At 60.8% G+C, this 57,671-nt stretch carries 51 protein-coding genes (1 of these 51 running past the window's edge); 27 read left to right on the forward strand and 24 right to left on the reverse strand.

The genetic code is table 11. The annotated features are described in order from the left end of the window. Both J2W17_RS01130 and speB read right to left on the reverse strand, forming a co-directional pair. On the reverse strand, positions 1-278 hold the 5' portion of the coding sequence (locus tag J2W17_RS01130) for a YybH family protein (protein ID WP_307327899.1). The gene continues 130 nt to the left of window position 1, outside the view; only the first 278 of its 408 coding nucleotides appear in the window; its start codon is at positions 276-278; the stop codon falls past the left edge of the window. 9 nt (positions 279-287) lie between these two features. Next, entirely contained in the window at positions 288-1,238 is a 951-nt protein-coding gene (gene speB / locus J2W17_RS01135) for an agmatinase (RefSeq protein ID WP_064679168.1), read from the reverse strand. Positions 1,239-1,573: 335 nt separating this feature from the next. Here speB and J2W17_RS01140 point away from each other — a divergent pair, with 335 nt between their 5' ends. After that, entirely contained in the window at positions 1,574-2,467 is an 894-nt protein-coding gene (locus J2W17_RS01140; protein ID WP_064679167.1) for a LysR family transcriptional regulator, read from the forward strand. 4 nt (positions 2,468-2,471) lie between these two features. Next, positions 2,472-3,068 carry a tRNA-uridine aminocarboxypropyltransferase gene (locus tag J2W17_RS01145; RefSeq protein ID WP_307327908.1) on the forward strand — a complete coding sequence of 199 codons (597 nt, stop codon included), beginning with the start codon at positions 2,472-2,474 and terminating at the stop codon, positions 3,066-3,068. A 147-nt stretch (positions 3,069-3,215) separates the two neighbouring features. Here the strand turns inward: J2W17_RS01145 and J2W17_RS01150 are convergent, their stop codons facing one another. Genes J2W17_RS01150 through J2W17_RS01160 form a run of 3 tightly spaced genes read right to left on the reverse strand, consistent with a single transcriptional unit; the run spans position 3,216 to position 8,141 of the window. Continuing rightward, entirely contained in the window at positions 3,216-4,595 is a 1,380-nt protein-coding gene (locus tag J2W17_RS01150; RefSeq protein WP_307327911.1) for an HlyD family type I secretion periplasmic adaptor subunit, read from the reverse strand. Positions 4,596-4,604: 9 nt separating this feature from the next. After that, complete coding sequence (locus J2W17_RS01155; RefSeq protein WP_307327915.1) at positions 4,605-6,764, reverse strand: type I secretion system permease/ATPase; 2,160 nt, start codon at positions 6,762-6,764, stop codon at positions 4,605-4,607. An 18-nt stretch (positions 6,765-6,782) separates the two neighbouring features. Beyond that, positions 6,783-8,141 (reverse strand): TolC family outer membrane protein, encoded by a 1,359-nt coding sequence (locus J2W17_RS01160; RefSeq protein ID WP_307327918.1) that lies wholly within the window; start codon positions 8,139-8,141, stop codon positions 6,783-6,785. 586 nt (positions 8,142-8,727) lie between these two features. On the opposite strand from J2W17_RS01160, the gene J2W17_RS01165 reads away from it, so the two are divergent. Further along, positions 8,728-12,795 (forward strand): retention module-containing protein, encoded by a 4,068-nt coding sequence (locus tag J2W17_RS01165; protein WP_307327921.1) that lies wholly within the window; start codon positions 8,728-8,730, stop codon positions 12,793-12,795. Between the two features lie 216 nt (positions 12,796-13,011). On the opposite strand, the gene lapD is transcribed toward J2W17_RS01165, so the two are convergent. From lapD to J2W17_RS01180, 3 genes are all read right to left on the reverse strand, one after another. Next, positions 13,012-14,952, reverse strand: coding sequence for a cyclic di-GMP receptor LapD (gene lapD, locus J2W17_RS01170; protein WP_307327923.1), 1,941 nt, complete (start codon positions 14,950-14,952; stop codon positions 13,012-13,014). Positions 14,953-15,158: 206 nt separating this feature from the next. Then, positions 15,159-15,554 carry a YbaN family protein gene (locus tag J2W17_RS01175; protein ID WP_307327925.1) on the reverse strand — a complete coding sequence of 132 codons (396 nt, stop codon included), beginning with the start codon at positions 15,552-15,554 and terminating at the stop codon, positions 15,159-15,161. A 10-nt stretch (positions 15,555-15,564) separates the two neighbouring features. After that, entirely contained in the window at positions 15,565-16,152 is a 588-nt protein-coding gene (locus J2W17_RS01180) for a UPF0149 family protein (RefSeq protein ID WP_030130067.1), read from the reverse strand. A 466-nt stretch (positions 16,153-16,618) separates the two neighbouring features. On the opposite strand from J2W17_RS01180, the gene recQ reads away from it, so the two are divergent. The 4 genes from recQ (at position 16,619) to J2W17_RS01200 (ending at position 21,666) form a co-directional block, all read left to right on the forward strand. Further along, the gene (recQ, locus tag J2W17_RS01185; RefSeq protein WP_307327931.1) at positions 16,619-18,745 is read left to right on the forward strand and encodes a DNA helicase RecQ; all 2,127 of its coding nucleotides are present in this window, start codon (positions 16,619-16,621) and stop codon (positions 18,743-18,745) included. A gap of 111 nt (positions 18,746-18,856) precedes the next feature. Then, positions 18,857-19,291, forward strand: a complete 435-nt coding sequence (locus J2W17_RS01190; protein ID WP_307327934.1) for a MarR family transcriptional regulator — start codon at positions 18,857-18,859, stop codon at positions 19,289-19,291. 129 nt (positions 19,292-19,420) lie between these two features. Further along, positions 19,421-21,217, forward strand: coding sequence for a FimV/HubP family polar landmark protein (locus J2W17_RS01195; protein ID WP_307327937.1), 1,797 nt, complete (start codon positions 19,421-19,423; stop codon positions 21,215-21,217). 161 nt (positions 21,218-21,378) lie between these two features. Beyond that, on the forward strand, positions 21,379-21,666 hold the full coding sequence (locus J2W17_RS01200) for a SelT/SelW/SelH family protein (protein ID WP_307327940.1): 288 nt from the start codon (positions 21,379-21,381) through the stop codon (positions 21,664-21,666). Here J2W17_RS01200 and J2W17_RS01205 read toward each other — a convergent pair. Both J2W17_RS01205 and J2W17_RS01210 read right to left on the reverse strand, forming a co-directional pair. Beyond that, positions 21,660-22,553: a DMT family transporter gene (locus tag J2W17_RS01205; RefSeq protein ID WP_307327942.1), complete on the reverse strand. Its 894-nt coding sequence runs from the start codon at positions 22,551-22,553 to the stop codon at positions 21,660-21,662. The genes J2W17_RS01200 and J2W17_RS01205 overlap by 7 nt on opposite strands. Positions 22,554-22,747: 194 nt before the next feature. Beyond that, a complete protein-coding gene (locus J2W17_RS01210) occupies positions 22,748-23,512 on the reverse strand; it encodes a helix-turn-helix transcriptional regulator (protein WP_307327945.1) in 765 nt (254 codons plus the stop codon). A gap of 135 nt (positions 23,513-23,647) precedes the next feature. Between J2W17_RS01210 and J2W17_RS01215 the strand changes: the two genes are divergently transcribed. Further along, positions 23,648-24,463: a UDP-2,3-diacylglucosamine diphosphatase gene (locus J2W17_RS01215; protein WP_307327948.1), complete on the forward strand. Its 816-nt coding sequence runs from the start codon at positions 23,648-23,650 to the stop codon at positions 24,461-24,463. Positions 24,464-24,605: 142 nt separating this feature from the next. Here the strand turns inward: J2W17_RS01215 and J2W17_RS01220 are convergent, their stop codons facing one another. Together J2W17_RS01220 and J2W17_RS01225 are read right to left on the reverse strand one after the other, a co-directional pair. After that, positions 24,606-25,196, reverse strand: coding sequence for an HD domain-containing protein (locus J2W17_RS01220; protein ID WP_307327951.1), 591 nt, complete (start codon positions 25,194-25,196; stop codon positions 24,606-24,608). Between the two features lie 27 nt (positions 25,197-25,223). Further along, positions 25,224-25,535, reverse strand: coding sequence for a DUF962 domain-containing protein (locus tag J2W17_RS01225; protein ID WP_307327954.1), 312 nt, complete (start codon positions 25,533-25,535; stop codon positions 25,224-25,226). Between the two features lie 164 nt (positions 25,536-25,699). On the opposite strand from J2W17_RS01225, the gene J2W17_RS01230 reads away from it, so the two are divergent. After that, the gene (locus J2W17_RS01230; RefSeq protein ID WP_307327956.1) at positions 25,700-26,761 is read left to right on the forward strand and encodes an AraC family transcriptional regulator; all 1,062 of its coding nucleotides are present in this window, start codon (positions 25,700-25,702) and stop codon (positions 26,759-26,761) included. Here J2W17_RS01230 and J2W17_RS01235 read toward each other — a convergent pair. Next, complete coding sequence (locus J2W17_RS01235; protein WP_307327960.1) at positions 26,718-28,172, reverse strand: TrkH family potassium uptake protein; 1,455 nt, start codon at positions 28,170-28,172, stop codon at positions 26,718-26,720. The two genes, J2W17_RS01230 and J2W17_RS01235, sit on opposite strands and share 44 nt — an antisense overlap. A gap of 121 nt (positions 28,173-28,293) precedes the next feature. Between J2W17_RS01235 and J2W17_RS01240 the strand changes: the two genes are divergently transcribed. After that, positions 28,294-28,860, forward strand: coding sequence for an NAD(P)H nitroreductase (locus tag J2W17_RS01240; RefSeq protein WP_307327963.1), 567 nt, complete (start codon positions 28,294-28,296; stop codon positions 28,858-28,860). Positions 28,861-28,872: 12 nt separating this feature from the next. Here J2W17_RS01240 and J2W17_RS01245 read toward each other — a convergent pair whose 3' ends face one another. From J2W17_RS01245 to J2W17_RS01265, 5 genes are all read right to left on the reverse strand, one after another. Beyond that, positions 28,873-30,213, reverse strand: a complete 1,341-nt coding sequence (locus J2W17_RS01245; protein ID WP_307327967.1) for a sensor histidine kinase — start codon at positions 30,211-30,213, stop codon at positions 28,873-28,875. Positions 30,214-30,388: 175 nt separating this feature from the next. Next, the gene (locus tag J2W17_RS01250) at positions 30,389-30,835 is read right to left on the reverse strand and encodes a Spy/CpxP family protein refolding chaperone (protein WP_150749095.1); all 447 of its coding nucleotides are present in this window, start codon (positions 30,833-30,835) and stop codon (positions 30,389-30,391) included. A 215-nt stretch (positions 30,836-31,050) separates the two neighbouring features. Further along, complete coding sequence (locus J2W17_RS01255) at positions 31,051-31,728, reverse strand: response regulator transcription factor (RefSeq protein WP_307327973.1); 678 nt, start codon at positions 31,726-31,728, stop codon at positions 31,051-31,053. A 282-nt stretch (positions 31,729-32,010) separates the two neighbouring features. Next, positions 32,011-32,310, reverse strand: a complete 300-nt coding sequence (locus J2W17_RS01260) for a YciI family protein (protein WP_307327976.1) — start codon at positions 32,308-32,310, stop codon at positions 32,011-32,013. 1 nt (position 32,311) lies between these two features. Continuing rightward, complete coding sequence (locus J2W17_RS01265) at positions 32,312-32,908, reverse strand: septation protein A (RefSeq protein ID WP_307327979.1); 597 nt, start codon at positions 32,906-32,908, stop codon at positions 32,312-32,314. A gap of 87 nt (positions 32,909-32,995) precedes the next feature. Between J2W17_RS01265 and J2W17_RS01270 the strand changes: the two genes are divergently transcribed. The 8 genes from J2W17_RS01270 to arfB all read left to right on the forward strand — a co-directional run bounded on the left by J2W17_RS01270 (position 32,996) and on the right by arfB (position 41,153). After that, positions 32,996-33,859, forward strand: a complete 864-nt coding sequence (locus J2W17_RS01270; RefSeq protein WP_307327982.1) for a PHP domain-containing protein — start codon at positions 32,996-32,998, stop codon at positions 33,857-33,859. Between the two features lie 13 nt (positions 33,860-33,872). Then, positions 33,873-34,502 carry an L-threonylcarbamoyladenylate synthase gene (locus tag J2W17_RS01275; protein WP_307329432.1) on the forward strand — a complete coding sequence of 210 codons (630 nt, stop codon included), beginning with the start codon at positions 33,873-33,875 and terminating at the stop codon, positions 34,500-34,502. A gap of 60 nt (positions 34,503-34,562) precedes the next feature. Continuing rightward, positions 34,563-35,321: a segregation and condensation protein A gene (locus tag J2W17_RS01280; RefSeq protein ID WP_178084774.1), complete on the forward strand. Its 759-nt coding sequence runs from the start codon at positions 34,563-34,565 to the stop codon at positions 35,319-35,321. 11 nt (positions 35,322-35,332) lie between these two features. Continuing rightward, the gene (scpB, locus tag J2W17_RS01285; RefSeq protein ID WP_307327985.1) at positions 35,333-36,439 is read left to right on the forward strand and encodes an SMC-Scp complex subunit ScpB; all 1,107 of its coding nucleotides are present in this window, start codon (positions 35,333-35,335) and stop codon (positions 36,437-36,439) included. Between the two features lie 140 nt (positions 36,440-36,579). After that, the gene (locus J2W17_RS01290) at positions 36,580-36,771 is read left to right on the forward strand and encodes a DUF1289 domain-containing protein (RefSeq protein WP_307327987.1); all 192 of its coding nucleotides are present in this window, start codon (positions 36,580-36,582) and stop codon (positions 36,769-36,771) included. Positions 36,772-36,925: 154 nt separating this feature from the next. After that, the gene (gene rluB, locus J2W17_RS01295) at positions 36,926-38,221 is read left to right on the forward strand and encodes a 23S rRNA pseudouridine(2605) synthase RluB (RefSeq protein WP_307327990.1); all 1,296 of its coding nucleotides are present in this window, start codon (positions 36,926-36,928) and stop codon (positions 38,219-38,221) included. Between the two features lie 862 nt (positions 38,222-39,083). Beyond that, entirely contained in the window at positions 39,084-40,496 is a 1,413-nt protein-coding gene (locus J2W17_RS01300; RefSeq protein WP_307327993.1) for an amino acid permease, read from the forward strand. Between the two features lie 243 nt (positions 40,497-40,739). Next, positions 40,740-41,153, forward strand: coding sequence for an alternative ribosome rescue aminoacyl-tRNA hydrolase ArfB (gene arfB, locus J2W17_RS01305; protein ID WP_307327996.1), 414 nt, complete (start codon positions 40,740-40,742; stop codon positions 41,151-41,153). On the opposite strand, the gene J2W17_RS01310 is transcribed toward arfB, so the two are convergent. From J2W17_RS01310 to phhA, 6 genes are all read right to left on the reverse strand, one after another. Further along, the gene (locus tag J2W17_RS01310) at positions 41,150-42,364 is read right to left on the reverse strand and encodes an MFS transporter (protein ID WP_307327999.1); all 1,215 of its coding nucleotides are present in this window, start codon (positions 42,362-42,364) and stop codon (positions 41,150-41,152) included. The two genes, arfB and J2W17_RS01310, sit on opposite strands and share 4 nt — an antisense overlap. Positions 42,365-42,465: 101 nt before the next feature. Further along, positions 42,466-42,651: a hypothetical protein gene (locus J2W17_RS01315; protein ID WP_307328003.1), complete on the reverse strand. Its 186-nt coding sequence runs from the start codon at positions 42,649-42,651 to the stop codon at positions 42,466-42,468. Positions 42,652-42,728: 77 nt separating this feature from the next. Then, a complete protein-coding gene (locus J2W17_RS01320) occupies positions 42,729-42,860 on the reverse strand; it encodes a hypothetical protein (RefSeq protein ID WP_307328006.1) in 132 nt (43 codons plus the stop codon). A 335-nt stretch (positions 42,861-43,195) separates the two neighbouring features. After that, positions 43,196-44,389, reverse strand: a complete 1,194-nt coding sequence (locus tag J2W17_RS01325) for an amino acid aminotransferase (RefSeq protein WP_307328009.1) — start codon at positions 44,387-44,389, stop codon at positions 43,196-43,198. Continuing rightward, positions 44,389-44,745, reverse strand: a complete 357-nt coding sequence (locus J2W17_RS01330) for a 4a-hydroxytetrahydrobiopterin dehydratase (protein WP_060541364.1) — start codon at positions 44,743-44,745, stop codon at positions 44,389-44,391. The genes J2W17_RS01325 and J2W17_RS01330 overlap by 1 nt, the downstream gene beginning before the upstream one ends. A 117-nt stretch (positions 44,746-44,862) precedes the next feature. Next, positions 44,863-45,648 carry a phenylalanine 4-monooxygenase gene (phhA, locus tag J2W17_RS01335; protein WP_307328014.1) on the reverse strand — a complete coding sequence of 262 codons (786 nt, stop codon included), beginning with the start codon at positions 45,646-45,648 and terminating at the stop codon, positions 44,863-44,865. Positions 45,649-45,960: 312 nt separating this feature from the next. Here phhA and J2W17_RS01340 point away from each other — a divergent pair, with 312 nt between their 5' ends. From J2W17_RS01340 to J2W17_RS01380, 9 genes are all read left to right on the forward strand, one after another. Continuing rightward, positions 45,961-47,520 carry a sigma-54-dependent transcriptional regulator gene (locus J2W17_RS01340; RefSeq protein ID WP_307328017.1) on the forward strand — a complete coding sequence of 520 codons (1,560 nt, stop codon included), beginning with the start codon at positions 45,961-45,963 and terminating at the stop codon, positions 47,518-47,520. A 328-nt stretch (positions 47,521-47,848) separates the two neighbouring features. After that, positions 47,849-48,586 (forward strand): flagellar basal body rod protein FlgF, encoded by a 738-nt coding sequence (locus tag J2W17_RS01345; RefSeq protein ID WP_064679129.1) that lies wholly within the window; start codon positions 47,849-47,851, stop codon positions 48,584-48,586. A 48-nt stretch (positions 48,587-48,634) separates the two neighbouring features. Further along, a complete protein-coding gene (gene flgG / locus J2W17_RS01350) occupies positions 48,635-49,420 on the forward strand; it encodes a flagellar basal-body rod protein FlgG (protein ID WP_128871735.1) in 786 nt (261 codons plus the stop codon). Between the two features lie 52 nt (positions 49,421-49,472). Continuing rightward, positions 49,473-50,168, forward strand: coding sequence for a flagellar basal body L-ring protein FlgH (flgH, locus tag J2W17_RS01355; RefSeq protein ID WP_307328029.1), 696 nt, complete (start codon positions 49,473-49,475; stop codon positions 50,166-50,168). Between the two features lie 42 nt (positions 50,169-50,210). Further along, positions 50,211-51,284: a flagellar basal body P-ring protein FlgI gene (locus J2W17_RS01360; protein WP_307329438.1), complete on the forward strand. Its 1,074-nt coding sequence runs from the start codon at positions 50,211-50,213 to the stop codon at positions 51,282-51,284. Between the two features lie 11 nt (positions 51,285-51,295). Beyond that, on the forward strand, positions 51,296-52,606 hold the full coding sequence (flgJ, locus tag J2W17_RS01365) for a flagellar assembly peptidoglycan hydrolase FlgJ (protein ID WP_307328030.1): 1,311 nt from the start codon (positions 51,296-51,298) through the stop codon (positions 52,604-52,606). A gap of 17 nt (positions 52,607-52,623) precedes the next feature. Next, complete coding sequence (gene flgK / locus J2W17_RS01370; RefSeq protein ID WP_307328032.1) at positions 52,624-54,648, forward strand: flagellar hook-associated protein FlgK; 2,025 nt, start codon at positions 52,624-52,626, stop codon at positions 54,646-54,648. A 14-nt stretch (positions 54,649-54,662) separates the two neighbouring features. Beyond that, positions 54,663-56,252 (forward strand): flagellar hook-associated protein 3, encoded by a 1,590-nt coding sequence (locus J2W17_RS01375; RefSeq protein WP_307328036.1) that lies wholly within the window; start codon positions 54,663-54,665, stop codon positions 56,250-56,252. A gap of 366 nt (positions 56,253-56,618) precedes the next feature. Next, entirely contained in the window at positions 56,619-57,545 is a 927-nt protein-coding gene (locus J2W17_RS01380) for a ketoacyl-ACP synthase III (RefSeq protein WP_307328038.1), read from the forward strand. The last annotated feature ends 126 nt before the right edge of the window (positions 57,546-57,671 follow it).

A 57,671-nucleotide genomic window follows, 5' to 3' on the forward strand; every position in this document is an offset into this window, starting at 1 on the left:
AGCTCGGTGGCCACGTCATGGATGAAAATCGCCACGTCACCCTGCAGGCTGACGACAGCGTTGCTCGACATGCACGAAAGCACCTCGAAGCCATCCTCGGTCCGCCAGCTGTCCCACAACGCCTGATAGGCATCGCGTGACAGCAGAGGCTGTTCGAGGGTGTAGAACACGAAGCTGGCATCGGCGCTGAATGCGCCGAAGTAGGCTTCGCGATCGTTACGGGCAAAGGCGGCCACCAGATCGGCAGCGGCCTTGAGTACCTGATCACGTTCGTTCATGACCGATCCTCAGCGGTGCGTCACGCCCGGCAGTACGCAGAGCATTTCGTACAGCAGGTTGGCGGCCAGCAGCGAGGTGTTGCCGGTGGTGTCGTACGCGGGCGAGACTTCTACCAGATCACAGCCGATCAGGTCGAGGCCTTGGCAGCCGCGCACGATTTCAATCGCCTGAATGGTCGTCAGGCCACCGATTTCCGGGGTGCCGGTACCTGGCGCCCAAGCCGGGTCGATGCCGTCGATGTCGAAACTCAGGTACACCGGACCGCCGCCGACTTTCTCGCGAACTTCGGCCATCAGCGGGGCCAGGGATTTGTGCCAGCACTCTTCGGCCTGAACCACACGGAAGCCTTGTTTACGGCTCCAGTTGAAGTCTTCGCTGGTGTAGCCCTGGGCACGCAGACCGATCTGCACCACGCGGTCGCAGTCGATCAGGCCTTCCTCGGCGGCACGACGGAAGGTGGTGCCGTGGGCGATTTTCTCGCCGAACATGTGATCGTTGACATCGGCGTGGGCGTCGATGTGTACCAGCCCGACCTTGCCGTGTTTCTTGTGGATGGCACGCAGGATCGGCAGGGTGATGGTGTGGTCGCCGCCCAGGGTCAGCGGGATCACATTGTGTTCGAGAATATTGTCGTAGGACTCTTCGATGATCCGAACGGCGTCCAGCAGGTTGAAGGTGTTGATGGCCACGTCGCCGATGTCGGCCACCGACAGCGAGTCGAACGGGGCGGCGCCGGTGGCCATGTTGTACGGGCGGATCATCACCGATTCGGCGCGGATTTCACGTGGTCCGAAACGGGTGCCGGGACGCAGCGAGGTGCCGATGTCCAGTGGGACGCCAACGAAGGCAGCATCCAGACCGGCGGCGGTCGGCACATGGGGGAGTCGCATCATGGTGGCGATGCCGCCGAAGCGCGGCATTTCATTGCCGCCCAGTGGTTGGTGAAGAATCTTGTCCACGGGTAAGGCCTCATCGTCGTTGTTTTATTTATGTCGGTTGGCCGGTCGGGGAGACGCGGGCACCGCTGTGGGCCGATTCTGCGAAATGTAGTGGCGGGGAAGAATCGCTACGGGCAAATACTTAGTTCAGATTTTTCTAAACTAATGGTGGAGGGGGAGATAGACTTATCGGCTTGAGAGATGTGTTGTGTGGGCGGGCCGATCGCCAGCAAGCCGGCTCCTACAGGTCGGCGCTGTCCTGAAGCATTCTGTAGGAACCGGCTTGCTGGCGATCGGTTGCGCAGCAACTGCCCATCCAGCAAGGCAGACTCACAGCAACATGTTACGGAGCCCCCATGGCCAACGCTTTACCCGACCTGAAACTATTGCGCATCTTCGTCAGCGTGGTCCGCCATCAGGGGTTCGCCAATGCCCAGCAGGAGCTCAACCTCTCTACCTCGGCCATCAGCACCTACATGAGCCAGCTCGAAGCGGCCCTGGGCCTGGTGCTCTGTCATCGCGGTCGTGGCGGCTTCAGCCTGACCAGCAAGGGTGAGCTGTTCCATCAGGAAACCTTGCGCCTGCTCGGCGAACTCGAAGGTTTCGAGCAGTACGCCGCCGCCCTCAAGGGCGAACTGCGCGGCACGCTGAACCTGGGGGTGATCGATTCCACCGTCAGCGACAAGGCCTTGCCCTTTGCCGAAGCCATCGGTGCCTACACCCAGGAACACCCGGCGGTGCATTTGCACTTGTCGGTCATGAGCCCATACGAACTGCAGCTCGGGGTACAGGACAATCGCCTCGACCTGGCCATCGGCGCTTTCTCCACGCGCATGAGCGGGCTGGTCTACATGCCGCTTTACCGTGAGCAGCACTGGTTGTATTGCAGCAGTCGACACCCGCTGTTCACCGAAAGGCGTATCCCCGAGCAGGTCATCACCCAGCAGCGCATGGTCGGCCGGGGTTACTGGAGCCAGGCGGAACTGGCGCGCCACGGCTTCAAACACAGCGCGGCGACCGTGGAAAGCATGGAGGCGCAGCTGATTCTGGTGCTCTCCGGCGCGTATATCGGTTACCTGCCGGAGCACTACGCCCAGGCCTGGGCCGACAAGGGCGACTTGCGGGTGCTGCTGCCGGCGACCTTCGGGTATCAGGCGCCGTTTTCGATGATCGTGCGCCGCGGCCGCAGTCGGGAGCCGCTGATCCAGACCTTTCGCGACTTGCTTAAAGCACAACTGAATCAGGCTTGAGAAGATGTCCAGAATCCAATGCCCGCGCTGCCTGCGCCCACAAGGTCACTGCCTGTGCCGGCTGATCCCGAGCCTCGACAGTCGCACTCGAGTGTTGCTGTTGCAGCATCCCGGCGAGGTGAACCACGCCTTGAACACTGCGCGCCTGGCGGCGTTGGGCTTGAACAATGCCGAGCTGATCGTGGGCGAGGTGTTCGAGGATTTGCCCGCGTTGTTGAATCAACCGGGCTACCGGGCGCGGCTGTTGTTTCCTGCCGAGGATGCGCAGCCGTTGCAGGCCTACGGCGCTACCGAGGACCCGTTGCTGCTGGTGGTTCCGGACGGCACGTGGCGCAAGGCACGCAAGATGCTGCACCTCAATCCGTTGCTGGCGGCGTTGCCCAGGGTGACCCTGGCGCAGGGGAGCGTATCCCGCTATCGCCTGCGCAAGGCACCGGCGCCGGGGGCCTTGTCAACGGTGGAGGCGATCGTGCAGGCATTGCAGACGCTGGAAGCGCCCGTCAGTTTTGAACCGTTGTTAAAGCCGTTCGAAGCGCTAATCGAGGGGCAGATTGCGGCGATGGGGGAGGAGACCTTTCGGCGCAATCATGGACCGAAATGATCGTTGCCTGTGAGGGCCTCATCGCGAGCAAGCTCGCTCCCACAAGGTTATGTGTCGTACATAAATAAAGTGAGCGCCACGAAACCCTGTGGGAGCGAGCTTGCTCGCGATAGCGATGGAACAATCTCAGAAAATTCCGGCCAGAAACTACCGCTCCCGCATCGCCTCGGTCCGCGCCTTCAACACCGGCTTGAGCAAATAATCCAGCACACTCTTCTGCCCGGTGATGATATCCACCGTCGCCACCATCCCCGGAATGATCAGCAACGGTTTCACATCCCCGCCCAAATGATTTTTATCTGTCCTGACCTGAATCAGATAAAAACTGTTGCCCTTGTCATCGGTAATGGTGTCCGCCCCGATCAACTCGAGCTTCGCGCTCAACCCCCCGTAAATCGTGTAGTCGTAGGCACTGAACTTGACCATGGCTTTCTGCCCCGGATGCAGGAACGCCACGTCCTGCGGCCGAACCTTGGCTTCGATCAGCAGGTTATCTTCCAGCGGCACGATCTCGACCATGTCGCTGCCCGGCTGGACCACGCCGCCGATGGTGTTGACCTTCAACATCTTGATAATCCCGTGCACCGGCGACACCACCGTGGTCCGGGTCACGCGGTCGTCGATGGCGATGCTCGACGCGGTGATTTTCGACAGGTCGGTGCGCTTCTCATTCAGCTCCTTGGCCGCGTCCGAGCGGAAGGATTGCTCCGACTCGTCGATCTTGCTCTTGATCTCGTTGATCGCCGACTCGGCCCGGGGTATCGCCAGGGTCGTGGCGTTCAGCGAGCCGCGGATCTCCACCGCGCTGCGTTTGAGGCGCAGGATCTCAACCGGCGAAACCGCCCCGGTGCCCACCAGTGGCGCAGACATGTTCATCTCTTGTTGCAATAGTGCCAGGCTGGAACTGTATTGACCCTGTTTGGATCGGAATTCCGCCAGCTCCTGGGTTTTTTGCCGAAGTTGTTCAGACAAGGTGCGTTGTTCGCTGGCCAGCCGGCGTTGCCGTTGTTCGTAGAGTGAACGTTCGTCCTCGGCCACTTGCGGAGCCTTGGCGATGACCTCCGGCGACAGTTTGAACGGTCGTCCTTCCGCTTCCGCCGAAAGCCGTTCGACCTGCGCGGTCAGTGCATAACGGTCGGCCTCGCTTTCGCCCTTGTTCGACAGGAACCGTGTGTCATCCAGGCGCAGCAAGGTATCGCCCTTGTTCACCATTTGCCCTTCGCGCACAAAGATTTCGGTGACGATGCCCCCCTCCAGATTCTGGATCACCTGAATCTTGCTCGACGGAATTGCCTTGCCTTCGCCCATGGTGACTTCCTGCAACACGGCGAATTTGGCCCAGACCACGGCGGTGATTATCAGCGCGGCGGTCAGCCACACGGTAATCCTCGACCACCGTGGGGAGTCCTGCAACGAAGCGCTGGCGGTTTCCGGCATGAACTCGCTGTCGGCGCTTTTTCTGAAACTGCCGAAGTAGCCACGCGGCTTCGAACCGGAGGACGAGGCGTCGGAGGATGAACGGGCCATGGCGAGCTCCTAGACAGCCGCAGAGCCGACGCGGCCCTTGCGCAGTGCATCGATGACCGCTTCTTTCGGACCGTCGGCGACGATCCGTCCGTTGTCCAGCACCACCAGCCGATCCACCAGGCTGAGCATCGGGGTGCGGTGGGTGACCAACAGCAGGGTCTTGCCCTGGACCCAGCCGTGGAGTTTCTGCCGCAGAACGTCTTCACTGCTGTTGTCCATGGCGCTGGTGGGTTCGTCGAGCAGCATGATCGGCGGGTCGAGCAACAAGGCGCGCGCCAGCAACACCGCCTGGCGCTGGCCGCCGGACAGCAGTTGTCCACGTTCGCCTACCGGCCGGTCAAACCCTTGTGGGTGCTGGCGCGCCAGCTCGGTGACGCCGGTGAGTTCCGCCACTTCGAGCATCCGTGCATCGCTGATGTAGCGTGCGCCCAGGGTCAGGTTGTCGCGCAGGCTGCCGGCCAACAGGGGCAGGTCATGGGCGACGTAACCGATCTGCTGGCGCAGGTCGGCGACGTCCAGTTGCCGCAGGTCCAGGCCGTCCAGCAGCAGTTGGCCTTCTTCAGGGGCGTAGAAACCCATCACCAGCCGCGCCAGGGTGCTTTTGCCCGAACCGCTGCGACCGATGATGCCGATCCGCTCGCCGGGTTTCACGCTGAAGCTGACATTGGCCAGCGCCGGCGCGCCCTGGCCGGTGTAGTGGAAGGTCACGCCGATGACATCCAGCGCCCCTTGCAGTTGCGTGCGCTCCAGCGGCCGTTGCCTGGCGTCGCGTTCCTGGGGCAGGGACATCAGCGCGTCGGTGCTTTTCATCGTCAGCTGCGCTTGCTGGTAGCGGGTGATCAAGCCGGCGATCTGGCCCAGCGGCGCCAGCACCCGGCTGCCGAGCATGTAGGTTGCCACCAGTGCGCCGACGCTGAGGTTGCCGGCGATGATGCTGTAGACCCCGGCGACGATGGTCGCCATGCCGGAAAACTGCTGGATGAACAAGGTGCCGTTGGTGGCCAGGGCCGAAAGGTTGCGCGCATGGCTGTCGAGGCGGGTGAGGGCACCGTGGGTGCTTTCCCACTGGTGCTGGCGTTCGCTTTCAGCACTGCAGGCCTTGAGCGTTTCCAGGCCACCTAGGGTTTCGATCAGCAGGGCCTGGCGTTCAGCCCCCAATGTCAGGCTTTTTTGCACGGTGTCGCGCAGCCGGGACTGGATCACCATGGCGAAAATGATCGTGACTGGAAACGCACACAGTGGAATCACCACCAGCCAGCCACCGAGCAGGCCGATCACCACCAGCATCAGTACGGCGAAGGGCAGGTCGATCAGGCTGGTCAGGGTCACGGCGGTGAGGAATTCCCGCAGGCCCTGGAAGTCATGGATGCTTTGGGCGAAACCGCCAATGGTCGCCGGCCGCGCCTTCATGGCCATGCCGGTGATGCGCTCGAACAGCGTGGCGGACAGGATCACGTCGGTTTTCTTCCCGGCGGTGTCAAGTAAATGCGCGCGTACCACCCGCAGCACTAACTCGAAACCGGTGCCGATCAGCAAGCCGATCGACAGCACCCACAAGGTCGATGTCGCCTGGTTCGGCACCACGCGGTCATAGGTCTGCATGACAAACAGTGGCACCATCAACCCCAACAGGTTGATCAGGAAGCTCGCCAGGATCGCATCGCCGTACAGCCATTTCGACAGTTTCAACGTATCGCGAAACCAGGCTTCGACCCGTGGCACCAGGGGGGCGCGCAAGTCTTCGAGTTCATGCCGCGGCCGGGCGAACAACGCCTGGCCGCTGTAGTTGTCCGCCAGTTCTTCACGGCTGACCCATTGTTCGCCGCCATCGGCTTCGCTCGGCAGGATCAGCGCCCGACCGTCATCGCCCCAGCGCCGCAGAATCGCGGTGCGGCCATTATTGAGGATGAGCATCACGGGGAGGTTCAGGGCGCAGATATCCGCCAGTTCACGGCGCAGCAACCGCGCCTGCAAACTGGCCCTGGCCGCTGCGCGTGGCAACAGGTCCAGGCTCAGGCGTTGGTGGGCCAAAGGCAGCCCGGCACTCAGGCTGGCGCGACTGACCGTCGCGCCGTGGAGTTTGCAGAGGATCAACAGACCGTCCAGAAGCGGGTCATCGAAGCTCAGCCGCGGGTCGACACCGATGTTGCCCGATTCCATGCTGGTCACAGTGACGCTCCCGTTGCGCTATCTCAGTTCAGGCAGGCGAGCTTCGTTTTTCACTTCGGCCTGGGCGATCGCATCGGCGGGCAGCACCACCCGTTGTTTGCTCAGCAATTGGCCCATGTTCGCCAGCACGCGGTACATCGAGTACTCCTCGACGTAGCGCACTTCGGTGTAGCGACGATTGGCGTTGTACAGCTCGTTTTCACTGTCGAGCACGTCGAGCAGAGTCCGTTGGCCGAGGCCGAACTGGTCCTGGTATGCGGCCCGGACCCGGGTGGTGGTCTCGGCGTATTCGCGGGCGGTCGGGGTTTGTTTCTTCGCATTGACCATGGCGTTCCAGGCCAGGTGGATGTTCTCGTTGAGCTGGCGCAGCGCGTTGTTGCGGATATCCATCGCCTGATTGATCCGGTGTGCGTTGCCGGCCAGGCGAGCCTTGTCGCTGCCGCCGCGGAACAGGTTGTAATTCATGACGATCCCGACGCGCCATTCGTTGTCGTGACCTTCCTCGCCTTGCACGTTGTTGTTCGCGCCCACTGCGGCTTCGGCGTCGAAGCGTGGATAGAACGGCGACTTGGAGACTTCGTATTGGCTCTCGGCCGATTGCACGTCGGCCTGGGCGGATTTCAGGTACGGGTTGTTATCCACCATGCTCTGCTGGGCTTCCGGCAGGCTGGCGGGCAATTCGCCGCGAATCGAGGGCAGCGTTTCCAGCTCATCGGGCATGCGCCCCACGACGGCGAAGAAGTTCGATTCGGCATCGGCCAGATCGACTTCGGCGGTGTCGAGGTTGTTCTCCGCCAAGGCCCGGCGGGCGGTGGATTGATCGGCATCGGCGTTGCTGCCGATACCGCGCTGGGTGCGCAGGCCGATCTGATCGTTGACCCGCAGGTGCGCTTGCAGGTTGTTCTTCGCCAGGGTCACCAGTTCGCGGCGCTTGAGCACCTCAAGGTAGACCTCGATGGTGCGCAGGGCCAGGTCCTGGGCGGTGCCTTGAGCGTAATAGGCCCGGGAGTTGACCACGCCTTTGGTGCGCTCGACTTCATTGGCGGTATTGAAACCGTCGAAGAGCATCTGGCGCAGTCGCAGTTCCGACTGGGTATAGGTGAGGATTTCCTTGTGATGATTGCCGAACGCCCGGGTGTTGGTGTTATCGCTGTACCCGCGCCCATAGGCGGCATTCAGATCAACCGATGGATAAAAGCCCCCTTTGGCGACTTTCACGTCCTCATCGGCCGAAAGGCGGCTGTCCACCCGGGATGCCAGCTCCGGGTGAGTCGCAATGGTGCTCTGGATCGCTTCGGTCAATGACATCGCCTGGGCCTGGCCCGTGCAGGCCATGGCCAGAAGAATCGCGCTGCAAAGGGGGGTCAAAACGCGCATTGGGAATCTCCCTGAAGTCCTGATGGTGCTCACCAGTCGCCAATTATTTGACGACTTTTATCTTCCAAACCGTTTCATGCCTGTAACAACAGAGCTAAGAACATTCTAGAGCGGACCTAAGAAGAATTTCTCATAAGGCTTATGCAGAAAAAAACTTATGCGCTCTGCAAAATCCAGCACATTGTTCATTACGAAAGCCCTTGATTCAGGAGCTTTAGGGAGCTTCTCAGGGTTTGAGGAAAGTTCATTCCATTTATCGACATAGGGCGGGAAAGTGCTGGAAGGGGAGGGAAGCGTGACGGTTTTTGGGTGACGGTTTTTTGTCACTCTGGTGCTTCAATACCGTTACGCATTCACTCGCAGGCACGTTGTGGCGCCAGTGGACCCCGATGCTATTGATTGCATAGGGTTTATCCCGGTGCGCACACGGCGCCTACGAGCGAAACACATGGCGAATCTGTCGCCAGGGCAGCGGCTTACCTCCATAAGCCCGTCCGGTGACGACCCGACTTGTGACCTGCTTGAGCCATGAGCACGATCTTCGCAAATCAGATGCCGACAGCAGTTGGCAGCGGAGGAAGTGCTCATGGCTAAGCTCATCGGTATCGTCAGTAAGGTCATCGGTCAGGTGTTCGCGGTTGCAAGCGACGGCACCCGGCGCGCCTTGATCGAGGGCGATCGGCTGTTCGCCGGCGAGCAACTGCTTACCGGTGCCGAAGGGGCGGTGGCGGTGCATCTGCAAAATGGCCAGGACCTGACATTGGGTCGTGGCAGCAGCCTGCAAATGACTTCCCGGCTGCTGGCTCACCAGGCGCCTCATGTGAACACCACCGAAGCGGTGACGCCGAGTCAGGCGCAACTGACCGACGTCGAGCAATTGCAAAAAGCGATCGCGGCGGGGGCCGACCCGACCCAGACCGGCGAAGCCACGGCGGCCGGTCCCGGCAACGGCAATGCCAAGGGTGCGTTGGGTGGCGGCCATAGTTTTGTGCTGCTGGAAGAAGTGGCGGGTCGGGTCGATCCCACACTGGGTTTCCCCACTGCGGGCTTCAACGGTATTCCGGAATTTCCCCTGGAACGTTTGGCCGATGGTCCGGACAACGGCGATGACGGTGCAGGAGGGGCAGGGGGCGCTGGCGGGGCTGGCGGGGCTGGCGGCGCAGGGGGTACAGGCGACGTGCCGGACGTGCCGGACGATGTGGATAATCCGGTCACGCTCACCGGCCTGTCGGTGTCAGGGGGCGAACTGACGCTGAACGAAGCGAACCTGGCCGACGGTTCTGCCCGCAACCCCGGTGCGCTGACGCAGAGCAGTACCTTCACCGTGTCCGCACCGGACGGGCTGAGCACCCTGATCATCGGCGGGATCACTGTGATCAGTGGCGGCGTGGCCGCAGGTTTCCCGCAATCGATCGTCACCCCGTTGGGCAATACGTTGACCATTACCGGTTACAACCCGGTCACTGGCGTGGTCAGCTACAGCTATACCCTGCTGGATAATGAAACCCATCCGAACGCCAACGGCGCCAACAGCATCAGCGAAGACTTCAACGTGGTCGCCATCGACACTGATGGCAGCACCGCCTCGGGGCAGATCAACGTCAACATTGTCGACGACCTGCCCGGCGCCGTGAACGACAGCCATGCCCGCACGGTCTCGGAAGCCCGGCTGCAGCTCAATGGCAACGTGCTGAACAACGACGTGCAAGGCGCCGATCAGGTGCCGACCGGCCACGGCAGCGGCCCGATCACCCCCGGTACCTTCAACGGCACCTACGGCACCCTGGTGCTCAATGCCAACGGCACCTACACCTACACCCTCAATACCGGCGACGCCGACTTCAAAGCCCTGCACGGTGGCGGCAGCGGCACGGAAACCTTCACCTACACCCTCACCGATGCCGATGGCGATGCCAGCACCGCCAACCTGGTGCTGAACATCCACAACAACAATGACCCGGTCATCATCAAGGGCCTGGACGTCGACTGTGGGGAGTTGACGGTCTATGAGAAAAACCTCTGCGACGGCTCCTGTCCCGACGAATCGGCCCTGACCCAAAGCGGCAGCTTCAGGGTCATCGCCCCGGACGGTCTGCAAACCTTGACCGTGGGCGGTATCGCCGTGATGACCGGCGGTGTCGCCGTCGGCTTCCCGCAATCGATCGTGACGGCCTTGGGCAACACCCTGACCATCACCGGTTACAACCCGGCCACCGGCGTGGTCCATTACAGCTACACGCTGGAGGATAACGAAAACCATCCCAATGCCCGGGGCGCCAACAGCATCACCGAGAATTTCAATGTGGTGGCCACCGATAGCGACGGCAGCACGGCCTCGGGCCAGATCAACGTCAACATTGTCGATGATCTGCCCCAAGCCGTCGCTGCCGAGCGTTCCGTGACGGCCTCGCAGATCGACACCAACCTGTTGCTGGTGATCGACGTGTCCGGCAGCATGGCCGACGCTTCCGGGGTCAACGGCCTGTCGCGGCTGGCGCTGGCCAAGCAGGCGCTCAGCGCCTTGCTCGACAAGTACGACGACCTGGGCGACGTGAAAGTGCAGATTGTCACCTTCAGCAGCAACGCTTCGGACAAGACCTCGGTCTGGGTCGATGTGGCAACGGCCAAGTCGATCATCGCCGGCCTCAAGGCGGGAGGGGACACCAACTACGATGCGGCCGTGGCCGTGGCGAAAACCGCGTTCGACACCGAAGGCAAACTGACGGGAGCGCAGAACGTCGGTTACTTCTTCTCCGACGGCAAACCCAACGAAGGGTCTATCGGCAGATCGGATGAAGCGGCCTGGAAAGCCTTCCTCGAAGCCAATGACATCAAGAACTACGCGATCGGCCTGGGCAAGGGCGTCAGCAACGACAGCCTCGATCCACTGGCCTATGACGGCAGTACCGGCACCGACACCAACGCCGTGATCGTCAAGGACCTCGGCCAGCTCGACTCGGTACTCTCGGGCACCGTGGTCGGCACACCGCTCTCCGGGTCGCTGCTGGGCGAGGGCGGTTCATTCGGTGCCGATGGCGGGTTCATCAAATCCATCACGGTGGATGGCACGACGTACACCTATAACCCCAAAGGCGACGGCCACCAGGGTTCGCTGAACTTCAGCGGAGGCGCCAATCACGGCACCTTCAACACCGCCAACAACACCCTGAGCATCGCCACCGACAACAAAGGTACGCTGCTGGTGCACCTCGACACGGGCGAGTATACCTACACCTCGCAGAAAACCACGGCGGTGGTGCTTACCGAAAACATCGGCTTCACCCTCAGCGACAACGACGGCGACCTGGCCAGCTCGACGCTGGTGGTCAAGGTCATTCCGAACGGGGCACCGGTGGCGGTCGATGACCACGTCATCACCAACGTGCTGTCGGGCAGCGTCGTGCTCCCGGGTGAGTGGCTGCTGGCCAACGATAGCGATCCCGATGGTGACCCGCTCACAGCAGCACCCACTACCTTCAATACCGGCTGGATCGCCAAAGGTGCGGACTTCATCGGCACCGGGGCGATCAACTTCACCGACCGCCAGGATTGCTCGCCGAACCAGACGCTGGCGAACGTGCGCAGCGCCTTTACCGCGAATGCGGCCACCATGACCGCGGTGCTGGTCGTCAGCGGTTACCTGGGCAAAGTCACCCACGCCAATGCCAACGATGAGGACCGCATTACCGTCAACCTCAAACAGGGTGAAACCCTTAACCTGGACCACAACCTGACTGCCGGCCAAGTCGCGATGGAGTACTCCGTCAACGGTGGCGCTTTCATTGCCATCGCCGACGGCCAGACCATCACCGCAACCTCGGACGCCAGTTACCAGATCCACATCACCAATATCCCCGACGGCCCGGGACACGGTGGCAACGGTGCGGAAAACTACACATTGACCATGACCGTCAATTACTCCGGCGCCCAGGACTTCACCCCGGATTACCACGGCACCTACACCGCCAGCGACAACCATGGCGGCAGCGACAGCGCGGCCGTGACCATCAGTTATCAGGAGGGTCACACCCTTGTCGGCACCGCGGGCGATGATGTGTTGGTGGCGGGCATCGGCGATAACCTTATCAATGCCGGCGACGGCAATGATGTGCTGACCGCCGGCAGCGGCAACGACACCCTGCACGGCGAGGCCGGCAATGACTCGTTGTTCAGCGGAGCGGGCAACGACCTGCTCGATGGTGGTTTGGGCAACGACATCCTCAATGGCGGGGAGGGTGATGACTTCCTGATCGGCGGTTTGGGCAACAACAGTCTCACCGGCGGCGCCGGCGCGGACACCTTCCAGTGGCTCAAGGGCAACAGCGGCCACGATGTGGTCACCGATTTCACGCCGGGCACCGACAGGCTTGACCTGTCGCAACTGCTGCAAGGGGAAAATGCCACTGCGGCCTCGCTGGATGACTATTTGCATTTCAAAATCAGCGGTAGCGGCGACTCCCTCATCACCAGCATCGACGTCAGCGGCATGGCCGGCGCCGCGCCGAACCAGACCATCGACCTGGCGGGCATCAACCTGGCCAGCCATTACGGCGTCACGCCGGGGGCGGGCGGAGTGGTTGCGGGTGGGCAGGATACGGCGACGATCATCAACGGGATGTTGAATGATCATTCGTTGAAGGTGGATACGGTTTGAGCTGAAACGACAATACCCGCCATCTCCGAGAGAAGAGAGGGCGGGTTTTTTGCCAGGAGCCTGGATAAATGCCTCGCCTGCAAGATAGCCTTCGCGAGCGAGCCGGTCTCGCTTCCACATTGGATCTTCTGCGAACTCACTGTGTGTGAACACCTCAGATCAACTGTGGGAGACCGGCTTGTCGGCGAAGAACGATGACTTGGTTCAATTGATGAGTCACATCGGCTCCGGCGGCCCGATCAACCGCCCCATCACGCCAAACACCCCCAACGCCCTGATCACCTCCAGCTCGCCCTTGCTCTCGACCATTTCCGCGATCAGCGGCAAGTCGATACTGTTTGTCGCCCGAAACATGGCCTCGATGAACAGCCGCTTGTCTTGCTGCCCATCGATGCCCCGGATGTAGGCCCCATCGATCTTCAGGTAAGCCAGCCCCAGTTGCGTGAGGTTGCCGATCTGGCTGAAGCAGCCCCCAAAATGCTGCAAGCCGATGCGGTAGCCGGTGTCGAGCAAGCTGTGGCACAGACCCTGCAATTGCTCTGGGGGAGGCAGTTGGCGTTCATCGATTTCCAGGGTCAGCAGCGGGGCCAGTTCAGGCAGTGATTCGAGCATGTCGAGGATCTTGTGCAGTTGCGCCTGATCGCGCAGGGTGCTGCCCGACAAGCTCAATGCCAGCGGCCAGCGGTTGTCCAAGAGGTAGTCGAGGGTCGCTTCGAGCATCGCCAGATCGAACCGCGCCGACCAGCCGAGACGTTCGACCCACGGCAGGAAAAGTCCGGCGGCAATCGCCTCGCCCCGGGGATCGAGCAGGCGCGCGAGGACTTTGTGATGCAGCACCTGGCTGGTGTCGGCGCATTGCACCACCGGTTGGAAATACAGCTGCATCTTGCCTTCGGTCAGGGCATCGTCGATCCAGGTTTGCCAGTCGTATTGGGTCTGGTTGGGGGCGTTGACGCTGTCGCTCAGGAGTCTCCACGGGCGCTCGGGATGGCCTTGGGCTTCAGTCAGCGCCTGATCCAGTCGCAGCAGCACGTTCCTGGCCGACTCGCCGGGTTGGAAAGCGACTATTCCCAAATGCGCCACCGGCATGCAATCGCTGGCGCCGGTCAGGCGCAGGTTTTCCAGGGTGGCGCTGATTTCGGCGGCCAGGCGTGCGGCATCCTGGCTGCCCAGCCCCGGTGTCAGCAGGCTGAATTCGCCACCGCGATTACGCGCCGCCAGCCAGGTACGACGCTCCGGTACCTGAGTCAGGCGCGTCAGCAATTCGCCAACGGTGCTGATCAAGGCGTCGGTGCGCTGGCCACCGAGGCGTTGGTTGAGGCCAACCAGATCGTTGATCCGCAGCATCAGCAAATGGCCGTCACTGCTTTGCTCGCAAACCAGCAGATGGTCGGCCAGCTGTTCATCCAGCAAGCGTCGGTTGGCCAGGCCGGTCAGGCTGTCCTGATAGGATTGCGCCCGCAGTTTTTCACTGCGCGCGGCCTCTTCGGTGAACAGCGCCTTGAGTTTCTCGACCATCTGGTTCATGGCCAGCACCACGCGTTTCAGTTCAGGTGTGCGCGGCAGTTTCGGCAGGCTGAGGAACTCGCGTTTGCTGATGGCTTCGGCCTGCTTGACCATCGCCTCGAGCGGACGGAATTGGCGCTGCAACAACCAGCCACCGAACACGGCGCTGAGCAATCCGCACACCAACAACCAGATCAGGCTGCCCAGGGTGCTGTCCCAGAGTTTGGCCAGGGCGAACTGCGGATTGCTCAGCACTTCGACGCGCGCGATCTGTTCCCAGCCGCGCATGATCAGGGCGTCGCCACCTTGAGGGTGAAGGTTGACCAGACTGACGAACCAGCCGGGAACGCCCTCGGCCAATGCCGCTGCGCTGCGTTCGACCAGCACCTGCTCGTTCTCGAGGTTAATGATCCGGATGCTGCTGAAATAGCCGCTGTCGAAAATCGAACTGACCATCAACTGGATCATCGCCGGGTCGTGGATTTGCGTGGTCAGTGATAACCCCAGCGCCGTGGCGGTGTCCTGGGCGTGGGAGCGCAACTGGCCGAGCATCTGCTCCCGGGAGCTTTCCAGGCCGACAAAAAAGCTGCCACTGAACGCCACCAGCAGGAACAGGCAAATAGCGATAAACAATTGTTTGCGCAACGACATGAACACGCTCCTTGCTATGTCGACTGGCCGTGGGCATGTCTGGCTACTCTGGCGCAGATGCCTGAAGTCTAGGTGGAGTTTGCGGCGAAGGAGGGCAAATTGTCGGCCTGTCACGCAAAAGGTCCCGCCCGGTTCCTGTGCCGACCGGGTTCAACCACATCCTGGAGCTGCCCAAGGTTGCGATCTTCACCGCAAGGGCTTGAATCTCAAGACTTGTGCAGGGTTTTCTGCTTGAGGATATAAACCGTTACCAGCACTGCACTGGTCAGCATGAACGCACGCGCCCAAGGCAGTGGCACCAGGTAGCAGGAAAGCAGGATGCTCGCCCACATCAATCCGATGGCATACACCTTGCCCTTGAGCGGGATGCCATTGCCATCGAGGTAGTTGCGAATCCAGGGTCCAAGCCGCGGGTGCTCTACCAGCCAATGGTAAAAACGCGGGGAGCTGCGGGCGAAACAGGCCGCCGCCAGCAACAGGAAGGGCGTGGTGGGCAACACCGGCAGGAAAATCCCGATCACCCCCAGCGCTACGCTCAGCCAGCCGATGACCAGCAACACGTAGCGCAACATCAAGGAGCGGTTGCCTATGGGGTTGTCCATAGGCAAAACCTTAGTGGTGACGTGGCTTGAGGATCGCCGGTTTTTCGTCTGGCGCCTGGCACAGCAGGTACAGCGCGGTCAGGGCTTCCGGGATCTGTACGATCATGTCGTCCATCAGGTTGGCGTCTTTGGCGATGTCTTCGAACTCTGGCTGCTCATCGAACAGACCCGAGCCGACCATGATCGGCAGCAGCATTTCGCTGACTTCGTCTTCGGCGGTTTCGAACCAGGCCGCTTCGCGCAGGAACACGCCCTCCATGAAACCGATGCACCAGCCGCGCAAGTCGGAATCATCCGGCTCTTCACCCAGGTCCAGGTCGCAGGGCAGCTCGAACTCTTCATCGGACGCCAATTGGCGAGCGATATGAGCCTTGAGGGCCAGCAGGGTGGATTCGATCGCTTCACGCTCGGTGTCGTCGGCGTAATGCGGCTCTTCGGCGAAGAGTGCGTCGATCCACTCACGGTCCGGAACGCTTTCGGAGCAGATCGACAGCGCGGTGAGGTAGCCGTGGGCGGCCACGTAGTCCAGCGCCTCGTCATGCAGTTCGTCGGCGTCGAGGAAGACTTGCAGGCGGGTTAGTTGCTCAGCGAAGGACATTAAAGGGCTACCTTGGGGAATTAAACAGATGCGGGAATTCTAGGCCTTCTTGAGCGGTCAGGCCAGCCGCGCGGGATATTTGCACCCCGGCACACTGCTCCTGCAGGGTGGAAAACACACAAACGCTGTGTACCGATGGATTGTGGAAGCACCGAACCCTGTAGGCGCTGGCTTGCCAGCGAAGGCGGTCTTGAGCTTTGCAGTGCTCATGAAGACGCGTTCGCTGCGGTGCGGCGATCCGACAAGCCAGTTCCCACAGGAGGATCGGCATTGGGTTGCGTGTGTCTTCTCAGCGGCACCCTTCGCCGGACGGGCGTCGGGTATACTCGCGCGTTTTGCGATGCCCTGCCGGCGCTACGGCTGAGATTTCAAGCGTCATGCAATGCGCACTTACTATTCGTCAGTGCAGCCTGCGTGGTTCTGGACCAGTCTTGCAGGGATGTTTTTGGTGATTTCTGGAGTTTTTATGCTCGAACAGGCTCAACGCGTCCTCAAGGACATCTTCGGCTACGACAGTTTCCGTGGCCGCCAGGGTGCAATCATTGAGCGCGTGGCCAGCGGCGGCGATGCCCTGGTGTTGATGCCTACCGGTGGCGGCAAGTCCCTGTGCTTCCAGGTGCCGGCCCTGCTGCGCGAAGGGCTGGCGGTGGTGGTCTCGCCGCTGATCGCGCTGATGGACGATCAGGTCGCGACCCTCGAAGAACTGGGTGTCGCCGCGGCCGCCCTGAATTCCACACTGAGCGCCGAGCAGCAACGGGACCTGGCCGCCCGGATCAAGCGCGGTGAAGTGAAGATGCTCTATCTCGCGCCCGAGCGCCTGGTTCAACCGCGCATGCTGGCGTTCCTGCAAAGCCTTGAAATCGCCCTGTTCGCCATTGATGAAGCGCATTGCGTGTCCCAGTGGGGCCACGACTTCCGCCGCGAATACCTGCAACTGGGCCAGCTGGCGGAACTGTTCCCCCATGTCCCGCGCATCGCCCTGACCGCGACCGCCGACAAGCGCACCCGGGAAGAAATCGTCGATCGCCTGCATTTGCAGGATGCCGAGCGTTTTCTCTCGAGCTTCGACCGCCCGAACATTTTCTACCGCATCGTGCCCAAGGAGCAGCCGCGCAAGCAGTTGCTGGCGTTCCTGGCCGAACGGCGCAGCGATGCCGGCATCGTCTATTGCCTGTCGCGCAAGAAGGTCGACGAAGTCGCGGTGTTCCTCAGCGAACAAGGGTTCCCGGCGCTGCCCTATCACGCCGGCCTGGCCAACGAGACCCGGGCCCACCACCAGAAACGCTTCCTCAATGAGGAAGGCCTGATCATGGTCGCCACCGTGGCATTTGGCATGGGCATAGATAAACCCAACGTGCGCTTCGTCGCTCACCTCGATTTGCCCAAATCCCTTGAAGCTTATTATCAGGAAACCGGGCGCGGCGGTCGTGATGGTCTGCCAGCGGATGCCTGGATGGCCTACGGCCTGCAAGACGTGGTGATGCTCAAGCAGATGTTGCAGAACTCCGAGGGCGACGAACGTCACAAGCGCCTGGAGCAGCACAAGCTCGACGCGATGCTCTCGCTTTGCGAAGAAACCCGCTGCCGCCGCCAGACACTGCTGGCTTATTTCGACGAAGACATGCCCGAACCCTGCGGCCATTGCGACAACTGCGTCGACGGCGTGCAGACCTGGGACGCCACCGAGCCGGCCCGCCAGGCGCTCTCGGCGATCTACCGCACCGGCCAGCGCTATGGCGTCGGGCATCTTGTGGACGTACTGCTGGGCAAGGACAACGAAAAGATCCGCAGCATTGGTCATCAGCACCTGTCGGTCTACGGTGTCGGCAAGGCGATGGCCGAAGGTGAATGGCGCTCCCTGTTCCGCCAGCTGGTTGCCCGGGGCCTGGCCGACATCGACCTCGAAGGCTATGGCGGCTTGCGCCTGAGTGACAGCTGCCGGCCCTTGCTCAAGGGCGAGGTGGCCCTGGAACTGCGTCGCGACCTCAAGCCGCAAACCACTGCCAAAAGCAGCAAGAGCCAGGCGAGCCAGCTGGTTCGCGGCGAAGAACGCGAACAGTGGGAAGCCTTGCGCGCCCTGCGTCGCAAACTCGCCGAAGAGCATGGTGTGCCGCCCTACGTCATCTTCCCCGACTCCACCCTGCTGGAAATGCTGCGCAGCCAGCCCACCTCGCTGGCGGCGATGGCCACGGTCAGTGGTGTCGGCGCACGCAAACTGGAACGTTATGGCCAGGCCTTCCTCGAAGTGCTAGGCGGCCAGGTCGAGGCGCCGCCAGTGGTGGCCGACGTGCGCCATGAGCTGATTACCCTGGCGCGTGCCGGCATGACCCCGTTGCAGATTGCCGGTCAACTGCAATGCTCGGAAAAGAATGTCTACACCATGCTCGCCGAAGCGATTGGCAAGCAGCAATTGTCGCTGGAGCAGGCGCTGGATCTACCCGAGGACTTGATGGGCGAAGTGCAGGACGCGTTCCTTGACGGCGAGGGTGAGTTGCCAGCGGTTTCGGAGATTGCCGCGCTGTTCGCCGGACGAGTGCCGGAAGGTGTTTTGTACTGTGTTCGTGCCGCCCTGCAGTCGGAATTTGAAATCTGAAGGAGAGATGTAACGATTCAGTACATAGCGACCCTTGCCTATAGCCAAGGGTCATGCTTAGCTGACTAATAATTAGTATTTCTCTATTTTCAGCCTAATCATGAGTGTTTTATGCCGTTCACCGATCAACACCGCTTTGGCATGCAACTGGCCCAGATGTCCCGTGGCTGGCGTGCCGAACTGGACCGCCGCCTGGCTGGCCTCGGATTGTCCCAGGCACGCTGGCTGGTGCTGCTGCACCTGGCGCGTTTCGAAGATGCACCCACTCAGCGCGAACTGGCGCAAAGCGTCGGCGTAGAAGGGCCGACCCTGGCGCGATTGCTCGACAGCCTGGAAAGCCAGGGACTGGTGCAACGTCAATCGGTGCTGGAAGACCGCCGGGCAAAAAAAATCGTCCTCTGTGCTCCGGCCCGTCCCTTGATCGAACAAATTGAAACCATTGCCACCCAACTGCGTCACGAGCTGTTCGAGGGCGTTGATGAAGCGGATCTGAAAATCTGCATGAGAGTGCACGGACACATACTGGCTAACCTGGAAAAATCTTGAGGGATAACCGCGTGCCGGTCCTTTGAGATACCCCGTTGGGCAGATTATAAAGAACTAGTCGGCAATATCGTGTTCGTACCGGATGTGCGAACACATTCAAGGTTGGTTCCGGTTATCCAAGGGATGCTCATGCTCGAGAGTTTGCACGTGGTATTGCGGTGTTGCGCCAGGCTGCTGCTGGTCGGTGGTGCTGTTTCCTATCCGGCATTGGCGCCTGCACTGGGCTTGGGTGAAATCACCCTGCATTCGGCGCTCAATCAACCCCTGCGCGCCGACATCGCCCTGATGGACGCCACGGACCTTGCGCAGGGCGAGTTATCGGTCAGCCTGGCGACGGCAGAAGAATTCAGCCGCGCCGGCGTGGATCGGGTGTTCTTCCTCAACGACCTGAAGTTCACACCGATCCTGCGCGGCAATCGCCGATTTGTCCGGGTGAGCTCCAACAAGCCGGTCAATGAACCTTTCCTCAATTTCCTTGTGCAGATCAATCAGCCCAACGGACGCTTGCTGCGCGAATACACGGTGTTGATCGACCCGCCGGGCTCACCGGGGATTGTTCCGGTGGCTGACGAACCGGTTGCCAGCACCCAATCATCGGCATTCCCGAGCGTCGAGCCGGCCGTTGCTGCGCCACCTTCGGTGAAAAGCAAAAAGCCGCCTGTCCCGCCCGCCGATCAACCTGCTGCCGCGCCTGCCAATGATCCTGTCGCCGAGCAACTGGCCGTCAGCGTCCTGAAGAACCAGGCGCTGCAAACCACGATCGATGAGTTGAATGCAACATTGCAGGCTCAAAACGAGCATATTGCCGGCCAGAAAAAACAGGTCATCGAGTTGCAGGCTCAATTGGCGCAAGTCAAACAGGCGTCGGCTCCGGTGGAGCCTGTTGCGCCAGACGTCGCGGCTTCAGCGCCGGTGGTGGTTGAAAAGATCGAAACGACCCACTGGCCGCTGATCTTCGGAGCGCTGTTGCTGGTGGCCCTGGCGTTGCTCGGACTGTTCGTTCGCCGTCAGCGACAGCAGGTCCAGACCGTACCTGAGCCTTTACCCGTTTTACCATCGCGGCAAGAGCCGGTGCTGAATCGGGACGTGCAGACGCAGGCTCCGGCATCCGGCCAGGGCGAAGAGTCGCCGGCGGGCGATGTGCTCGAAGGGGTCGGCATTTATCTGGCCTATGGCCGTTTTTCCGAAGCGGCCGGTTTGTTGAGAGAGGCGCTGATCAAGGAGCCGAACCGTACCGATCTGGCCGTGCAGCTGCTGGAAGTTCTGGGCAGACAGGGTGACGTGTCGGCCTACGAAGCGCAGGAAACCAGCCTGCGTGACGTTGGGTTCGACCCGCAAAAGCTTCAGGAGATGCGTGACCGTTATCCGAAGCTGGGCACTGTCGCTGCCTTGGCCATCGCACCGGCGATCATGCCGTCCGCGGTTGTGCAGCCTCAGGCCGCCGCCGGCGATGAATTCCAGTTGAACCTGGACGATCTGTCGATGGATTCGAGCTGGGACTTGATCAGCCCCTTCGACCCTTCACCGTCCGCCGCCGAATCCTCGAAAGAGGCGGCAAGTGCCCATGAGCCTGAATTCATCTCGAATCTGCACGTCTTGCCCGATGTGTTCGAAATGCCTGACGAGCCGACGCTGGATGAGCCCGAGTTCGAGTGGGTGGCCGAACCGGACGCACAGCCTCTGGATGACGACTTTCTCGACGAATTCGCTGACGTCGGCGGGTCGTTGGAGCTTGAGCCGCTGGATACCGGAGCGATCGACCTTGAACCGGCCGAATCCGGCAATGCAGGCAAACTGGAGCAGGCCCAGACCTGCATCGATGACGGCGACCTGGACAACGCCATCGAATTGCTCAACGAGTTGCTCAAGGACGGCGACGAGCCACTCAAGCAGACCGCCCGGAGTTTGCTGGCCGGCCTCCGCTGAAGATCAAAACATCTGTAGGAGCCGGCTTGCTGGCGATGGCATCGCTGCGATCGATCTCAAAGACCGCAGTGATCTCATCGCCAGCAAGCCGGCTCCTACAGAGCAAAGGATAAAGCCGGTTATGATAACGACGCCCCCCTGACTCAGGAATCCTGCCCATCATGACCGTGCACAAACCGGAAATCGTCATCACTTACTGCACGCAATGCCAATGGCTGTTGCGTGCCGCCTGGCTGGCCCAGGAACTGCTCAGTACCTTTGGCGACGACCTGGGCAAAGTGTCACTGGTACCCGGTACCGGCGGGGTCTTCCACATTTTTTGTGACGAGGTGCAGATCTGGGAGCGCAAGGCCGATGGCGGTTTCCCCGAGGCCAAGGTGCTCAAGCAGCGGGTCCGCGACCGGATCGATCCGGACCGCGACCTGGGGCACAACGACCGGTCTCAGTGAGACGGGGCTTGTGCCGCAACGGTCTTTTTGCTTGAACCACCCGAGAGCCGGCTGGACACCACGATGGCGACGATGATCAAGGCGCCGCCGAGCAGCATTCGCAACGTCGGGTTTTCATCGAACAGCAGCCAGGCCATGGTGATCCCGTATACCGGCTCCAGAGCGAACACCACCGCGGCGGTTCGCGCCTTGATCACTGCCAGGCTGGCGACGAACAGGCTGTGCGCGACGCCGGTGCAAAACACCCCGAGCAGGCCGATCCACAACCAGTCGAGGGCGCGCACCTCACTCAACTGAGGTGCCGCCACCGGCAGCAGGCACAGCGCGACCACCACGTTCTGACACAGCGCCGCTTGCACCGGCGGGATGCGCCCGGAGCTGGCGCGGTTGGTCAGCGACAGCAGGGCGAACAGCAAGCCGGAAGCCACCGCCCAAAGCAGCCCGGTGGTGGCGCCACTGTCCAGATCGAAATCCGGGGTGACCAACACCAGCCCGACACTCACCAGCACTACCAGCAGGATTTCGTTGGCGCGAATCCGCTCGCGGAAGATCAACCCTTCGAGGATCACGGTAAATGCAGGGAAACTGGCGAAGCCCAGGGTCGCGATCGCCACGCCGGCCACCTTCACCGCGATGAAAAAACTGACCCAATGCCCGGCCAGCAGCAAGCCACTGAGCAACAACCGGCGCCAGTCCACGGCCTCGAGTGTGCGCCAGCGTGCAGAGCTGGCGAACCGCGCAAAAAAGGCCAATGCCAGTACGGCAAACGCGGCACGCCCGAAAACGATGACGGCGGGGGAGGCGACGGCGAGTTTGCCGAACACACCGGTCAGGCCAAACATCAGTGCGCCGATATGCAGGGCGCCAAGGGCGGTACGTGGAGTCATTGCAATCCTTGATAAACATTGAATCTGCCGGACGACATTCACCAACGTGAACGCGGCCAAAGGTAGGAGCTGCCGCAGGCTGCGATCTTTTGATCTTGCTTCTCAGCAATCAAGACCAAAAGATTGTCCGAACCGGCCCGAGCCTTCGGCAGCTCCTACATTGAACCGTGTGAGGCCTTGTGTCTGTCGGCAAGCTAGCGATTTTTGTCGCCAGCCTCGCGCCGCAATTTGCCAGGCGAGGCGCCAAATTCGCGCAACACCGCGGCGGCGAAAGCGCTCTGCGAGCTGTAGCCGACCCGACTGGCAATCTCGCCGATGGGCAATGCCGAATCCCGCAGCATGCCCACGGCCATGTGCAATCGTCGGCTACGGATATAGTCCATCGGGGTCTGCCCGCATTCGGCAACGAACCGCGCGTGCAACCGGGCGCTGGACAATCCGGCGATGCGCGCCAGGTCGGCGACTTGCAGCGGGTAGGCAGCATACTGATCAATATGAGCATTGAGCGCCGCATAGGGCAGACGCCGACCGCCCACGGCCTGCGGTGAGGCATTGTTGAGGCTGGCCAGCAACAGCACTGCACCCTGCTGCGCAATCACTGGATCGTTGACCTGACTGGCCGCCAGCCAGTTCACCAGTTGGCTTTGCCCGGCATCCAGCGGCAGGCGCCCGGCGTTGTCGAGCAAACGACGGCTGGCATGCGCGTGATCCCCCAGTGACTGCAAGACCCACTCATCGCCCGGCACATCCAGCACCAGGCAACGGCTGCCATTGGCGCTGCCACAGGCATGGTGAAAACCGGAGGGCACCACCACGAAACTCTGTTGAACCACTCGACTACCATGCCCGTCGACCTCGAAATCCAGCGCGCCCGATAGCCCGAACACCAGTTGCGCGTGGTCGTGGCTGTGGACGATCAGCTCGTCGCTGTACTGGCGTAGCGTGAGGATCGGTCTCATCGCAGGTCTCCCGAATAAGGCGGCCAGTCTACACCGAGGGCGTACGCGAGCGCTGTCACGGGACTGACTTGCCACTGTCATGGGCAATTAATCCGGTCGGCGCAAGCTTGCCCAAACAATCGCAGAGGGTTGCCCATGACCAGCGCCGAGTTCGCCAAACCCAGTCGCAAGCAACGTGTGCGAACCTTGTGGATTTCAGATGTGCACCTGGGCACCCGGGATTGCCAGGCCGAACACCTGTCGCAGTTTCTCAAGGGCTACCATGCGGACAAGGTCTACCTGGTCGGCGACATCATCGACGGCTGGAAACTGCGCAGCGGCATGTACTGGCCGCAGGCGCACACCAATGTGATTCGTCGTTTGTTGACCATGAGCAAGCGCGGCACCGAGGTGATCTACGTCACCGGCAACCATGACGAGTTCCTGCGCCGTTACTCGAAGCTGATCCTGGGCAACATCCAGTTGGTGGACGAAGCCGTGCACGTCACTGCCGATGGCCGCCATTTGCTGGTGATCCATGGTGACCAGTTCGATGTGATCACCCGGTATCACCGTTGGTTGGCCTTTCTTGGCGACTCCGCCTACGAATTCACCCTGACCCTCAATCGCTGGCTCAATCATTGGCGCGCCCGTTATGGCTATGGCTACTGGTCGTTGTCGGCGTATCTCAAGCACAAGGTGAAGACAGCGGTCAGCTTCATCGGCGATTTTGAAGAGGCCATAGCCCACGAATGCGTGAAGCGTGGACTCCATGGCGTGGTGTGCGGGCACATTCACCATGCGGAGATTCGCAAGGTGGGGGAGGTGGATTACCTCAACTGCGGGGATTGGGTGGAATCGTGCACGGCGTTGATCGAGCATTGGGATGGCTCGATCGAGTTGTACCGCTTGGCAGACGCCCAGACGCGGGAGGCGCAGCTGAAGGCGGTGAAAGTCGCGGAGCCGGCTTAAGGGGAATGTTGTCAGTGCGGGCCCCTTCGCGAGCAAGCCCGCTCCCACAGTGGGCGAGGTGAACACAACATTTGTGAACGCCAGAGAACCCTGTGGGAGCGGGCTTGCTCGCGAAAGGGCCAGATCAGTCACTCTGGATCTGTCAGGCGGGCGCATGCTCCGCCATCGCCGCCTTGTAAATCGAATTCTTCGGCTGCGCAAACAACCGCTGCATCATCGGCTCGAAAAAACTCAACGGCAGGGTGTCGTACGCCGGGTCAAACGCCGCCGCATCATATTTGGCGCAGAATTCGATCGTCGCCTGATACTGCGGATGGCCGCTGAATTGCTCGCGCAAATGCCGGTCCATGCCCAGGTGATGGAAGAAGTAGTAACCCTGGAAAATCCCGTGTTTCTCCACCATCCACAGATTCTCGGCATTGACGAACGGCTTGAGGATCGCCGCGGAGATGTCCGGATGGTTGTAGGAGCCCAGGGTGTCACCGATGTCGTGAAGCAGGGCACAGACCACGTATTCTTCGTCGCGACCATCGCGCCAGGCGCGGGTGGCGGTTTGCAGGGAGTGGGTCAGCCGGTCCACCGGGAACCCGCCGAAATCCCCCTCGAGCAATTTCAGGTGCGCCACAATCCGCGACGGCAGCTGGCGGGCGTAGGCGCTGAAGTCGGCGGCGATGATCGCCCAGTCTTCCTGCGTGCCATCCTTCATGTGGGTGAAACGGGCGTTGGCATTCATCAGCTGTCCTCTTTTGACCGATTGCCCTTAGAACGGCACGCGACCAAGAATCATATCCCGATACATGACGAAATCGCCGAGCAGGCTGTAAAGCGGATGCTGGAAAGTCGCAGGGCGGTTTTTTTCGAAAAAAAAATGCCCGACCCAGGCGAAGCTGTAACCCGCCAGCGGCAAGGCCAGCAACATCAGCCAGGCGCCTTTGCCGATGGTCACGGCCAGGATGAAGATCACCAGCGTCGTGCCGATAAAGTGCAGTCGACGACAGGTACTGTTCCTGTGTTCGCTGAGGTAATACGGGTAAAACTCAGCGAAACTGTTGAAACGTCTTATGTTTTCCACGCCTGCGATCTCTGTGTTTATTGTTCTGACTGCAAGTTGTGCTGCGGGTAGCTTATTTAAGTCTAGAGTGAACAATGGCATCAGCCACTGACAATGGGCGCCACTTTAGTATCCTTCGGAAAACCGGCCGCCGTAGCCTGCGGCACATCATTTAAGAAAACGCCATGAGCGAACGAACGACATCTGCAAGCTGGACGATGGGGATTGTCAAGGCACTGGAAATGGACGGCCTGGATTGTCGGGTGCTGTTCAAGCAACTGGGGCTCGACTACGCGGCGCTGGACGATCCGGACGCGCGCTTCCCGCAAGATTCCATGACACGGCTGTGGCAGCGTGCGGTCGAGCTGTCCGGCAACCCGGCGATTGGCCTGAACATGGGCAAGGTGGTGCGGCCGGCCTCCTTCCATGTGGCGGGCTATGCCCTGATGTCAAGCCAGACCCTGGCCGACGGTTTTCGGCGGCTGGTGCGTTATCAGCGGATCATCGCCGAAAGCGCCGACCTGAGTTTCCGCTTGCTGGATGAAGGTTACGCGCTGATTCTGACGGTCCATGGCGACCATCTGCCGCCCACCCGGCAGAGCGCCGAAGCTTCATTGGCCTGTGCCCTGGCGCTGTGTGGCTGGTTGACCGGGCGAATCCTGCAGCCGCGCAAGGTGCTGTTGCAGGGCGATGAGCCCATCGACCTCGAACCCTATAAACAAGCCTTCCACGCGCCGATGGTGTTCAGCGCGCCGTATGATGCGTTGATCTTCGAACGCGCCGACATGGAAGCGCCGCTGCCGACGGCCAACGAGGCGATGGCGCTGCTGCATGACCGGTTTGCTGGCGAATACCTGGCGCGCTTCTCTGAAAGCCGGGTAACCCACAAGGCGCGGCAGGTGTTGTGCCGGTTGCTGCCCCAGGGCGAACCCAAGCGCGACGCCGTGGCGCAGACGCTGCACTTGTCGCAACGGACCTTGCAGCGCCGCCTGCAGGAAGAGGGCACCAGTTTTCAGACGCTGTTGGACGACACCCGGCGCGAACTGGCGGAGCAGTACCTGGCGCAACCGGGCATGACCCTGCTGGAGATTGCCTACCTGTTGGGGTTCGCCGACCCAAGTAATTTCTTTCGCGCTTTTCGACGCTGGTTCGATGCCACCCCCGGCGAGTACCGGGTGCGGCTGATGGAAACGCCGAACCCGGTCAGTGACGCCAGAACGCCGGTATACACAGGACAAATACCGTAATGATCTCCAGTCGGCCCAGCAACATGCCGACCGAGAGAATCCATTTGGCGGCGTCCGGCAGGGACGCGAAGTTACCTGCCGGGCCGATGGTCTCGCCCAGCCCCGGGCCGACACCGGACACGGTACTGGCCGCGCCGGTGAGGGCAGTCATCCAGTCCACGCCGAGCAGCGACAGCAGCAGGGCGATCACGCAGATGGTGATGGCGAAGAAGAACGAAAAGGTCAGGATCGAGCGCACGATCTCTTCGTCGAGACGGTGACCGTTGTACTTCTGCTTGATCACCGCCCGCGGGTGAATCAATTGGTTAAGGTTGGCCTTGAGCAGGATATAGGCGACCTGGAAGCGGAAAATCTTGATCCCGCCAGCGGTCGATCCCGAGCAGCCGCCGACAAAGCCCAGGTAGAAGAACAGCATCAGAGAGAAATTTCCCCACAGGCTGTAGTCCCCAAGCGCGAATCCTGTCGTCGTCACCACCGAGGTCACGTTCAGCGCCACGTGCCGCAGCGCCTCGAGCCAATGCAGCTGGGTGGTCCACCAGTACCAGGTGCCGAGCACCAGCCAGGTCACCAGCAACATGCCGAGCAAGCCTTGCACCTGCTGGTCCTTGATCAGGGCCTGGCGATTACCGCGCAAGGTCGCCACGTACAGGGTGAACGGCAGGCTGCCGAGAATCATGATGACGATGGCTACCCAGTGCACCGCCGGTTGCGTCCATTTGGCCAGGGACTGGTCGGAGGTGGAGAAACCGCCGGTGGAAATCGCCGACATCGCGTGGTTGATCGCATCGAACGGGCTCATCCCGGCCCACCAGAATGCCAGGCTGCCGAGAATGGTGATGCCGACATAGGCCGCAACGATCAGGCGCGCCACCATGTGCGAGCGGGGCATGACCTTTTCCGAACGGTCTGACGACTCGGTCTGGAACAGGCGCATGCCACCGATGCGCAGCAGTGGCAGAATCGCGACCGCCATGCCGATAAACCCGATGCCGCCGATCCAGTGCAGCAACGAGCGCCACATCAGGATGCCGGGGGACATGTCGTCCAGGCGGTTGAGCACCGTCGCACCGGTGGCGGTAATGCCGGACATGCTTTCGAAGAACGAGTCGGTGTAGCTGATGTGTTGAGTCAGGAGAAACGGCAGCGCGGCGAAAATGCACACCACCAGCCAGCTGCTGACGGTCAGCAGGTACATGTCCCGCGGGCGCAGGTGCACATGTTCGGGTCGCCCGGGAATGACCAGGGCTAAACCTGCGACAAAGGTGATCACGCTTGCCCAGAGGAACGACGGCAGGTCGCCGGTGCGCTCGAAGATCAGCAGCGTGGCCATGGGCACGACCATGGCTACGGCCAGCGTGATCAGGAAGATGCCGATGATGAAACCAATGGTCCGTAAGGTCGGCAACGCCATGAAGTCCGCTCGGGCTGAAATAGGGAAGGGCGCCATTCTACCTGCGACGCAGGGCATGTAAACCGGCAGGGACCGCGCACTTGCAGCTAGAATAGCCAATCATTTTTTCAGGAGGTGGCCGATGCAGGCTCTCGACGCTTTGCTCAACCGTGTTTCCGTTCCACGACTGCTCGAACCGGCACCCACCCCGGAGCAGCGCGAAGTGCTGTTTGCCGCCGCGATGCGTGCACCGGACCATGGCCACCTGCAGCCCTGGCGCTTCCTGACCGTCGAAGGCGCGGCGCGCGAGCAGATGGGCGAGTTGCTGGCCGAAGCGGCGAAGCTGCAGGACAGCGAAGTGTCCGAGGCGGCGCTGGACAAGGCGCGCAACGGGCCGCTGCGTGCGCCGCTGGTGGTCGTGGTGATCGCTCGCTTGCAGGACCACGTCAAATATCCAAAGTCCGAACAACTGCTGGCAGCGGGCTGCGCGGCCCACGGGATTTTGCTGGCGGCCTATGCACAAGGGATTGGCGCGGTATGGCGCACCGGTGAGCTGGCTTATTCGCCGCATGTGGCCAAAGGCTTGGGTTTGGCCGAAGGGGAAGAGGTGATTGCGTTTCTTTACCTTGGCACGCCGCAGAAAGAGCCGCGGGTGGCGGAGAAGGTCGATCTGGCCGAGTTTGTCAGCGCCTGGCCCGGTAAAGCCTGACGACACAGGAGATCAGGGTTGGACGACGATCCCGGGCACCAACGGCAATTCGAGGCTGGCGATAAACCCGCCCTGCGGATGATTGGCCAGCACCAGGCTCCCGCCATGCCGCTCCGCCGCACGACGCGCAATCGCCAACCCCAGGCCATGCCCCGCCGCCGTCTGCCCCGGTGCACGATAGAACGGCTCACCCAACTGGCTCAAATGCTCGGCCTCCACACCGGGCCCATGGTCGCGCACACTGACGACAATCCGCTCGCCCTGGCGTGACGCCTGCATTTCTATCGATTGCCCTGCGGGATTAAAGCGCTGGGCATTGCGCAGCAGGTTGTCCACCGCGCGCTCGATCATGGTCGGCCAGCCTTTGAGGTTCAGTTGCGGCTCGGCCTCAAGGCGTACGTTCTGCTCCGGCGAGCCAAGCTGTGCATCTTTTTGCAGGGTGTGGAGCAAGGCATTCAGGTCCACCTCTTCGGCGCTGGCGTTATCGGCATCGACCCGCGCCAGCACCAGGATTTCGCTGATCAGCGCTTCCAGGCGGTCGCATTCTCGGGTCAGGCGTGGCCAGAGTTTTTCCCGCTCCTCGGGTTTGGCCCTTTCGGCCAGTGCCAGCGCAATGCGAAGTCGTGCCAGGGGCGAGCGCAATTCGTGGGATACATCGCGCAACAGTTGCCGCTGACTGCCGATCAGGCTTTGCAGGCGGGCGCCCATGCGGTTGAAATCGTTGGCGAGCACGCCGAACTCATCGCGCCGGTTGGCCAGTTTCACCAGGCTGTTCTGCTGATAGGTGGTTTGTCCCAAGTCATGCACGGCACCGCGCAAGCGGCTGAGGGGGCGGGTGATCGAAAAGGTCACCAGCAGACTGAACAAGGTCAGTACCACCAACGCGATACCCAATGCACTCAACGGCCAAAGCAGGCTTTCGCGGTGCCAGGCGTCCAGTTCCGGATGCGGGATTCGATAGATCAGCAGGTAGGTGTCACCGGTTTTAGCGCTGGTGTACTCATCGGTGAGACGACGCCATGGCAGGCGGCGATCGTCGCTGTTCTGCCGCGCTTCAAAGGCTGCCGCGCGACGGGGGAAGGTGCCGCGCACCACCGGGTCGCCGCTCTCGTTGAGCACCTGGACGTCGATGTGATACTGGCGCTTGCGCTGTTGCAGAAGATCCTGGGCCGCTTCCTCTCCCTGGGCTTCGTAGGTTTGCGTCCACTGTTCGGCCAGGGTGTTGAGGCCTGGATGGCGGCTGAGAATCCACGCGTCCTGGTTGAGCATGTGCCCGAGCAGAATGGACAGGCCCGCAACCAGAGCGATGGCCAGCCAGAAGCTGGCCAGGATACGCCAGAACAATGAGCGCACAGATAATCCTCAGACAAACACAAAACCAATGTAGGAGCTGGCTTGCCAGCGAAGGCGGCGTATCAGTCGACACAAATGTTGAATGACACACCGCTTTCGCTGGCAAGCCAGCTCCTACAATTAAACCGAGTAGCACCAGACCCAACGGTGTTCAGCCGTTGGGTCCGTTAACGGATTATTGCGCTTTTTGCGGTTGTTGCGCTTTCCAGGCCTTGAACTCGGCCCATTCCGCGCGGCGCTCGGCCTTTTTCTTCTGGATCTCGTCGAATTGCTTCTGTTGATCCGGTTTCAGCAGGGCTCGCACGTCGGCTTCGGCTTTCTTGTGGTTGGCGGCCATTTCGTCTTTCATGGCTTTCTGGTCGGCTGGCGACAGTTTTTCCAGGTACTTGTCGACCACTTGCTTACGCTCGTGCATCTGCTCGCCCATGATCTTGCGGATCTGCTCGCGCTGTTCGCGACTCAGGTCAAGCTGGCTGTAGGGGCCTTTGCCGTGCATGCCGTGCATCTGACCGCCGTGGCGCGAGCCGTCCATCGGACCCATCGGGCCGGCGCCTTCAGGCATGGCCATGGCAACGGTTGGCAGAGCGGCAGCGAACATCAGAGCGATAAGAGTCTTGCGCATGGTGAATCTCCTTGTCTCGTTCCCGGTACGTTCCGGATGAGTGCAGATTACGCAGATCTAGGTCAGCGGCGGTCAGCGAAGCGTAAAGCTTGGGTAAAGACGATTTTGTACCGTCCTGACAAACACCGATTTTGTGGGCCGACCAGTTCCTTGTGGTGTCAGTCACACCGCCTTCGCTGGCAAGCCAGCTCCTACACAGGGGACAGCATTCGGGTTCAGAGGCTGTAGTAGTAGCCCCGGCTGCGCAGGGCAATGATGCGCGGGCGGCCATCGGGATGCGGGCCGATTTTTTTGCGCAGGTTGCTGATGTGCATGTCCAGGCTGCGGTCATACAGGGTCAGTTTGCGCCCGAGGGCGATCTGCGCCAGATCTTGTTTGTCCAGCGGTTCACCAGGTTGCTTGAGCAACGCTTCGAGCAGGCGGCTTTCAGAAACGGTGAGGGTGAACTCCTGGTCATCGATGCTGACCACGCCACGCGCCGGACTGAAACACAGGTCGCCCAGTTCAAGCTGGCTGGACACCGCCGTCGGATGACTGCGGCGCAATACGGCGCGCAAGCGCGCTGTCAGTTCACGTGGATCGCAGGGTTTGGCCAGGTAATCGTCGGCACCGAGTTCCAGGCCGAGGATGCGATCCAGCGGCTCGCCCCGGGCCGAAAGCATCAGCACCGGCAAGTCCGGATGATCGCTGCGCAGTTGCTTGAGCAATTCCAGGCCGCTGCCGTCCGGCAGCATCACGTCCAGCACCACGGCCGCTGGCGAGGTTTCTGCCAGCGCGCGACGGGCACTGCGGCCATCGTGGCAGGCGCGGACGTGGAAGCCTTCCTGGCTCAACCAACTGCTCAGGAGCTCGCACAGCTCCTGATCATCATCAATTAATAACAGCTCGCTCATGAATCACTCAATTTAGCCATTGCCGACATTCTGCTTGCACCACTGGCGAAGATACCGCACAGCACGGGCCACCGCACCGGGGACGAACCATTGTTGCCGGTCGGTCAATGGATGTGGCAGCGGACTGTTGGATGACTTATACAACGATCATCGGACACAACGGCCCTTTGCGTATCGCGACGCCTGCTACCCATACGGTGACTGGCAGGTTGTCGGCTGGTGAAAGGGAATAATGAGCGTTGAGAGCGCGATGAACCGGGAAGGTTCATCGCGAGGGGGATATTACGGCAGGACTTGCTTGAACGGCTTGACCGACACGTTGGCGTAGACGCCGGCGGCGATATACGGATCGGCGTCGGCCCAGGCCTGGGCTGCGTCCAGGGAATCGAATTCGGCGACGATCAGGCTGCCGGTGAAACCCGCGGCCCCCGGATCATTGCTGTCGACGGCCGGGTGCGGGCCGGCCAGTACGATGCGGCCTTCGCCCTTGAGTACCTGCAGGCGCTCAAGGTGGGCAGGCCGTGCGGCCAGGCGGGCTTCCAGGGAGTTGGCGACGTCTGTGGCAATGATTGCGTAAAGCATGTCAGTCCTCGGTTTTTGGCGTTGTGGTATCGGCGTCGTGCAGATGGCGGGACAGGTAAATGCCCTGTGCGACCAGGAACAGCAAGGTCATGCCCAGGCTGCCGAAGACCTTGAAGTCGACCCAGTAGCTCTGGAAGGTGAACGCGACAAACAGGTTGGCGGCGCCACAAAACAGGAAAAATACGATCCAGGCGATGTTCAGGCGGGTCCAGACCGGCTCTGGCAGCGTCAGTGCGTGGCCCATGATGCGCTTGATCAACAATTGATCACCGACGAAGTGGCTGCCGATGAACGCCAGGGCAAACAGCCAGTTGACCACCGGGGCTTTCCATTTCAGGAAGGTCTCGCTGTGGAACGCCAGGGTCAGGCTGCCGAAGACCAGGCAGGCGATGAGGGTCAGCCACTGGCTCTTCTCCAGCTTGCGATGCTTGATATAGAGCGCGCCGTAGACCACCAGGGAACTGACGATCAGCATCGCGGTGGCGCTGTAGATGCCCCCTACGGTCAGTTGATGACCGGCGATATCGACCACCCGGGGCTCGATTTTGAACACAATGAAAAACAGCAGAAGCGGGATGAAATCGATGAATTGTTTCACAGTGGCAGCCAGAAGCAGGATGTGGCGGCATAATAACAAACATATGGGCGCGCGATAGCGCCAGCTGATTTGAGGTAACACATCCCCGTGAATGTTGATTTGCACTGCCACAGCACGGCCTCCGATGGCGCCCTGGCGCCTGCGGTCCTGGTTGCGCGTGCGTTCGAGAAAGGCGTGCGGGTCCTGGCCCTGACCGATCACGACACCCTCGAGGGCCTTGATGAGGCTCGCAGCGCGGCGTCTGCGCTGGGCATGCAACTGGTCAATGGCGTCGAATTGTCCTGCACCTGGGGCGGCGCGACCATCCACGTGTTGGGCTACGGATTTGATGTCAATGCACCATCGTTGGTCGAGGCGATTGCCCGATTGCACGATGGCCGCTGGCTGCGGTCCGAAGAAATAAGCCGCAAGTTGGCGTTGAAAGGCATGCCGGGAGCGCTGGAAGGTGCCCGGGCCATTCAGCAGGAACTGGGCGACAGCGGCAACGCGCCGGCCCGTCCGCATTTCGCCGACTGGATGGTGCGCGAGGGGTACGTCAAGGATCGCGCCGAGGCGTTCCGCAAATGGCTGGGGGCCGGCAAGCTGGGGGACGTCAAGCAACACTGGCCGACCCTGGAAGACACCGTCGAAACCCTGCGCGCGGCGAACGCCTGGGTCAGCCTGGCGCATCCCTGGCACTACGATTTCACTCGTAGCAAACGTCGCCGGCTGATTGCCGACTATATTCAAGCAGGGGGCCACGCGATCGAAGTGGTCAATGGCCATCAGCCCGCCGAGCAAGTGGGCAGCCTGGCGATTCTAGCCCGCGAGTTCGGTCTGCTGGTCAGCGCCGGCAGTGATTTTCATGGCCCTGGAGGCTGGTCCGAGATCGGTGAATACCGCCCGCTCCCGGAGGATCTGCCGCCATTGTGGTGTCGATTCAAACATGACCCAATTATTGCCGCCGTCTGAACAGGTAGAGAATGTGAGTCAATTTTTCCAGATTCATCCGGAAAACCCGCAAGCGCGCCTGATCAAACAGGCTGTCGAGATCATCCGCAAAGGCGGGGTGGTGATTTATCCCACAGACTCTTCCTACGCCATTGGTTGCCAGATCGGTGACAAGAACGCCGTGGAGCGCGTGCGTCGCCTGCGTCAGCTGGATGAAAAGCACAACTTCGCGCTGATTTGCAGCGACCTGTCGCAACTGGGGTTGTTCGCCAAGATCGACACCGGCACCTTCCGCCTGCTCAAGGCGCATCTGCCGGGCCCCTATACCTTCATCCTCAACGCCACCCGCGAAGTCCCGCGCCTGCTGTTGCACCCGAAAAAACGCACCATCGGCCTGCGCGTGCCGGCCCATCCGATTGCCCTGGCACTGCTGGAAGAGCTGGGCGAACCGCTGATGAGCGTGACCCTGATCATGCCCGGTGACAGCGACCCGATGAGCGATCCTTACGAAATGCGCCAGTTGCTCGAGCATCAGGTCGACCTGATCATCGACGGCGGTTTCGGCGGGATCAAGGCGTCCACCGTGATCAACCTCGCCGATGGCGAGCCGGAAGTGATCCGCGTCGGATGTGGCGATCCCGCGCCGTTCATGGCCGAGGCCTAGATGTCCGCAGCAGAACCCGTCGACGATCAGGCCGGAGCCCAGCAAGAGCTGCCTTTCGCGATGGTCTATGGCCAGGCGGTCATGGAAATGCCGCTGGACCTGTATATCCCGCCGGATGCGCTCGAGGTTTTTCTCGAGGCCTTCGAAGGCCCCCTCGACCTGTTGCTGTACCTGATCCGCAAACAGAACATCAACATCCTCGACATCCCGGTGGCGGAAATCACCCGCCAGTACATGGGGTATGTCGAATTGATGCAGTCGGTACGCCTGGAACTGGCCGCGGAATACCTGGTGATGGCCGCGATGCTGGCCGAAATCAAATCGCGGATGTTGCTGCCCCGTGCCGAAACCATCGCAGACGAAGAAGACGACCCCCGCGCCGAACTGATCCGGCGCTTGCAGCAGTACGAACGCTTCAAAGCCGCAGCCGAAGGCATCGATGGCTTGAGTCGCGTCGGTCGTGACGTGGTGGTGCCCAAGCTCGATGCCCCGGAGGCGCGCGCGCGCAAGCTGTTGCCGGATGTGAGCCTGGAAGAATTGCTGATGTCCATGGCCGAGGTCCTGCGCCGGGGCGACATGTTCGAAAGCCACCAGGTCAGTCGCGAGGCGTTGTCCACCCGCGAACGCATGAGCGATGTGCTGGAACGGCTCAAGGGCGGCGGTTTCGTGCCCTTCGTCGAGCTGTTTACCGCCGAGGAAGGACGCTTGGGGGTGGTGGTGACCTTTATGGCGATCCTCGAACTGGTCAAGGAATCCCTGGTCGAGCTGGTGCAGAATGAGCCGTTCGCGGCGATCCACGTCCGGGCCCGAGCCGAATAACGAGTTGAATCATGAACCTGAGTGAACCCCGCGAGCTCGCGCCACTGCTTGAGGCCTTTTTGTTGGCCTCGGGAAAACCGCAATCGCTTGAACGCCTGTTCGAACTCTTCGAAGAGGCCGAACGCCCCGAGCCGCCGGTCTTCAAGAAAGCGCTGACGATTCTGGCCAAATCCTGCGACGGCCGCGCCTTCGAGCTGAAGGAAGTCGCTTCCGGGTATCGGCTGCAGATCCGCGAGAAATTCTCGCCATGGGTAGGACGCCTGTGGGAAGAGCGGCCGCAACGCTATTCCCGCGCCATGCTCGAAACCATGGCCTTGATCGCCTATCGCCAGCCGATTACCCGGGGCGAGATCGAAGACGTGCGCGGTGTGGCGGTCAACACCCACATCGTCAAGACCCTGCTGGAGCGCGAGTGGATCCGCATCGTCGGCTACCGCGACGTGCCTGGCAAACCGGCGATGTTCGCCACCACCAAGGTCTTTCTCGATCACTTCAACCTGAAGAACCTCGACGATCTGCCGCCGCTGGCCGAACTGCGCGAGCTGGAACCTGATCCAGTACTGGATTTCGACGACGCACCGGTGCCTGCCGGGTTGCAGGAATTGGCGGATGCCAGTGCCGAGCCGGAAGAGCCTAAGGAAGAAACCAGTTTCCATACGTTGTTGCAGGAGCTGGACACGATGGAGGAGGGGCTCAAGACCGATTTCGATGACATCCTGCGCGATGGGGCGGTGATTGAGACTGAGGATGTCCTGGAACAGCCTGAGCCTGAGCCTGAGATCGAAGCTGAACTTCAAGTCGAGGTCGAGGCCACAGTTGAAGAGGCTCAGGAAGAAGACCAGGAAGAAGAGCAGGAAGAAGAGCAGGAAGAAGAGCAGGAAGAAGAGCAGGAAGAAGAGCAGGAAGAGCAGGAAGAAGAGCAGGAAGAGCAGGAAGAGGAGCAGGAAGAAGAGCAGGAGGATGATGTGCTTGGCGTCGCCGAAGCTCGCGAAAAACTCCTGGCGGCAGTCGCTGCCCTTGAGCAGCACAAACCCGAACCCGAATTGAGCGACGAAGAAGCCGAAGCCCGGGCCCTTGCTGAAGCGATCGAAGCCGAACGCCGCGAATTCGAAGACTGACCCACACTCTGCGGACACTCCAAACCCCCTGTAGGAGCGAGCTTGCTCGCGATGGTGTGTCAGTCAAATCAACGTTAACTGACACACCATCGCGAGCAAGCTCGCTCCTACAGTGGGTCATGTGTTGTTTGGAGTTATCGATGAGCTCAACCAAAGACCCCTGCATCAGCGTCTGCAAATTCAGCGACGACATCTGCATCGGCTGCGGCCGCAGCAAGCGCGAGATCAAGGCCTGGAAGAAACTCGACAAGGTCGACAAGCGCTCGGTGCTGGCCGAGGCCGCGCTGCGATTGATCAGGCTGGGTGCCACCGGTCGGCGGAAAAGCAAATAACCTGGCCTCCATCCGCTAGTCTCTGATGCGCAAGCGCTCCCATGAGCGTATGATTCGCGACCCTCCGGCGATCCCTTCGCCCGAGTACCCAGCTTTCACGCTTCAGGCCCCTCATTCAGAGCTGCCTGAACAGACCACACCGGGAGGTGCCCAGATGAGTATCAAAGACCAGAAAGACGACCAGGAAATCGGCCCAGCAGGCGAAAAGCTGCAGAAAGTCCTCGCCCGTATCGGCGTCGGCTCGCGCCGTGACGTCGAAGCCTGGATCAGCCACGGCCGCATCAAGGTCAATGGCAAGGACGCCACCCTCGGCCTGCGCGTCGACCTGCATGACGCCATCACCATCGATGGCAAGGTGATCAAGCGCGAAGAAGCCGCCGAGTCGGTACGCCGCGTGATCATGTACAACAAGCCCGACGGTGAAATCTGCACCCGTGACGACCCTGAAGGCCGTCCGACCGTGTTTGACAAGATGCCGCGTCCGAAAGAAGGTCGCTGGATCAACATCGGTCGTCTGGACATCAACACCACCGGTCTGCTGATGTTCACCACCGACGGTGAACTGGCCAATCGCCTGATGCACCCGTCCTACGAAATGGACCGTGAATACGCCGTCCGTGTGCGTGGCGAAGTCGATGACGAGATGATCGAGCGTCTGAAGGCAGGCGTCGTCCTCGAAGACGGCCCGGCCAAATTCACCGACATCAAGCAGGCACCCGGCGGTGAAGGGTTCAACCACTGGTACCACTGCGTGGTGATGGAAGGTCGCAACCGCGAAGTTCGTCGCCTGTGGGAGTCCCAGGGCCTGGTGGTCAGCCGTCTGAAGCGCGTGCGTTTCGGTCCGGTGTTCCTCAACTCCGACCTGCCGATGGGTCGCTGGCGCGAAATGAGTCAGTACGAAGTCGACATTCTGAGTGCTGAAGTCGGTCTGACCCCGGTGGCGATGCCGCAGATGAACGCCAAGAGCAAAGACAAGCTCGAGCGCATGCAGCGTAAATCGTCCCGTCCGGTGGGCAAGACCGAGCGCGTACGGACCCTGCGTCCGGCCGCCGGTGCTCCTGCAGCCGGTCCGCGCTCACCACGTGAGCCGCAGATCGAAGGCGAGCGTCCGGCCCGCAAGCCAGCCGCACCCCGTGCGGATGGTGAGCGCGGTCCACGCACGCCGCGTCCGGCCAACGGTCGCACCGAGCGCGGTGAAGGCCGTGGTGCGCCAAGCGGCGGTCGCAGCGATCGCGGTGCGCCTGCCGGTCGTGGTGAGTCTCGTGGCGATGCGTCTCGCGGTACGCCAGTGGCGGACCGTCCGTCCGACACCAAGCGTCCGGCCAAGCCGGCACCGAAGAAACGCCCGGGCATCGTCCTGGTCGACAAGGACGCGCCATCGGGCAAGCGCCGCGGTGCGCCAGCCGGTTCCGGCCAGCGTCCGGGCTTTGGTCGTCGCAAGCCTGAGTAAGCGGTAAGCGCTTGATGAAAAACGCCAGCCTTCGGGTTGGCGTTTTTTTTTTGCCTGGCTTTAGTAATGTGGTGAATGTTAAAGCCTCTTCGCGAGCAGGCTCGCTCCCACAAGTTGCCGGGGTGTTCGCAGATCATGTGATCGACCCGATACATTGTGGGAGCGAGCCTGCTCGCGAAGGCGTCAGTAGCAATGCAACCAGACTCAGAATGGAAATCCGTTGTTACGCCCTGTAACGAAAACCTGACGAAATCCAATGATTTCTCCCGTGGAATCGTCACCCACCAAACGCTGTAAGTAAATACTTCCACTCGCTGGCTGTTCGAACGCTTTCCCGCGCTCTGCCCCGCTTGTTTCAAAACCCCATCAAGGATCAGATGCGCCCCATGCCTGTCGTGCAGGTGCATAACAAGAAGGAGGCGCAATGTACGCCGTGACTCGATTCCATCTCTTCCCGCGGGGCGAATGTTCTGCCGCCGCCGTCCACGACCCGCAAAGGTCTGACTCAGTTTTTGCAGCCGCCCGAGACACTCGGGGCGGACACAGGCAATCCCGGCAAACGACACGTTGATCCAACGGTGTCTGGCAGCAGGGGGTTACAGGTGTACAATGCGCCGCGTTTTAACTGTGACCTCCTGCGCATCTGCGCAAACCTCAAGGTTATCCGCCTTGTTCACTCCGCCACGTCACGAGCGTGTCGGGTCCGATTTCGTCACAGATAAAAACAAACAGGTGACGCATGACCGTTGTAAATACGCTGGACTCCCGGTGCCTGCGCTGGGGTTTGATCGGCGCTGCTTGAAGCCGTAACCGAGCAGCAACGTCTAACGAACATCATCAAACCTTGCGTGAGACCCTTTTCATGAGTGGACAAAACTCGCATTCAGGCGAGCTGAAGCGCGGCCTGAAAAATCGCCATATTCAACTGATCGCCCTCGGTGGCGCGATCGGTACCGGGCTGTTCCTCGGCTCGGCCGGTGTCCTGAAATCCGCTGGCCCGTCGATGATCCTCGGCTATGCCATCTGCGGCTTCATTGCTTTCATGATCATGCGCCAGCTCGGCGAAATGATTGTCGAAGAGCCGGTGGCCGGTTCCTTCAGCCACTTCGCGCACAAGTACTGGGGCGGTTTCGCTGGTTTCCTGTCGGGCTGGAACTGCTGGATCCTGTACATCCTGGTGGGCATGTCGGAGCTGACGGCGGTCGGCAAATACATCCATTACTGGGCACCGGACATCCCGACCTGGGTGTCGGCCGCAGGCTTCTTCGTCCTGATCAACCTGATCAACCTGGCCAACGTCAAAGTGTTCGGCGAGGCCGAGTTCTGGTTCGCGATCATCAAGGTCGTGGCCATCGTCGGCATGATTGCCCTGGGTAGTTACTTGCTGGTCAGCGGCAACGGTGGTCCGCAAGCGTCGGTGACCAATCTGTGGTCCCACGGCGGCTTCTTCCCGAACGGTGTAAGCGGTCTGGTCATGGCCATGGCGATCATCATGTTCTCTTTCGGCGGTCTGGAAATGCTCGGTTTCACCGCAGCAGAAGCTGACAAGCCGAGAACCGTGATCCCCAAGGCCATCAACCAGGTCATCTACCGTATCCTGATTTTCTACATCGGTGCCCTGGTCATCCTGCTGTCGCTGACCCCATGGGACAGCCTGCTGGCTACGCTGAACGCCTCTGGCGATTCCTATAGCGGCAGCCCGTTCGTGCAAGTGTTCTCGATGCTCGGTAGCGACACCGCCGCGCACATCCTCAACTTCGTGGTCCTGACCGCGGCGTTGTCGGTGTACAACAGCGGCACCTACTGCAACAGCCGCATGCTGCTGGGCATGGCCGAGCAGGGCGATGCGCCCAAAGCCCTGGCGAAGATCGACAAGCGTGGTGTTCCAGTGCGTTCGATCCTTGCATCGGCAGCGGTGACGCTGATCGCCGTGCTACTGAACTACCTGATCCCCCATAGCGCCCTTGAGCTGTTGATGTCGCTGGTGGTAGCGACCCTGGTGATCAACTGGGCAATGATCAGTTTCTCGCACTTCAAGTTCCGCCAGCACATGGACAAAACCAGACAGACGCCGTTGTTCAAGGCGCTGTGGTACCCGTACGGCAACTACGTGTGCCTGGCGTTCGTGGTGTTCATCCTCGGCGTGATGCTGTTGATCCCGGGGATCCAGATCTCGGTGTACGCGATTCCGGTGTGGGTGGCATTCATGTGGATCTGCTACGGCATCAAGAACAAGCGCAGTGCGCAGCATGCGTTGCAGGCTGCAGTGAAGTAACGCAGCACGCAGAAACAACAAACCTGGCCATGTGCCGGGTTTGTCGTTTTCAGGCCTTCCACAAATCCCCCTGTGGGAGCGAGCCTGCTCGCGAATGCGATTTAACATTCAATAGAGAAGTTGACTGATCCACCGCCTTCGCGAGCAGGCTCGCTCCCACAGTGGAGCTCCCACAATGGATCTTCGGCGTGCCGGGGATCCGATTCGCGGTATCCTGAGGGCCCTGAACCCGGACCTTTTTCCATGCTGGTGATTTCCAACAACGTGCATCTGCCGGATGCCGAGATCGAATTGACCGCCATCCGTGCCCAGGGGGCGGGTGGGCAGAACGTCAACAAAGTCTCCAGCGCGGTGCACCTGCGCTTCGACATTCCGGCCTCGTCCTTGCCCGAGTTCTACAAGGAGCGGCTGCTGGCGCTGCGGGACAGCCGGATCACCAGCGAAGGCGTGTTGATCATCAAGGCCCAGCAATACCGCACGCAAGAAGCCAATCGCGCCGATGCGCTGGAACGCCTGACCGAGTTGATCCTCAGCGCCACCAAGGTCGAAAAGAAGCGCCGTCCGACCAAGCCGACCCTCGGTTCGAAAAAGCGTCGGCTGGAATCCAAGAACAAGCGCGGCAGCATCAAGGCCGGGCGGGGTAAGGTCGACTTCTAGGGCGTGTCCCGCTGTTCGCGATGCTTCTCATTAAAGTGCTTTGGCGCCTGCCGGTACAAGTAAACGCTCAGTGCCAGGCCGCTCAGGGCGGCGAGGGCGGCGAACAGGAAGATCGAGGCAAAACCGAATCCTGCCGCAATCGCACCGGCCAGCGGTCCGGTAATCCCCAGCGACAAATCGATGAATAACGAATAAGCCCCGACCGCCGCGCCACGACTGGAGGCCGGCACCAGGTTGACCGCTTCCACGCCCAGCGCCGGGAACACCAGCGAGAAGCCGAAACCGCTCAATGCCGCGCCGGCCAGGGCCCAATGGGCATCCGGCGCCAGCCACAGCAACAACAAGCCCAGGGTTTCCACCGACAGGCAGGCAATGGCCACGCGAAAGCCGCCAAGGCGGTTGATCAGGTTGCCGAACAGCAAGCGGGCACCGATGAAGCTGGCGCCGAACAGGCTCAGGCACAGCACCGCGTTATCCCAGTGTTGCGTGGCGTAGTACAGGGTGATGAAGGTTGCAATTGTGCCGAAGCCGATGGAGCCCAATGCCAGTCCACAGCCATGGGGCAGCACGCGCCCCAGCACATGCATGAACGGCAGCCGTTCGCCGGCCACGATCGGCGCTGCGGTTTTTGGCCAGGCCAGTACCAGTCCAAGGACAGCCAGCAGCACAATGCTCACGCCCATGCTCCACAAACCCAGTTGACTGACCAGCAGCACCCCCAGCGGAGCGCCGACCGCCAGCGCGCCATAACTGGCGATGCCGTTCCAGGAGATCACCTTGGCGGTATTCGCCGCGCCGACCCGGCCGATGCCCCAGCCGATCGAGCCTGAACCGACCAGGCTTTCCGCGCTGCCAAGGACCAGTCGGCCGACCAGCAGGCTGATCAGGCTCAGGGTCGGCAGGCTCTGGGTCCAGGCCGAAATCAGCATGAACACACCACTCAAGCCGCAACCGGCGAGGCCGTACATCACCGCGAGCTTGCTGCCTTTGTTATCGATGATCTTCCCTGCATAGGGCCGGCTGAGCAGGGTGGCCAGGTATTGCACGCTGATCACCAGGCCGGCGATCACCGCGCCGAAACCCAGGTCGCTGTGGACGTAGCCCGGCAATACGGCCAGGGGAATGCCGATGTTCAGGTAGCCGATGAAGGTAAACAGGACGATGGAAACGACTTGCAGCGTGACCGCCAGGGGGCGCTGGTTTTCAGGCATGGGGTAAAGGTCCACGGGGCAGCAGGATAGGTAGGCTGCTTATGATAGCGGCGCGAGCAGTCGCAGGTCGTGGAAAAAGTAAAACTATTTGCCGCGCAGGGTTATTCAGGGGTATGCGGAGCAACCAGTTGGGTCGTGACCAGGGCGGCCAGGGCGTTTTCCTCGCTGCCGAAACGGGCGAGCAACGTGGCTTGTTTCTCCGGGGACAGGCGATTCCAGATCTCGATCATCTTCTCGGCGGTGCCGATCAGGACGCTGGCCTGGCTCTCGTTGAATTCATTGGTCATGGGACGGTGCTCTGGGGTTCAGGCGGTGTGGAAAGCGCATGTTAGCGCTTTCCACACGGTCTGGCATTGCAGGTGTATCAGTCTTCGCTGTCGGCCTGGCGGCGTTCAGATGCTTCTTTCGGCTCGGGCTGTTGGGCACCGGCTTGTTGCGTGGTCGTCTGCTCAGTTTCGTGCAGGCTTGGGAAGGGGAGATTAGGAATCTCGTGCATATCGCGCTCCTCGCAAAGTCTGTTGATAGATCTGGGTAGATCCGCGCTTTTAAAAAGCCTGGGAAGGATACAGCAGTAGAAAAGACAAATAGACTTTTATATCCATTTGTTTCGACGGATGGGGTTGTATAGACAGGCCTGTTGTAATTGCGCAGGCCCTCTGCAGGAGCCGGCTTGCGGGCGAAGACGGTGTATCAGGCAATAAAAAGTTGGCTTACACCCCACCCCTTTAGGAGCTGGCTTGCCAGCGAAGGCAGTGTGTCAGTCGATACATATATGGGCTGATACACCGTCTTCGCTGGCAAGCCAGCTCCTACAGGGGATTTGCGGTGGTTTTATTTGCAGACTTCGGCAATTGCCTCGGCCAGCAGATCCAGGCGCGTCGCATCGATCCCCGCCACGTTCGCCCGACCAGTGCCAACCATGTACACACTGTGCTGATCACGCAGTTCTTTAACCTGCTCCGGCGTCAAACCGGTGTAGGAGAACATTCCGCGCTGCACGCCGATATGCGCAAAGCGCTCGCGCAACCCGTGCGGCTCAAGGGCTTCCACCAGGCCGCTGCGCAGTTGGGCGATCCGCAAGCGCATCGTTTCCACTTCATCGGCCCAGAGACTTTTCAGCTGTGGATCGCCGAGGATGGTCGCCACGACAGCAGCGCCGTGATCCGGTGGTGTCGACCACAGGTTGCGGGCGATGTTGGCCAGTTGACTGCGGATATCCACCAGCTTGTCAGCGGTTTTCGCGCAGACAATCAATGCGCCGGTACGGTCGCGGTACAGGCCGAAGTTCTTCGAGCAGGAACTGGTGATCAACACTTCCGGCAGTTCTTCAGCGAACAGCCGGGTCGACCAGGCATCCTGTTCCAGGCCATCGCCGAAGCCCTGGTAGGCAAAATCAATCAATGGCAACAGGTCGCGACTGCGCACTACCTTCAACAATCGACGCCAGTCGTCATGGGACAAGTCGAAACCGGTCGGATTGTGGCAGCAGGCGTGCAGCAGGACTACATCACCCTTGGGTGCTGCTTGGAGTGCCACCAGCATGGCGTCGACGTCGAGCCGGTTGTCACTGCCCACGTAAGGGTAATGGCTGACCTTGACGCCCGCCGCGGCAAAGATGGTTTCGTGGATCGGCCAGGTCGGACTGCTCAGCCACACGCCACGGCCCGGCAGGCACTGGGCGATGAAATCTGCGCTCAAGCGCAACGCACCGGTACCGCCCGGCGTCTGCGTGACACCGGCCCGTTGATCGGCGATCAGCGCAGAGTCGGCACCCAGTACCAGCTCATTGATGACTTTGCCGAACGCCGGGTCGCCGTGGCCGCCGATGTAGGTCTTTGTGGTCTGACGATCCACCAGATGCGCCTCGGCGAGTTTAACCGCCTGGGGGATCGAGGTCAGGCCTTGGGCATCTTTATAGACGCCCACGCCGAGGTCGAATTTGCGCGGGTTGGGGTCTAGCGCATAGGCCTCCATCAGGCCGAGGATCGGGTCGCCGGGTACTCGACTTATGGCGTCGAAATGCATTATTTGCGACCCTCGGCGTCCTTGGCCACTTCGTCGGTGCGCGCGGCCATGATGAAGTCATTGCGGTGCAGACCCTTGATGGAATGGCTCCACCAGGTCACGGTGACTTTGCCCCACTCGGTCAAAAGGCCCGGGTGGTGACCTTCGGCCTCGGAGATTTCCCCGACGGCGTTGGTGAACGCCAGGGCGTGCTTGAAATTCTTGAACAGGAAAACTTTTTCCAACTGCATCACGCCGTCGCGGACTTCGATGTTCCAGTCCGGGATCTGTTTGATCAGGACCGGCAGTTCTTCGTCGCTGACTTGCGGTGCATCGGCGCGGCAGGCTTCGCAGTGGGCTTGGTTCAATGTGGACATGATGGGCTCCTGAAATCGAATTATTGGAAATCGGCCGTCAGCGGAACCGCGCGGTCTCGCCACGCTAAACCAAAGCGTTGGTTCCTGACAGGCTCACTTGATTCTAAAAGCTGCGGATCACGCGGCTTTCGGCGGAAATTTCGGGGTGTGCAAGCCTAGCTGCATACCTTGCTTGACCATGCTCATGATGTCTTCATGGGCCACATCGAACAGGCGCTTGAGATTCGGCAGGACAAAGTACAGCGGCTGCAGAATGTCGATACGATACGGCGTGCGCATGCATTCCAGCGGGTCGAATGTCTGATGCTCAGGTTCGTCCGACAGGCAGTAAACGGTTTCTTTCGGCGAGGAGAGAATGCCGCCGCCGTAGATGCGCATGCCTTGCGGCGTATCGACCAGGCCAAACTCGATGGTCATCCAGTACAGGCGCGCCAGGTACACGCGCTCTTCCTTGGTCGCCTGCAGGCCGAGTTTGCCGTAGGTGTGGGTGAATTCGGCGAACCAGGGGTTGGTCAGGAGCGGGCAGTGACCGAAAATCTCGTGGAAGATGTCCGGCTCTTGCAGGTAATCCAACTCTTCGCGGGTACGAATAAAGGTCGCTACCGGAAACTGCTTGCTGGCGAGCAATTCAAAAAACGTCTGGAAGGGGATCAGTGCAGGCACCCGGGCGACTTGCCAGCCGGTGGTTTCACCGAGGACCTTGTTGATCTCGCCCAGTTGCGGAATGCGGTCGTGGGGCAGACCGAGTTTTTCGATACCGTCCAGGTATTCCTGGCACGCACGTCCTTCGATCACTTTCAGTTGGCGAGTGATCAGCGTCTCCCACACCGCATGTTCTTCGGCGGGGTAGTCGATAAAACCTTGCGCATCGGGCTCACGAGCCACGTAGTGCGTCTGCTTCATGCCGGTCTCCTGCTAGGGGATTTCGTTCTTGTTATGTCCTGCTTTGGACTTAGAAATACCCCAATGCGTTCGGCTTTGCAGCAGGTGGTTCGCAGCGGACGCAGGAAAAAACCACGGTTTTCGTAAAGTATTCGTTACGGTTTGCCGGTTGCCACGCAAGTATTGAGATCTGCGGGTTTGAAATGGCGTTCAGGTGTCACATAATCTTGACGACTATCTGAGCGCAGCAGCAGAAAAACACGCTCAAAGGCATTGGCACATCTGTAGGTGTGCACGTGCATCAACTCAATCACCGCTTTTTCGGGCCTTTATATGCGTATCAAAGTCCACTGCCAGAACCGCATCGGCATCCTGCGCGACATTCTCAACCTGCTGGTGGAGTACGGGATCAACGTCGCCCGTGGCGAGGTCGGCGGTGAGCATGGCAATGCCATCTACCTGCATTGCCCGAACCTGATCAACATCCAGTTCCAGGCGCTACGGCCGAAATTCGAATCGATAGCCGGGGTCTTCGGGGTCAAGCGTGTAGGGCTGATGCCCAGCGAACGTCGGCACATGGAGCTCAATGCCTTGCTCGGCGCGCTGGAGTTTCCGGTGCTGTCGATCGACATGGGCGGCTCGATCGTCGCGGCCAACCGCGCGGCGGCGCAGTTGCTCGGGGTGCGCGTGGACGAGGTGCCGGGGATTCCGTTGTCGCGCTATGCCGAGGATTTCGACTTGCCGGAACTGGTGCGCGCCAACAAGTCGCGCATCAATGGGCTGCGGGTCAAGGTCAAGGGCGACGTGTTTCTCGCCGACATTGCGCCGTTGCAATCGGAGCATGACGACAGCGAAGCCATGGCCGGCGCGGTACTGACCCTGCATCGCGCGGATCGGGTGGGTGAGCGCATTTATAACGTGCGCAAGCAGGAGCTGCGCGGGTTCGACAGCATCTTCCAGAGCTCGAAAGTGATGGCCGCCGTGGTGCGCGAAGCCAGGCGCATGGCGCCGCTGGATGCGCCGTTGTTGATCGAGGGCGAAACCGGCACCGGGAAGGAGTTGTTGGCGCGCGCCTGTCACCTGGCGAGCCCGCGGGGCCAGTCACCGCTGATGGCACTCAACTGCGCCGGCCTGCCGGAATCCATGGCCGAGACCGAGCTGTTCGGGTATGGCCCCGGTGCCTTCGAAGGGGCGCGGGCCGAAGGCAAGCTCGGTCTGCTGGAGCTGACGGCGGGCGGCACGCTGTTCCTCGATGGCGTCGGGGAAATGAGCCCGCGCCTGCAGGTGAAATTGCTGCGCTTCCTGCAGGACGGTTGCTTCCGTCGTGTCGGCAGCGATGAAGAGGTTTATCTGGATGTGCGCGTGATCTGCGCGACCCAGGTCGACCTGTCCGAGCTGTGCGCTCGCGGGGAATTCCGCCAGGACCTGTACCACCGTCTGAACGTGCTGTCGTTGCACATCCCGCCCTTGCGCGAGTGTCTCGACGGGTTGACGCCGCTGGTGGAACACTTCCTCGATCAGGCCAGCCGGCAGATCGGTTGCCCGCTGCCGAAACTGGCGCCGGCGGCGATGGAGCGGCTCAGTCACTACCATTGGCCAGGCAATGTCCGGCAGCTGGAGAACGTGTTGTTCCAGGCGGTTTCGTTGTGCGAAGGCGGCACGGTCAAGGTCGAGCATATTCGATTGCCGGATTACGGGGTGCGCCAGCCCCTTGGCGACTTCTCGCTGGAAGGCGGGCTGGACGAGATTGTCGGGCGCTTCGAAAAGGCGGTGCTGGAGCGCTTGTATTCCGAGCATCCGAGCAGTCGGCAATTGGGTAAGCGGTTGGGGGTTTCGCATACCACCATTGCCAACAAGTTGCGTGAGTATGAGGTGGGCAAGACGGAGTCATAGCTGATAGCTGTTTTGCCTTGATGGCCCCTTCGCGAGCAGGCTCGCTCCCACATTTGATCGCATTTTCCCAGGAGGAACTCGGTCAAGTGTGGGAGCGAGCCTGCTCGCGAAAACGGTGGCAGCCATTGCCCAAGGTCAAGTCTTGCCGCCCACCGGCATGACACCGCCGGTTTTTCGACTTCGACACAATCCCCAATTCCCTCCTGAAACCCCTCAAGTCCCTTGTTTCCCGGCCCCCACACCGCCAGAAGAAAGTTGGTCTGCAAATTGCTTATCGCTCAGCAGTACAGCACTGGGCGGCAAACGTCCGGCAGGTAGAGGAAAGAGTGTGGATAAGTACCTTTATGTGGCAATGACCGGCGCCAGCCAGAATGCGCTGGCGCAAAAGGCTCATGCGAACAACCTGGCGAACATCTCCACCAACGGCTTCCAGAAAGACCTGGAGCAGGCGCGTTCGATGCCGGTGTTCGGTGACGGCTTTCCGGCGCGTGCGTTTGCCCTGTCCGAGCGTCCGGCCACCGACTTTTCTCCTGGCGCGCTGGTAGAGACCGGCCGCGACCTCGATGTCGCAGTGCAAGGCAACGGCTGGATTGCAGTGCAGAACCCCGACGGCGGCGAAAGCTACGTGCGCACCGGCAGCCTGAACGTCGACGCCCTCGGCGTGCTGCGGGCCGGCAACGGCATGCCGGTGCTGGGCAATGGCGGACCGATTGCCGTGCCGCCCGAGCAGCAGATCGAAGTCGGCGAGGACGGCACCATCAGCATCCGGGCGATGGGCGAGGGCCCGCGGGTGATGGCGCAAGTAGACCGCATCAAGCTGGTCAACCCGGACTTCAAGAACATGACCAAAGGCCTGGACGGTTCGATCCATACCAAGGACGGCCAGCCGGCGCAGGCCGATGCCAACGTCAAGCTGGTGTCCGGCTTCCTCGAGTCGAGCAACGTCAATGCCGTGGAAGAGATGACCTCGGTGCTGGCCCTGGCCAAGCAGTTCGAGCTGCACGTCAAGATGATGAACAGCGCCAAAGAAGACGACCAGGCCATGGCTCGGGTCTTGCAGATCTAATAATCATCAGAACGTCGCGCCGTTAAACAGGCGCACGAGGAGAATCGAATGCTTCCGGCTCTTTGGGTTGCCAAAACAGGTCTGTCCGCCCAGGACACCAACCTGACGACCATTTCCAACAACCTGGCCAACGTCTCGACCACGGGTTTCAAACGCGACCGCGCCGAGTTCCAGGACTTGCTCTACCAGATCAAGCGCCAACCAGGCGCCCAGTCGACCCAGGACAGCGAACTGCCGTCGGGTCTGCAAGTGGGCACCGGTGTGCGCATCGTCGGCACCCAGAAAAACTTCACCGCCGGCAGCCTGCAGACCACCGAGCAACCCTTGGACATGGCCATCGACGGCCGCGGTTTTTTCCAGATCCTGCAACCGGACGGCACCACCTCCTACACCCGTGACGGCACCTTCCACCTCGATTCCAACGGCCAGATCGTCAATGCCAGCGGCTTCGCCCTGGAACCGGCGATTGTCATCCCCAACGACGCGCAGACCTTCACGGTCGGTCGCGACGGCACCGTGTCCATCACCGTGGCCGGCAACCCGGCCGCCCAGGTGATCGGCAACCTGCAAACCGCCGACTTCATCAACCCGGCCGGCCTGCAGGCCGTGGGCAACAACCTGTTTCTGGAAACCGCCGCCAGCGGCGCGCCGCAAGTCGGCACCCCGGGCCTGGCCGGTTTCGGCACCACGCTGCAGAACACCCTGGAAACCTCCAACGTCAGCACCGTTGAGGAGATGGTCAACATGATCACCACCCAGCGCGCCTACGAGATGAACTCCAAGGTGATTTCCACCGCCGACCAGATGCTCTCGTTCGTCACGCAGAATCTGTAATCAAGTCCATGGGGCGGCCACGAGGTCGCCGGCAACACCGTGAGGTAGGGTCATGAATCGCTTTGTATCTGTCCTGGCACTGAGTGGGATCACCGCGCTCGCGGGCTGTGTCTCCCCGCCGCCCAAGCCCAATGACCCTTACTACGCCCCGGTGCTGCCGCGCACGCCCCTGCCGGCTGCGGCCAATAACGGCTCGATCTACCAGGCCGGTTTCGAACAGAACCTGTATAGCGACCGCAAGGCGTTCCGGGTCGGTGACATCATCACCATCACCCTGAACGAGCGCACCCAGGCCAGCAAGAACGCCAATTCGCAAACCGCCAAGAACAGCAAGACCGGCATCGGCCTGAGCTCGTTTTTCGGCGGTGGCCTGAGCACCAGCGATCCGGTGGGCAGTGGCAACCTGAGCCTGGACGTCGGTTACGCCGGCGACCGTGCGACCAAGGGCGACAGCAAATCCGGCCAGAGCAACAGCCTGACCGGTTCGATCACGGTGACCGTCGCCGACGTCTTGCCCAACGGCATCATCGCCGTGCGCGGCGAAAAGTGGCTGACCCTCAATACCGGTGACGAACTGGTGCGGATTGCCGGCCTGGTGCGTGCCGATGACATCTCCACCGACAACACCGTGTCCTCGACCCGGGTTGCCGACGCGCGCATCACCTATTCGGGCACCGGTGCCTTCGCCGATGCGAGTCAGCCTGGCTGGTTCGACCGTTTCTTCCTCAGCCCGCTGTTCCCTTTCTAGGTGGTCACGTTGAATTTGAGAAGTCTCATCGTCGCTGCGTTGATGGTGTGTGCAGCGTCCAGCGTCCAGGCCGAGCGGCTGAAAGATATCGCCAGCATTTCCGGGGTGCGCACCAACCAATTGATCGGCTACGGCCTGGTGGTCGGGCTCAACGGCACCGGTGACCAGACGACCCAGACTCCGTTCACCCTGCAGACCTTCAACAACATGCTCTCGCAGTTCGGCATCAAGGTGCCGCCGGGTTCGGGCAACGTGCAGTTGAAAAACGTCGCCGCGGTATCGATCAGTGCCGACTTGCCGGCGTTCGCCAAGCCGGGTCAGCAGATCGACATCACCGTGTCCTCCATTGGCAACTCCAAGAGCCTGCGCGGCGGCACCTTGCTGCTGACCCCGCTCAAGGGGATCGACGGCAACGTCTACGCCATCGCCCAGGGCAACCTGGTGGTCGGCGGCTTCGATGCCGAAGGTCGCGACGGTTCCAAGATCACCGTCAATGTGCCCTCTGCGGGACGTATCCCCGGAGGTGCATCGGTCGAGCGTTCGGTGCCGAGCGGTTTCAACCAGGGCAACAGCCTGACCCTGAACCTCAACCGTTCGGACTTCACCACCGCCAAGCGCATCGTCGACAAGATCAACGACCTGCTCGGCCCCGGTGTCGCCCAGGCCATCGACGGTGGCTCGATTCGCGTCAGCGCGCCCCTGGACCCGAGCCAGCGCGTCGACTACCTGTCGATCCTTGAAAATCTCGAAGTCGATCCGGGCCAGGCGGTGGCGAAAGTCATCATCAACTCCCGCACCGGCACCATCGTGATCGGCCAGAATGTCAAGGTATCCCCGGCCGCCGTGACCCACGGCAGCCTGACCGTGACCATCACCGAAGACCCGATCGTCAGCCAGCCAGGCCCACTGTCCAACGGGCAGACGGCGGTCGTGCCGCGCTCGCGGGTCAACGCCCAACAGGAAGCCAAGCCGATGTTCAAGTTCGGCCCGGGCACCACCCTCGACGAAATCGTCCGGGCGGTGAACCAGGTCGGCGCCGCGCCAGGTGACTTGATGGCCATCCTCGAAGCGCTGAAACAGGCCGGCGCCTTGCAAGCCGACCTGATCGTGATCTGAGGATGACGAGCATGGACATGCGCAAGGGGCTGGGGGTCAGCAGCAGCGACTCGGGTTCCTATTCAGACCTCAATCGCCTGAACCAGCTCAAGGTCGGCGACAAGAACAGCGACGGCAACCTGCGCAAGGTCGCGCAGGAATTCGAGTCGCTGTTCCTCGGTGAAATGCTCAAGTCCATGCGCTCGGCCACCGACGCACTGGGCCAGGACAACCCGCTCAACACCCCGGCGGCCAAGCAGTACCAGGAAATGTACGACCAGCAGCTCGCCGTATCCATGTCCCGCGAAGGCGGCGGCATCGGCCTGGCGGACGTGTTGATGCGTCAGATGGCGAAGAACAAACCCCTGGCGCCGGGCGAAGCCGCTGCCGCGTCCGCCGCCCAGCAGGCTGCCGCCAAAGCCGCGGTGGAAACACCGATTGGCGCTGGTACTGTCGCCACCCAAGGGCCGTTGTCGCGTCTCAATGGCGAGCGACCGTTGTGGGCGTCGCGCTCGGTAAAGTCGGCGGCGAATGCGGGCGAGGGCGCGCATCACAACGACATGGCCCTGATCAATCAGCGGCGCCTGGCCCTGCCACCGAAACTGGCCGACCGCTTGCTCGCCGGGCTGGTGCCATCGGCATCGACCAAGACATCGACCACGATGCCGTCCGCCACCACCGCGCTGAACAATTCGCAGGTGCCGCCGAGCACCAGGACCGGGGCCGGCCCCTTGTACAACGGCGATTGGCTGACGGCACAAACCGATACCAGCGCCACTGGGCGCCTGCAGATCCAGGGTCGTGCCATGGCACAAATCCCCCTGGCACCGGCAAAAAAGGCCTTCAGCTCCGCCGACGAATTCGTCAACACCATGCTGCCGATGGCCAAGGAAGCCGCCGACCGCATCGGCGTCGATCCCCGCTACCTGGTGGCCCAGGCCGCCCTGGAAACCGGTTGGGGCAAATCGGTCATGCGCGCCCAGGACGGCAGCAGCAGCCACAACCTGTTCGGCATCAAGGCCGGCAGCAGCTGGCAGGGCGATTCGGCGCGGGCGATCACCAGCGAATTCAGAAATGGCGCCATGGTCAAGGAGACGGCGCAGTTCCGTTCCTACGCTTCGTACAAAGACAGCTTCCATGACCTTGTGACCTTGCTGCAATCGAACAATCGTTATCAAGACGTCGTGAAATCCGCCGATAACCCGGAACAATTTGTGCGCGAGTTGCAGAAGGCCGGTTACGCCACCGACCCGGACTACGCCAGCAAGATTTCGCAGATAGCCAGGCAGATGACCAGTTACCAGAACTACGCTGCGGCGGGTGTTTCCACCACGCCTATATAGGCATAAGGGTCTGAATCATGAGTTTGCTCAATATCGGGATGTCGGGTCTGAACGCCAGCCAGGTGTCGTTGGCGACCGTCGGCAACAACATTGCCAACGCCAACACCGCCGGCTACTCACGCCAGCAAACCCTTCAGAGCAGTAATACTTCGCACCTCAATGGCGGGGTGTTTATCGGCAGCGGTACGACCCTGGCCGATGTGCGTCGGGTGTATAACGCTTACCTCGATAACCAGCTGCAAACCTCCACCTCGCTGAGTAGCGATGCCAACGCCTACCTCGAGCAAGTGAACCCGCTCGACAAACTCTTCTCCGACAAGACCACGGGGATCGGTGCGGTACTGAGCAGCTTCTTCGCCTCGGTGCAGACGTCTGCCGGTGCGCCGAGCGACATCGCTGCGCGGCAGTTGCTGTTGACTAATGCGCAAACGTTGAGCAGCCGCTTCAACGCCCTGGCGTCACAGATGCAGCAGCAGAATGAAGGTATCAACAGTCAGTTGACGACGATGACCGACAAGGTCAACCAGCTGACGTCGTCGATTGCCTCGTTGAACCAGCAAATTTCCCAGGCCGGCAATGCGAGCGGCAGTGGCCCCGGCAACTTGCTCGATGCGCGCAATGAAGCTGTCCGTACGCTCAACGAATTGGTCGGTGTCACCGTCCAGGAGCACAACGGCAGTTACAACGTTTCCCTGGGCACGGGGCAGTCGCTGGTGATGGGAAACACGGCGAACACACTCTCGACTGCCAGAAGCGGGATCGACAAAAGTCAGCTGAATGTCCAGATCAACTCGCCGTCGTCGGTCAGTGACGTGACCTCGGTCATCAGCGGCGGCAAGATCGGTGGATTGCTGCGCTATCGCGAAGACGTGCTGGCGCCGGCGATGAATGACCTGGGCCGCACGGCGCTGGTGGTTGCCGACAAGATCAATAGCCAGTTGGGGCAGGGGCTGGATGCCAATGGCGAGTTTGGTGCCTCGTTGTTCTCCAACATCAACAGTGCTGCCGCCATCAGTCAGCGAAGCCTGGGGGCGTCGAATAACAGTGCCGGTTCCGGCAACCTCAACGTCACCATCACTAATTCCAGTGCATTGACCACGTTTGATTACCAGGTCACCTTCACAGCCGCGGACAAGTACACCGTCAAGCGTTCCGATGGCAAGGAGATGGGGGCTTTCGACCTGTCGCCCGCGGCAGAAATCGATGGTTTCAAGCTTGATCTCAACGGCGGCGGTCTGAGCGCCGGAGATTCGTTCAAGGTCATTGCGACCCGTGGCGGCGCGAGTGCCATCACCACCCAGATGACCGACTCGAACAAGCTGGCGTTCGCCGGCCCTCTCGTCGCGACCAGCGGCACCGGCAACAGTGGCACCGGTGCGCTGACACCGCCCGCACTGTCCATTCCGATGGACATTTATAGTGGTGCCGACCTGGCAGACCTGCAAGCAGGCATCAAGAATTCGATGCCGGTGACGCTGACTTTCAAAGACGCGGTGGGCGGTAGCCAGGAGTACGAAGTATTCGACTCGAAAGGGCAGAGCATTCATAAGGGCACGATCGTTCCCGGCCAAGGCAACGATCTGAACATCAAAGTGCCGATGCTCGACGCGTCTGGCGCGGTGATCCCCGGCAAATCTTTTTCCTTCAACACCACCGTCAGTGGCGCGCCTTCGAAGAATGACAAGTACGAAGTTGCATTCAACGTGGATGGCAAGAAAGACAACCGTAACGCCAACGAACTGTTGGGCTTGCAGACCAAGGCCACGGTTGGTGTCAGTGAAGGCAACGCCGGCATGAGCATGGGCACGGCCTACAGCAAACTGGTGGGACAAGTCGGCGCCAAGGCCAGCCAGGCCCTCGGCGACAGCACGGCAAGCGGTGCGATTCTGGCGCGTGCCAAGTCCGAGGTGGCCTCGGTGTCCCAGGTCAACCTCGACGATGAAGCCGCCGACCTGGTCAAGTTCCAGCAGTACTACACCGCGTCGTCGCAGATCATCAAGGCCGCGCAAGAAATCTTCAGCACGCTGATCAACAGTCTTTAAGGGAGTCTTCGACGATGCGAATTTCTACAGCCCAGTACTTCGAGACGAGTGCGGCCAAGTACCAGAATAACTTCTCCTCGATCGTCAAGACCCAGGAACAGATCACCTCAGGTGTGCGGATTCAAAGTGCCGGTGATGACCCAGTGGGTGCGTCGCAGTTGCTGATGCTGCAACAACAGAAGGCGATGCTGGGGCAGTACACCACCAACATGGGCAGCATCAAGAGTTCACTGGCCAACCAGGAAAGCGTGCTGGATAGCGTCAACACCGCGCTGCAGCGCGCTCGCGAGTTGGCGCTCCAGGCGGGTAATGGTGGCTACAGTGATGCCGATCGAAAAACCATTGCCGGCGAGATAGGCGAGATTGAAGCGCAAGTATTGAGCTTGCTCAACAGCAAGGACTCGCTGGGCAACTACATGTTCGCGGGCTCGAAAACCTCGACGCCGCCGTATGTGCGTAACAACGACGGCACCTACGCCTATCAAGGTGATGACACCCAGTTGAGCCTTCAGGTGTCGGACACTTTATCCATTGCCAGCAGCGATACGGGTAAAAACATCCTCGAGTCGGCTGCAAACTCGGGGCGCACCCAAGCGACTCTAGATCCGTCGAAGCCTAATGACGGTACCGTTTCAGTGTCCGCAGGCTTGATGAAGTCGAATGCGGCCTATACCAATAGTTTTACTGCTGGAGAACCCTACGAACTGAAGTTTGTAGACAGCACGCATTACACCATCGCGGACAAGGATGGTAAGGATGTGACGTCCGAAGTGCCTGGCAACGGCGTGTTCGATGCGAAAAAAGAAGATGGCGCGACCATCAGTCTGCGGGGCGTGGAGTTCGACATCACCCTGCGCCTCAAGGCGCCTGTCGATCCTGTGACCAACCTGCCAATGACCCCTGACGAAGAGGTCAAGGATCACATTTTCTCGCTGGGCACCCAACCTGACAGCTTCAATGCATCACGGACCCCGAGCAACGATTCGACGGCTCAGATCACGCAGTCCGGCGTCGCGAACCAGGATGACTACGTCAAGGGTTTTCCCAACAGTGGCGTAGTCATCAAGTTCATCGATGCCACCAACTACAACGTCTATGCCCAGCCTGTGGGGGCAGACAGCAAGTCGATTGGCGAGGGTACTCTGGCTGCCGGCTCGATCACGTTCGCAGGGGTGAAGTTTGATTTTACCGGGGACCCGCAAGCAGAAGATCAGTTTGTGGTGGGGGCGAGCAATCACCAGACGCAAAGTGCACTGGATACCCTGAGTCAGTTACGCCAGGCGCTGGAAACACCGTCCGATGAAAACGTTCTGGCACAGATCAAGCTGAAGGACACGATCAATGCGGCGATCGGCAACCTGTCCAATGCCAGTGAGCGGGTCGATGACGTTCGAGGGTCGATAGGTGCGCGCTTGAACGCCATCGACATCCAGAGTGCCGAGAATGTCAGCCAGGGCTTGAGCAACACCAGTACGCAGGCGGCGATCGGTGATACGGATGTCGCCACGGCGTCCATCGAGCTCGCATTCCAGCAATCGCTGCTGCAAGCATCGCAGCTGGCGTTCGTGAAAATCGCCCAGTTGAGTCTGTTCAACAAGCTTTGATCCTTGCCCTATGGCCGGCACTCTCTCGCGGGAAATGCCGTTTTTTGTAGGAGCGAGCTTGCTCGCGATGGTCTTAAGGGCAACGCGTTTATCCAGAATAAACGCCTCATCGTTAACGACCATCGCGAGCAATCTCGCTCCTACAATTTGCACAAGGCACGCAAAATGCGTGACCTGCGAGTCATAATGAGCATCTTCACTGTATTGTGTCAGAAAGGATGAGCAGGGGGCTGACCCTTGCCGGACGTGTTTTCAGGGTTTCTGAAGCGTCTGTACCGTATTTTTTCACTCGGTGAAATCCAGTATTTTCAGTACCTCTCGGTCTGCGAGCGGTGATCTCCAGCTATTTAGTATTGGGAAGCCACAATGATTGGCATAAAAAGCATTGCCAGCTACGTGCCAGCGAGTGGGCTGGATAATTATGCTCAGGGCGCGAAATTCGAAAAGGATGAAGAGTTTATCCTCGGGAAAATCGGTTCGGCCTTCCTGCCGCGCAAGGACGCTGCGCAAGAAACCTCCGACCTCTGTGTCGAAGCGGCCAATGCCTTGTTTGCAAATAATCCGCAACTCGATCGTCAATCCATCGACGTGCTGATTGTCGTCACCCAGAACGGTGACGAAGAAGGTCTGCCCCACACCTCCGCCATCGTCCAGGACAAGCTGGGCCTGTCGACCAACGTCGCGGCCTTCGACATCTCACTGGGCTGCTCGGGCTACGTCTACGGCATCTATGCGATCAAAGGCTTCATGGAAGCCGCAGGCCTGAAGAATGGCCTGCTGATCACCGCCGACCCGTATTCGAAGATCGTCGACCCGCAAGACCGCAACACCACCATGCTGTTCGGCGACGCTGCTACTGCCACCTGGATGGGTGAAGACGCAGTCTGGCAACTGGACAAAGCCAAGTTCGGCACCGACGGCTCCGGCGCGCCTCACCTGAAGGTGACCGACGGGGTGTTCTATATGAACGGGCGGCAGGTGTTCAACTTTGCCCTGCTCAAGGTGCCGGCGCATTTGCATGAGTTGCTTGATGAGTCGGGCCTGACTTCCCGGGACGTCGATGCGTTCTGCATTCACCAAGGCAGCGCGGCCATCGTCGATGCCGTGGCCCGGCGTTTTGAGAACGAGCCGGAGAAGTTCATCAAGGACATGGTCGAGACCGGCAACACCGTGTCTTCGAGCATTCCGTTGCTGCTGGAAAAGCACATGTTCGATTCCAGCTGGAAGCGTGTGGCGATCAGTGGTTTTGGTGTGGGCCTGTCCTGGGGCTCGGCGATTATCCACCGCCCTTGATCCGCGACTAACGGCTACAACGAAACGCCCCTGACCGAAAGGTCCTGGGCGTTTTTGCGTTTGGCGCAGGGTGATGTAAGGCCTTGAATCTAAAGAAGTGGCACGGTGCTAGTAAATAATTCGAAA

This window comes from Pseudomonas lini (assembly GCF_030812475.1).
GTDB lineage: Bacteria > Pseudomonadota > Gammaproteobacteria > Pseudomonadales > Pseudomonadaceae > Aquipseudomonas > Aquipseudomonas lini_A.

Bases quoted from the DNA above. Each gene is read 5' to 3' on its own strand.
- J2W17_RS01310 (WP_307327999.1), bottom strand. From the start codon at position 42,364: ATGCCTGAAAACCAGCGCCCCCTGGCGGTCACGCTGCAAGTCGTTTCC.
- J2W17_RS01255 (WP_307327973.1), bottom strand. From the start codon at position 31,728: ATGAGCGAGCTGTTATTAATTGATGATGATCAGGAGCTGTGCGAGCTC.
- J2W17_RS01210 (WP_307327945.1), bottom strand. From the start codon at position 23,512: ATGAGACCGATCCTCACGCTACGCCAGTACAGCGACGAGCTGATCGTC.
- flgH (WP_307328029.1), top strand. From the start codon at position 49,473: ATGAATCGCTTTGTATCTGTCCTGGCACTGAGTGGGATCACCGCGCTC.
- J2W17_RS01220 (WP_307327951.1), bottom strand. From the start codon at position 25,196: ATGAATGCCAACGCCCGTTTCACCCACATGAAGGATGGCACGCAGGAA.
- J2W17_RS01380 (WP_307328038.1), top strand. From the start codon at position 56,619: ATGATTGGCATAAAAAGCATTGCCAGCTACGTGCCAGCGAGTGGGCTG.
- scpB (WP_307327985.1), top strand. From the start codon at position 35,333: ATGAACCTGAGTGAACCCCGCGAGCTCGCGCCACTGCTTGAGGCCTTT.
- J2W17_RS01145 (WP_307327908.1), top strand. From the start codon at position 2,472: ATGTCCAGAATCCAATGCCCGCGCTGCCTGCGCCCACAAGGTCACTGC.
- J2W17_RS01235 (WP_307327960.1), bottom strand. From the start codon at position 28,172: ATGGCGTTGCCGACCTTACGGACCATTGGTTTCATCATCGGCATCTTC.
- J2W17_RS01230 (WP_307327956.1), top strand. From the start codon at position 25,700: ATGAGCGAACGAACGACATCTGCAAGCTGGACGATGGGGATTGTCAAG.
- J2W17_RS01250 (WP_150749095.1), bottom strand. From the start codon at position 30,835: ATGCGCAAGACTCTTATCGCTCTGATGTTCGCTGCCGCTCTGCCAACC.
- J2W17_RS01150 (WP_307327911.1), bottom strand. From the start codon at position 4,595: ATGGCCCGTTCATCCTCCGACGCCTCGTCCTCCGGTTCGAAGCCGCGT.
- J2W17_RS01290 (WP_307327987.1), top strand. From the start codon at position 36,580: ATGAGCTCAACCAAAGACCCCTGCATCAGCGTCTGCAAATTCAGCGAC.
- J2W17_RS01375 (WP_307328036.1), top strand. From the start codon at position 54,663: ATGCGAATTTCTACAGCCCAGTACTTCGAGACGAGTGCGGCCAAGTAC.
- J2W17_RS01240 (WP_307327963.1), top strand. From the start codon at position 28,294: ATGCAGGCTCTCGACGCTTTGCTCAACCGTGTTTCCGTTCCACGACTG.
- lapD (WP_307327923.1), bottom strand. From the start codon at position 14,952: ATGTCGTTGCGCAAACAATTGTTTATCGCTATTTGCCTGTTCCTGCTG.
- J2W17_RS01195 (WP_307327937.1), top strand. From the start codon at position 19,421: ATGCTCGAGAGTTTGCACGTGGTATTGCGGTGTTGCGCCAGGCTGCTG.
- J2W17_RS01315 (WP_307328003.1), bottom strand. From the start codon at position 42,651: ATGACCAATGAATTCAACGAGAGCCAGGCCAGCGTCCTGATCGGCACC.
- J2W17_RS01175 (WP_307327925.1), bottom strand. From the start codon at position 15,554: ATGGACAACCCCATAGGCAACCGCTCCTTGATGTTGCGCTACGTGTTG.
- J2W17_RS01320 (WP_307328006.1), bottom strand. From the start codon at position 42,860: ATGCACGAGATTCCTAATCTCCCCTTCCCAAGCCTGCACGAAACTGAG.
- J2W17_RS01260 (WP_307327976.1), bottom strand. From the start codon at position 32,310: ATGCTTTACGCAATCATTGCCACAGACGTCGCCAACTCCCTGGAAGCC.
- flgG (WP_128871735.1), top strand. From the start codon at position 48,635: ATGCTTCCGGCTCTTTGGGTTGCCAAAACAGGTCTGTCCGCCCAGGAC.
- rluB (WP_307327990.1), top strand. From the start codon at position 36,926: ATGAGTATCAAAGACCAGAAAGACGACCAGGAAATCGGCCCAGCAGGC.
- J2W17_RS01180 (WP_030130067.1), bottom strand. From the start codon at position 16,152: ATGTCCTTCGCTGAGCAACTAACCCGCCTGCAAGTCTTCCTCGACGCC.
- recQ (WP_307327931.1), top strand. From the start codon at position 16,619: ATGCTCGAACAGGCTCAACGCGTCCTCAAGGACATCTTCGGCTACGAC.
- phhA (WP_307328014.1), bottom strand. From the start codon at position 45,648: ATGAAGCAGACGCACTACGTGGCTCGTGAGCCCGATGCGCAAGGTTTT.
- J2W17_RS01360 (WP_307329438.1), top strand. From the start codon at position 50,211: ATGGTGTGTGCAGCGTCCAGCGTCCAGGCCGAGCGGCTGAAAGATATC.
- J2W17_RS01330 (WP_060541364.1), bottom strand. From the start codon at position 44,745: ATGTCCACATTGAACCAAGCCCACTGCGAAGCCTGCCGCGCCGATGCA.
- J2W17_RS01300 (WP_307327993.1), top strand. From the start codon at position 39,084: ATGAGTGGACAAAACTCGCATTCAGGCGAGCTGAAGCGCGGCCTGAAA.
- J2W17_RS01325 (WP_307328009.1), bottom strand. From the start codon at position 44,389: ATGCATTTCGACGCCATAAGTCGAGTACCCGGCGACCCGATCCTCGGC.
- J2W17_RS01190 (WP_307327934.1), top strand. From the start codon at position 18,857: ATGCCGTTCACCGATCAACACCGCTTTGGCATGCAACTGGCCCAGATG.
- J2W17_RS01140 (WP_064679167.1), top strand. From the start codon at position 1,574: ATGGCCAACGCTTTACCCGACCTGAAACTATTGCGCATCTTCGTCAGC.
- J2W17_RS01200 (WP_307327940.1), top strand. From the start codon at position 21,379: ATGACCGTGCACAAACCGGAAATCGTCATCACTTACTGCACGCAATGC.
- J2W17_RS01280 (WP_178084774.1), top strand. From the start codon at position 34,563: ATGGTCTATGGCCAGGCGGTCATGGAAATGCCGCTGGACCTGTATATC.
- flgK (WP_307328032.1), top strand. From the start codon at position 52,624: ATGAGTTTGCTCAATATCGGGATGTCGGGTCTGAACGCCAGCCAGGTG.
- J2W17_RS01205 (WP_307327942.1), bottom strand. From the start codon at position 22,553: ATGACTCCACGTACCGCCCTTGGCGCCCTGCATATCGGCGCACTGATG.
- J2W17_RS01160 (WP_307327918.1), bottom strand. From the start codon at position 8,141: ATGCGCGTTTTGACCCCCCTTTGCAGCGCGATTCTTCTGGCCATGGCC.
- J2W17_RS01165 (WP_307327921.1), top strand. From the start codon at position 8,728: ATGGCTAAGCTCATCGGTATCGTCAGTAAGGTCATCGGTCAGGTGTTC.
- flgJ (WP_307328030.1), top strand. From the start codon at position 51,296: ATGGACATGCGCAAGGGGCTGGGGGTCAGCAGCAGCGACTCGGGTTCC.
- J2W17_RS01340 (WP_307328017.1), top strand. From the start codon at position 45,961: ATGCGTATCAAAGTCCACTGCCAGAACCGCATCGGCATCCTGCGCGAC.
- J2W17_RS01215 (WP_307327948.1), top strand. From the start codon at position 23,648: ATGACCAGCGCCGAGTTCGCCAAACCCAGTCGCAAGCAACGTGTGCGA.
- arfB (WP_307327996.1), top strand. From the start codon at position 40,740: ATGCTGGTGATTTCCAACAACGTGCATCTGCCGGATGCCGAGATCGAA.